Origin of the sequence: Peribacillus sp. YIM B13472, from assembly GCF_042788005.1 — a bacterium.
Taxonomy (GTDB): domain Bacteria; phylum Bacillota; class Bacilli; order Bacillales; family DSM-1321; genus Peribacillus; species Peribacillus simplex_E.
On the sequence record NZ_JBHZPG010000035.1, the window covers coordinates 1 to 57,671 of the forward strand.

At 39.9% G+C, this 57,671-nt stretch carries 60 protein-coding genes, 3 pseudogenes and 2 riboswitches (1 of these 65 running past the window's edge); of the genes and pseudogenes, 52 read left to right on the plus strand and 11 right to left on the minus strand.

The window, feature by feature from the left end:
• Window positions 1-213: 213 nt before the first annotated feature.
• Window positions 214-456, minus strand: a complete 243-nt coding sequence (locus ACFX4I_RS21175; RefSeq protein WP_377422832.1) for a hypothetical protein — start codon at window positions 454-456, stop codon at window positions 214-216.
• A gap of 223 nt (window positions 457-679) precedes the next feature.
• Between ACFX4I_RS21175 and ACFX4I_RS21180 the strand changes: the two genes are divergently transcribed.
• The 12 genes and pseudogenes from ACFX4I_RS21180 (at window position 680) to ACFX4I_RS21235 (ending at window position 10,559) form a co-directional block, all read left to right on the plus strand.
• Window positions 680-1,390, plus strand: coding sequence for an anthrax toxin lethal factor-related metalloendopeptidase (locus ACFX4I_RS21180; protein ID WP_377422834.1), 711 nt, complete (start codon window positions 680-682; stop codon window positions 1,388-1,390).
• Between the two features lie 57 nt (window positions 1,391-1,447).
• On the plus strand, window positions 1,448-2,242 hold the full coding sequence (locus ACFX4I_RS21185; RefSeq protein WP_230304306.1) for a thymidylate synthase: 795 nt from the start codon (window positions 1,448-1,450) through the stop codon (window positions 2,240-2,242).
• Window positions 2,239-2,724, plus strand: coding sequence for a dihydrofolate reductase (locus ACFX4I_RS21190; RefSeq protein WP_283931816.1), 486 nt, complete (start codon window positions 2,239-2,241; stop codon window positions 2,722-2,724). Before ACFX4I_RS21185 ends, ACFX4I_RS21190 begins: the two co-directional genes overlap by 4 nt.
• A 151-nt stretch (window positions 2,725-2,875) precedes the next feature.
• Window positions 2,876-4,144: a threonine ammonia-lyase IlvA gene (ilvA, locus tag ACFX4I_RS21195; protein WP_230303911.1), complete on the plus strand. Its 1,269-nt coding sequence runs from the start codon at window positions 2,876-2,878 to the stop codon at window positions 4,142-4,144.
• Window positions 4,145-4,338: 194 nt separating this feature from the next.
• Window positions 4,339-4,530, plus strand: a complete 192-nt coding sequence (tatA, locus tag ACFX4I_RS21200; RefSeq protein ID WP_034307557.1) for a twin-arginine translocase TatA/TatE family subunit — start codon at window positions 4,339-4,341, stop codon at window positions 4,528-4,530.
• Window positions 4,531-4,614: 84 nt separating this feature from the next.
• Window positions 4,615-5,361, plus strand: a complete 747-nt coding sequence (gene tatC / locus ACFX4I_RS21205) for a twin-arginine translocase subunit TatC (RefSeq protein WP_230303910.1) — start codon at window positions 4,615-4,617, stop codon at window positions 5,359-5,361.
• Window positions 5,362-5,514: 153 nt separating this feature from the next.
• Entirely contained in the window at window positions 5,515-5,760 is a 246-nt protein-coding gene (locus tag ACFX4I_RS21210) for a DUF2535 family protein (RefSeq protein WP_309518832.1), read from the plus strand.
• Window positions 5,761-5,985: 225 nt separating this feature from the next.
• Window positions 5,986-6,828 carry a DegV family protein gene (locus ACFX4I_RS21215; RefSeq protein WP_230303913.1) on the plus strand — a complete coding sequence of 281 codons (843 nt, stop codon included), beginning with the start codon at window positions 5,986-5,988 and terminating at the stop codon, window positions 6,826-6,828.
• A gap of 147 nt (window positions 6,829-6,975) precedes the next feature.
• Window positions 6,976-7,566, plus strand: coding sequence for an SCO family protein (locus ACFX4I_RS21220; RefSeq protein ID WP_377422838.1), 591 nt, complete (start codon window positions 6,976-6,978; stop codon window positions 7,564-7,566).
• Window positions 7,567-7,856: 290 nt separating this feature from the next.
• Complete coding sequence (locus ACFX4I_RS21225; RefSeq protein WP_377422841.1) at window positions 7,857-8,699, plus strand: SGNH/GDSL hydrolase family protein; 843 nt, start codon at window positions 7,857-7,859, stop codon at window positions 8,697-8,699.
• Window positions 8,696-9,280, plus strand: a complete 585-nt coding sequence (locus ACFX4I_RS21230; RefSeq protein WP_098369327.1) for a YpmS family protein — start codon at window positions 8,696-8,698, stop codon at window positions 9,278-9,280. Before ACFX4I_RS21225 ends, ACFX4I_RS21230 begins: the two co-directional genes overlap by 4 nt.
• A 350-nt stretch (window positions 9,281-9,630) precedes the next feature.
• Window positions 9,631-10,559: pseudogene (locus tag ACFX4I_RS21235) on the plus strand (helix-turn-helix domain-containing protein).
• A gap of 300 nt (window positions 10,560-10,859) precedes the next feature.
• On the opposite strand, the gene ACFX4I_RS21240 reads toward ACFX4I_RS21235, so the two are convergent.
• Entirely contained in the window at window positions 10,860-11,609 is a 750-nt protein-coding gene (locus tag ACFX4I_RS21240) for a DUF4397 domain-containing protein (RefSeq protein WP_377422843.1), read from the minus strand.
• 238 nt (window positions 11,610-11,847) lie between these two features.
• On the opposite strand from ACFX4I_RS21240, the gene msrA reads away from it, so the two are divergent.
• Both msrA and msrB read left to right on the plus strand, forming a co-directional pair.
• Complete coding sequence (gene msrA, locus ACFX4I_RS21245) at window positions 11,848-12,339, plus strand: peptide-methionine (S)-S-oxide reductase MsrA (RefSeq protein ID WP_377422906.1); 492 nt, start codon at window positions 11,848-11,850, stop codon at window positions 12,337-12,339.
• The gene (gene msrB / locus ACFX4I_RS21250) at window positions 12,329-12,757 is read left to right on the plus strand and encodes a peptide-methionine (R)-S-oxide reductase MsrB (protein WP_230303904.1); all 429 of its coding nucleotides are present in this window, start codon (window positions 12,329-12,331) and stop codon (window positions 12,755-12,757) included. Before msrA ends, msrB begins: the two co-directional genes overlap by 11 nt.
• A 54-nt stretch (window positions 12,758-12,811) precedes the next feature.
• On the opposite strand, the gene ACFX4I_RS21255 is transcribed toward msrB, so the two are convergent.
• The gene (locus ACFX4I_RS21255; protein WP_230303903.1) at window positions 12,812-13,900 is read right to left on the minus strand and encodes an SGNH/GDSL hydrolase family protein; all 1,089 of its coding nucleotides are present in this window, start codon (window positions 13,898-13,900) and stop codon (window positions 12,812-12,814) included.
• 306 nt (window positions 13,901-14,206) lie between these two features.
• Between ACFX4I_RS21255 and ACFX4I_RS21260 the strand changes: the two genes are divergently transcribed.
• From ACFX4I_RS21260 to ACFX4I_RS21310, 11 genes are all read left to right on the plus strand, one after another.
• The gene (locus tag ACFX4I_RS21260) at window positions 14,207-14,368 is read left to right on the plus strand and encodes a YjcZ family sporulation protein (protein WP_230303902.1); all 162 of its coding nucleotides are present in this window, start codon (window positions 14,207-14,209) and stop codon (window positions 14,366-14,368) included.
• A 300-nt stretch (window positions 14,369-14,668) separates the two neighbouring features.
• Complete coding sequence (locus tag ACFX4I_RS21265; RefSeq protein ID WP_377422847.1) at window positions 14,669-15,643, plus strand: S66 peptidase family protein; 975 nt, start codon at window positions 14,669-14,671, stop codon at window positions 15,641-15,643.
• Between the two features lie 219 nt (window positions 15,644-15,862).
• The gene (locus ACFX4I_RS21270) at window positions 15,863-16,192 is read left to right on the plus strand and encodes a hypothetical protein (RefSeq protein ID WP_230303368.1); all 330 of its coding nucleotides are present in this window, start codon (window positions 15,863-15,865) and stop codon (window positions 16,190-16,192) included.
• Window positions 16,193-16,371: 179 nt separating this feature from the next.
• Entirely contained in the window at window positions 16,372-17,736 is a 1,365-nt protein-coding gene (locus ACFX4I_RS21275; protein ID WP_377422849.1) for an aspartate aminotransferase family protein, read from the plus strand.
• 23 nt (window positions 17,737-17,759) lie between these two features.
• Complete coding sequence (locus tag ACFX4I_RS21280) at window positions 17,760-18,449, plus strand: CoA transferase subunit A (protein WP_377422907.1); 690 nt, start codon at window positions 17,760-17,762, stop codon at window positions 18,447-18,449.
• Window positions 18,416-19,081 carry a 3-oxoacid CoA-transferase subunit B gene (locus ACFX4I_RS21285; RefSeq protein ID WP_230303370.1) on the plus strand — a complete coding sequence of 222 codons (666 nt, stop codon included), beginning with the start codon at window positions 18,416-18,418 and terminating at the stop codon, window positions 19,079-19,081. The genes ACFX4I_RS21280 and ACFX4I_RS21285 overlap by 34 nt, the downstream gene beginning before the upstream one ends.
• Before the next feature lie 9 nt (window positions 19,082-19,090).
• Entirely contained in the window at window positions 19,091-20,362 is a 1,272-nt protein-coding gene (locus ACFX4I_RS21290) for a peptidase (protein WP_377422852.1), read from the plus strand.
• Between the two features lie 78 nt (window positions 20,363-20,440).
• Window positions 20,441-21,289 (plus strand): putative beta-lysine N-acetyltransferase, encoded by an 849-nt coding sequence (ablB, locus tag ACFX4I_RS21295; protein ID WP_230303372.1) that lies wholly within the window; start codon window positions 20,441-20,443, stop codon window positions 21,287-21,289.
• 82 nt (window positions 21,290-21,371) lie between these two features.
• The gene (locus tag ACFX4I_RS21300; RefSeq protein ID WP_377422854.1) at window positions 21,372-22,751 is read left to right on the plus strand and encodes a sigma-54 interaction domain-containing protein; all 1,380 of its coding nucleotides are present in this window, start codon (window positions 21,372-21,374) and stop codon (window positions 22,749-22,751) included.
• A gap of 120 nt (window positions 22,752-22,871) precedes the next feature.
• Window positions 22,872-24,275, plus strand: a complete 1,404-nt coding sequence (gene kamA / locus ACFX4I_RS21305; RefSeq protein WP_377422856.1) for a lysine 2,3-aminomutase — start codon at window positions 22,872-22,874, stop codon at window positions 24,273-24,275.
• Between the two features lie 4 nt (window positions 24,276-24,279).
• A complete protein-coding gene (locus tag ACFX4I_RS21310) occupies window positions 24,280-24,558 on the plus strand; it encodes a YokU family protein (protein ID WP_377422909.1) in 279 nt (92 codons plus the stop codon).
• Between the two features lie 290 nt (window positions 24,559-24,848).
• Here the strand turns inward: ACFX4I_RS21310 and ACFX4I_RS21315 are convergent.
• Window positions 24,849-25,022 (minus strand): annotated as a pseudogene (locus ACFX4I_RS21315) (amino acid permease); the annotation flags it as partial.
• A 213-nt stretch (window positions 25,023-25,235) separates the two neighbouring features.
• Between ACFX4I_RS21315 and qoxA the strand changes: the two are divergent.
• From qoxA to ACFX4I_RS21370, 11 genes are all read left to right on the plus strand, one after another.
• Entirely contained in the window at window positions 25,236-26,177 is a 942-nt protein-coding gene (gene qoxA / locus ACFX4I_RS21320) for a cytochrome aa3 quinol oxidase subunit II (RefSeq protein WP_377422858.1), read from the plus strand.
• Window positions 26,178-26,227: 50 nt separating this feature from the next.
• The gene (gene qoxB, locus ACFX4I_RS21325; RefSeq protein ID WP_377422860.1) at window positions 26,228-28,183 is read left to right on the plus strand and encodes a cytochrome aa3 quinol oxidase subunit I; all 1,956 of its coding nucleotides are present in this window, start codon (window positions 26,228-26,230) and stop codon (window positions 28,181-28,183) included.
• Window positions 28,174-28,770, plus strand: a complete 597-nt coding sequence (gene qoxC / locus ACFX4I_RS21330) for a cytochrome aa3 quinol oxidase subunit III (protein ID WP_230135799.1) — start codon at window positions 28,174-28,176, stop codon at window positions 28,768-28,770. The genes qoxB and qoxC overlap by 10 nt, the downstream gene beginning before the upstream one ends.
• 2 nt (window positions 28,771-28,772) lie before the next feature.
• Entirely contained in the window at window positions 28,773-29,060 is a 288-nt protein-coding gene (gene qoxD / locus ACFX4I_RS21335; RefSeq protein ID WP_230135797.1) for a cytochrome aa3 quinol oxidase subunit IV, read from the plus strand.
• A gap of 909 nt (window positions 29,061-29,969) precedes the next feature.
• On the plus strand, window positions 29,970-30,212 hold the full coding sequence (locus ACFX4I_RS21340) for a YozE family protein (RefSeq protein ID WP_230303377.1): 243 nt from the start codon (window positions 29,970-29,972) through the stop codon (window positions 30,210-30,212).
• Window positions 30,213-30,226: 14 nt separating this feature from the next.
• Entirely contained in the window at window positions 30,227-31,993 is a 1,767-nt protein-coding gene (locus ACFX4I_RS21345; RefSeq protein ID WP_377422863.1) for an ATP-binding protein, read from the plus strand.
• 154 nt (window positions 31,994-32,147) lie between these two features.
• Window positions 32,148-32,855, plus strand: coding sequence for a hypothetical protein (locus tag ACFX4I_RS21350; RefSeq protein WP_230303379.1), 708 nt, complete (start codon window positions 32,148-32,150; stop codon window positions 32,853-32,855).
• A 179-nt stretch (window positions 32,856-33,034) separates the two neighbouring features.
• Window positions 33,035-33,205, plus strand: coding sequence for a YozD family protein (locus ACFX4I_RS21355; protein WP_064505166.1), 171 nt, complete (start codon window positions 33,035-33,037; stop codon window positions 33,203-33,205).
• Between the two features lie 233 nt (window positions 33,206-33,438).
• The gene (deoD, locus tag ACFX4I_RS21360) at window positions 33,439-34,143 is read left to right on the plus strand and encodes a purine-nucleoside phosphorylase (protein WP_076366058.1); all 705 of its coding nucleotides are present in this window, start codon (window positions 33,439-33,441) and stop codon (window positions 34,141-34,143) included.
• A 289-nt stretch (window positions 34,144-34,432) separates the two neighbouring features.
• Window positions 34,433-35,890 (plus strand): lmo1851 family serine protease, encoded by a 1,458-nt coding sequence (locus ACFX4I_RS21365; protein ID WP_377422865.1) that lies wholly within the window; start codon window positions 34,433-34,435, stop codon window positions 35,888-35,890.
• Between the two features lie 117 nt (window positions 35,891-36,007).
• Window positions 36,008-36,895: an LCP family protein gene (locus tag ACFX4I_RS21370; protein ID WP_377422868.1), complete on the plus strand. Its 888-nt coding sequence runs from the start codon at window positions 36,008-36,010 to the stop codon at window positions 36,893-36,895.
• 159 nt (window positions 36,896-37,054) lie between these two features.
• Here the strand turns inward: ACFX4I_RS21370 and mtnA are convergent, their stop codons facing one another.
• From mtnA to ACFX4I_RS21385, 3 genes are all read right to left on the minus strand, one after another.
• Window positions 37,055-38,101 (minus strand): S-methyl-5-thioribose-1-phosphate isomerase, encoded by a 1,047-nt coding sequence (gene mtnA, locus ACFX4I_RS21375; protein ID WP_377422870.1) that lies wholly within the window; start codon window positions 38,099-38,101, stop codon window positions 37,055-37,057.
• Window positions 38,102-38,115: 14 nt separating this feature from the next.
• A complete protein-coding gene (gene mtnK / locus ACFX4I_RS21380) occupies window positions 38,116-39,318 on the minus strand; it encodes an S-methyl-5-thioribose kinase (protein WP_377422873.1) in 1,203 nt (400 codons plus the stop codon).
• Between the two features lie 78 nt (window positions 39,319-39,396).
• Window positions 39,397-39,550: riboswitch (SAM riboswitch) on the minus strand.
• A 71-nt stretch (window positions 39,551-39,621) separates the two neighbouring features.
• Window positions 39,622-40,404 (minus strand): carbon-nitrogen family hydrolase, encoded by a 783-nt coding sequence (locus ACFX4I_RS21385; protein WP_230304224.1) that lies wholly within the window; start codon window positions 40,402-40,404, stop codon window positions 39,622-39,624.
• 99 nt (window positions 40,405-40,503) lie between these two features.
• Between ACFX4I_RS21385 and ACFX4I_RS21390 the strand changes: the two genes are divergently transcribed.
• From ACFX4I_RS21390 to ACFX4I_RS21420, 7 genes and pseudogenes are all read left to right on the plus strand, one after another.
• Window positions 40,504-41,676, plus strand: a complete 1,173-nt coding sequence (locus ACFX4I_RS21390) for a pyridoxal phosphate-dependent aminotransferase (protein WP_377422876.1) — start codon at window positions 40,504-40,506, stop codon at window positions 41,674-41,676.
• A 132-nt stretch (window positions 41,677-41,808) separates the two neighbouring features.
• Window positions 41,809-41,961, plus strand: a riboswitch (SAM riboswitch).
• Window positions 41,962-42,065: 104 nt separating this feature from the next.
• Window positions 42,066-43,298 (plus strand): 2,3-diketo-5-methylthiopentyl-1-phosphate enolase, encoded by a 1,233-nt coding sequence (gene mtnW, locus ACFX4I_RS21395; protein ID WP_377422879.1) that lies wholly within the window; start codon window positions 42,066-42,068, stop codon window positions 43,296-43,298.
• 6 nt (window positions 43,299-43,304) lie between these two features.
• Window positions 43,305-43,964, plus strand: a complete 660-nt coding sequence (locus tag ACFX4I_RS21400; protein WP_377422881.1) for a 2-hydroxy-3-keto-5-methylthiopentenyl-1-phosphate phosphatase — start codon at window positions 43,305-43,307, stop codon at window positions 43,962-43,964.
• Window positions 43,961-44,590, plus strand: a complete 630-nt coding sequence (locus ACFX4I_RS21405) for a methylthioribulose 1-phosphate dehydratase (protein WP_283931807.1) — start codon at window positions 43,961-43,963, stop codon at window positions 44,588-44,590. The genes ACFX4I_RS21400 and ACFX4I_RS21405 overlap by 4 nt, the downstream gene beginning before the upstream one ends.
• A 24-nt stretch (window positions 44,591-44,614) precedes the next feature.
• Window positions 44,615-45,148 (plus strand): cupin domain-containing protein, encoded by a 534-nt coding sequence (locus ACFX4I_RS21410; RefSeq protein ID WP_309518839.1) that lies wholly within the window; start codon window positions 44,615-44,617, stop codon window positions 45,146-45,148.
• 122 nt (window positions 45,149-45,270) lie between these two features.
• Window positions 45,271-46,197 (plus strand): CobW family GTP-binding protein, encoded by a 927-nt coding sequence (locus ACFX4I_RS21415; protein ID WP_377422884.1) that lies wholly within the window; start codon window positions 45,271-45,273, stop codon window positions 46,195-46,197.
• Window positions 46,198-46,263: 66 nt separating this feature from the next.
• Window positions 46,264-46,410 (plus strand): annotated as a pseudogene (locus tag ACFX4I_RS21420) (DUF2188 domain-containing protein); the annotation flags it as partial.
• 57 nt (window positions 46,411-46,467) lie between these two features.
• Here ACFX4I_RS21420 and ACFX4I_RS21425 read toward each other — a convergent pair.
• Complete coding sequence (locus ACFX4I_RS21425; RefSeq protein WP_076366082.1) at window positions 46,468-46,710, minus strand: DNA alkylation repair protein; 243 nt, start codon at window positions 46,708-46,710, stop codon at window positions 46,468-46,470.
• 109 nt (window positions 46,711-46,819) lie between these two features.
• Between ACFX4I_RS21425 and ACFX4I_RS21430 the strand changes: the two genes are divergently transcribed.
• From ACFX4I_RS21430 to ACFX4I_RS21455, 6 genes are all read left to right on the plus strand, one after another.
• Complete coding sequence (locus ACFX4I_RS21430) at window positions 46,820-47,086, plus strand: hypothetical protein (protein ID WP_309518841.1); 267 nt, start codon at window positions 46,820-46,822, stop codon at window positions 47,084-47,086.
• Between the two features lie 118 nt (window positions 47,087-47,204).
• Window positions 47,205-48,167 (plus strand): YncE family protein, encoded by a 963-nt coding sequence (locus ACFX4I_RS21435; protein ID WP_230304050.1) that lies wholly within the window; start codon window positions 47,205-47,207, stop codon window positions 48,165-48,167.
• 5 nt (window positions 48,168-48,172) lie between these two features.
• Window positions 48,173-48,859, plus strand: a complete 687-nt coding sequence (locus ACFX4I_RS21440) for a response regulator transcription factor (protein ID WP_377422888.1) — start codon at window positions 48,173-48,175, stop codon at window positions 48,857-48,859.
• Window positions 48,856-50,271 carry a sensor histidine kinase gene (locus ACFX4I_RS21445; RefSeq protein WP_377422890.1) on the plus strand — a complete coding sequence of 472 codons (1,416 nt, stop codon included), beginning with the start codon at window positions 48,856-48,858 and terminating at the stop codon, window positions 50,269-50,271. Before ACFX4I_RS21440 ends, ACFX4I_RS21445 begins: the two co-directional genes overlap by 4 nt.
• A 19-nt stretch (window positions 50,272-50,290) precedes the next feature.
• The gene (locus ACFX4I_RS21450) at window positions 50,291-50,728 is read left to right on the plus strand and encodes a FixH family protein (RefSeq protein ID WP_377422892.1); all 438 of its coding nucleotides are present in this window, start codon (window positions 50,291-50,293) and stop codon (window positions 50,726-50,728) included.
• A 463-nt stretch (window positions 50,729-51,191) separates the two neighbouring features.
• Complete coding sequence (locus tag ACFX4I_RS21455; RefSeq protein ID WP_377422894.1) at window positions 51,192-51,974, plus strand: CAP domain-containing protein; 783 nt, start codon at window positions 51,192-51,194, stop codon at window positions 51,972-51,974.
• A gap of 189 nt (window positions 51,975-52,163) precedes the next feature.
• Here ACFX4I_RS21455 and ACFX4I_RS21460 read toward each other — a convergent pair whose 3' ends face one another.
• On the minus strand, window positions 52,164-52,631 hold the full coding sequence (locus ACFX4I_RS21460; protein WP_034307462.1) for a hypothetical protein: 468 nt from the start codon (window positions 52,629-52,631) through the stop codon (window positions 52,164-52,166).
• 158 nt (window positions 52,632-52,789) lie between these two features.
• Between ACFX4I_RS21460 and ACFX4I_RS21465 the strand changes: the two genes are divergently transcribed.
• Window positions 52,790-53,563 carry an SDR family oxidoreductase gene (locus ACFX4I_RS21465; RefSeq protein ID WP_377422897.1) on the plus strand — a complete coding sequence of 258 codons (774 nt, stop codon included), beginning with the start codon at window positions 52,790-52,792 and terminating at the stop codon, window positions 53,561-53,563.
• Window positions 53,564-53,628: 65 nt separating this feature from the next.
• Here ACFX4I_RS21465 and ACFX4I_RS21470 read toward each other — a convergent pair whose 3' ends face one another.
• On the minus strand, window positions 53,629-54,984 hold the full coding sequence (locus tag ACFX4I_RS21470) for an MATE family efflux transporter (protein WP_230304247.1): 1,356 nt from the start codon (window positions 54,982-54,984) through the stop codon (window positions 53,629-53,631).
• 129 nt (window positions 54,985-55,113) lie between these two features.
• Window positions 55,114-56,226 (minus strand): mechanosensitive ion channel family protein, encoded by a 1,113-nt coding sequence (locus ACFX4I_RS21475; RefSeq protein WP_230304248.1) that lies wholly within the window; start codon window positions 56,224-56,226, stop codon window positions 55,114-55,116.
• 193 nt (window positions 56,227-56,419) lie between these two features.
• On the opposite strand from ACFX4I_RS21475, the gene ACFX4I_RS21480 reads away from it, so the two are divergent.
• Together ACFX4I_RS21480 and ACFX4I_RS21485 are read left to right on the plus strand one after the other, a co-directional pair.
• A complete protein-coding gene (locus ACFX4I_RS21480; protein WP_309518842.1) occupies window positions 56,420-57,508 on the plus strand; it encodes an undecaprenyldiphospho-muramoylpentapeptide beta-N-acetylglucosaminyltransferase in 1,089 nt (362 codons plus the stop codon).
• Between the two features lie 52 nt (window positions 57,509-57,560).
• On the plus strand, window positions 57,561-57,671 hold the 5' portion of the coding sequence (locus ACFX4I_RS21485) for a DUF2639 domain-containing protein (protein ID WP_192205140.1). The gene runs 33 nt beyond the window's last position; only the first 111 of its 144 coding nucleotides appear in the window; the start codon lies at window positions 57,561-57,563; its stop codon lies off the right edge, out of view.

The following is a 57,671-nucleotide window of genomic DNA, read 5'->3' on the forward strand; positions in this document are numbered from 1 at the left end:
TAGAAAGCATCCTCATCACCTCAAGTTTTAATACTTCTATTTTAAAACAAAAATGACTCCAGGCAAAAGTGTTCTATTTAAAAGGTAAGACAAAGTTGATTGGAGCGAGTGCCTGGATTGGAAATCAACGTCCAAATTGTACAAGCCATAAAAATAGACAAACTCGATTTTCATCGAGTTTGTCTACAGTCTGAGCTGACATCAAAAATGATGTCAGCTTTTTTTCAGGAAAATATCAAGTAATTGAAGAAGGCCGGTAAATGTAGTGAAGAAAAGCAAAGGCAGTATAAAGTTAAGCCAAAGAGAAGACATTAGCGGATGCAGCAGAATGCCAAAGAAAATGGAGAACAGAAAAAGGTCGAGAATGATGAACACTTTTAAACTGTAGATATTAAGGACTTCTTCAGCAAGTTCAAGATGCTCATCCAAGATGGCTTTTTTATTGTTGGTTTCCATGCGATCACCTTAAACCTTTTACGATTATATATTGTTGATATATGAAAAGACTGGATCAATTGTTCTTCTCCGAATGAATGTGCAACCGAAAATACCAAAAAAACATAGATTTTTTACACTAGGTCAATATGTTATACTAATATAATAGTATGTAAGGTTTAGAGATTTTAAATGACTTATATTTTCTTAGCGATAATGAGAAATGAAGAAAGGGGAGAAGAGTGTGAAAAGGAAGAAATGGTTATCCATACTTGCATTATTTGTCTTTTTACTCTCCATGCTCTCCTATACGTTAGCGAAGGATGAAGGGGTAAAATGGCGCAATTTAAACAAAGATAATCTTTTAAGACAGGCTGACCTTTTTAAGGGGAATAAAGAATTGCAAAGGATATTTTTATTTCCGGAAGAGGAGTACGATGAAAGGGAAGCACTCAAAATTGCTGGAACCATAAATAAACTGCCTCATTCCCTTTTGGTAAAAACTGCTGAAAGTGGTGTGAGGATCAAACTATTTAATGGTGAAATAACAGAAAATCAATCCGCGGCCAAATTAAAGGGGAAAACTCCGCGTGGTTATTTGAATAAAGAAACAACTTGGGATGATGTGCCTGGGATGGGCGGATCACATACGGTATTGGTTAAAATCGGAGCAAGTGACAAGGGCAACGGGCATGGCTCCGTTAATTTGGAACTGCATGAGCTGGGGCATTCAATTGATAATATAGTGTTTGATGGAATCCGTGAAGACATGGATTATTTGAAGATTTGGGGTAAGGAAGTGGATGGCCTGTTTCCTGGACAGACGTATTTTTCCAATTACCCTGAGGAATACTTTGCAGAAACGTTTGCCATGTTTTATGTGAACAATGAACAAAATCAATTGCTTAGACAAAAAGCGCCCGAGACTTATAATTTTATTAAACAATTAGATTAAACATTGGGCAATAATACGTTAAAATAAGGAGAATGAAAGTAGAAAAGGTGGTTTATCATGAAGCAATATTTAGATTTATGTAAGCATGTACTCGAAAATGGAACGCAAAAAGGTGATCGTACGGGAACAGGAACGATCAGCACCTTTGGATATCAAATGAGATTCAATTTAAATGATGGATTCCCTGTACTTACAACGAAAAAAGTTAGTTTAAAAGCGATTATCCATGAGTTATTATGGTTTTTGAAGGGTGATACAAACGTTGGCTACCTTCAGGAAAATAGCGTGCGGATTTGGAATGAATGGGCTGATGAAAATGGAGAATTAGGTCCGATTTATGGTCATCAATGGCGTTCTTGGGGAACGGCCGATGGGAGGCAAATCGACCAAATCAGTGAATTGATCGAACAAATAAAAACGAATCCAAATTCAAGAAGATTGATCGTCAGTGCTTGGAATGTTGGGGAACTGGATGAAATGGCCTTGCCGCCTTGCCATGCTTTCTTTCAATTCTATGTCGCTGATGGAAAGCTTTCATGCCAGCTATACCAACGTTCAGCGGACGTCTTTTTAGGTGTGCCTTTTAATATAGCTTCGTATGCGCTCTTAACGATGATGATCGCCCAGGTGTGTGATTTGGAAGTTGGCGAATTTGTACATACTTTCGGGGATGTCCACATCTACTCTAACCACCTTGAACAAGTGGAATTGCAGTTGACCCGTGATCCCAAACCATTGCCAATCATGAAAATCAATCCAGATGTGAAAAATATCTTTGATTTTAGCTTCGAGGACTTCGTTTTGGAAAATTACGAAGCCCATCCCCATATAAAAGGTGAGGTTAGCATATGATATCGTTGATAGTTGCTATGGATCAAAATCGTGTGATAGGTAAAAATAATGAACTGCCATGGCATTTACCGGCAGATTTGCAGTATTTTAAAAAAGTGACGATGGGCCATCCGATCGTCATGGGCCGAAAAACATTTGAATCGATCGGCAGGGTCCTGCCTGGCCGGGAAAATGTCATCGTTACCCGCAATCAGGATTTTAAAGCGGAAGGCTGCGTAGTTTTACATGATATTGCACAAATCAAAACGTTTGCAGATAACCGTGATGAGGAAGTTTTCGTGATTGGCGGAGCTGAAATCTTCAAGGAAATCCTTCCTGTTACCGATCGCCTGTATATAACGGAAATTCATGAAACTTTTGAAGGTGATACTTTCTTTCCCGTGATTGATGAAAATCATTGGGATAAAATCTCCTCAAACCCAGGCAGCATCGATGAAAAAAATCGATATTCACATGATTTTATTATTCTACAAAAAAAATAAAGTGCTAATCCGATTATGGGGAAATGACCATAATCGGATTTTTTGGGTATGGAACGAACAAAAGCGAGAATTTTTAGAAAAATCAATTACATTAATAACAGTAAAGTGCTATAATGATTGAATTCATTAAGGAAGGAAATGAGGGATTGTTATGAATCAGACTGCATCTAAGAATAGGGGGATTCAATTGGAAGATATTCTAATTGCCTATAGAGAACTGAAAGAAATCGTTTTGCATACTCCTTTACAAAAAAATCAGAGGCTCTCTGAAAAATATGATTGTAATGTTTATTTAAAACGCGAGGACCTACAACACGTACGTTCCTTTAAATTAAGAGGGGCTTACTATAAAATGAAAAGCCTGACCCAGGAAGAGACGAAGAATGGAGTCGTTTGTGCCAGTGCAGGAAACCATGCACAAGGAGTAGCTTTTTCCTGCAGCCAATTAGGTATCCATGGGAAAATTTATATGCCTGCTACAACTCCAAGGCAAAAAGTCGATCAAGTGCAGTTATTCGGAAGGGATAATGTGGAAATCATTCTGGTCGGGGATACTTTCGATGATGCATTTGCCATGGCGATGGAATGCTGTGAAAAAGAAGAGCGTTCCTTTATCCATCCATTTGACGATGAAAAGGTAATCGCCGGGCAGGGTACGACGGCTGTAGAAATCCTGAATGATTGTGAAGATGGAATCGACTATGTATTTGCCGCTATGGGCGGTGGCGGTTTAATGGCCGGAGTATCGAGTTATTTCAAATCGGTTTCCCCAAAAACGAAATGCATTGGAGTTGAGCCGCAAGGTGCTGCTTCGATGGAATACTCCTTCAAGGAAGGAAAAGTTTCTGAACTTGAAAACATAGATACATTCGTTGACGGTGCAGCTGTCAAGTGTGTGGGACAGTTGACATATCAGCTTTGTAAGGAAAACCTGGAAGATATCGTTGTCGTACCTTCGGGCCAAATCTGTACGACGATTCTCGATTTATATAATCAGCATGCGATTGTCGCTGAACCGGCAGGGGCTATATCTGTAGCCGCATTGGATTTATACAAAGAACAAATCAAAGGCAAAACGGTTGTATGCATGGTCAGCGGAGGGAATAACGACATTGGGCGTATGCAGGAAATTAAGGAGAAATCCTTATTATATGAAGGGCTGCTTTATTATTTTATCGTGAATTTTCCACAACGTGCTGGAGCTTTAAGGGAATTCCTTGATGAGGTGTTAGGACCGAATGACGATATAAGCCGTTTTGAATATACGAAGAAAAATAATAAAGAAAGCGGGCCGGCCCTGGTTGGTGTAGAACTAAAAGATAAAAATGATTATGAAGGGCTCATTCAGAGGATGAACAAGAAAGGATTCTCTTTCGTAGAGGTCAATAAAGACAGTAATTTATTCCACTTATTGATTTAATCATGGATTAAATGTTAAATTAGGATAGAATAATACCTATGTTTTTACATTTTATTCTGCCGGCCCAGTCGTATATGGGCATACTGTCGATAATTGTTACCATTCTATGACGAATTGCCAGTTCCCTTTCATTTGGTTGGAAATGGTATTATAATCGGAATAGGTCTAATTACAACACCAAAGGGGATGTATCCATGTCGAACATTGGAGTACCTGGTCTAATTCTCATCTTAATATTGGCTTTAATTATTTTTGGTCCGAAAAAACTTCCGGAAATTGGACGTGCTTTTGGGCAAACACTTCGTGAGTTTAAAAAGTCCACGAGTGATTTAACAAAAGGTGATTATGAAGAAGATAAGAAGCTACAACAAAAAAATCATGAATGATTGAATGTGGGCGTAAGATGCAATCGTCTTGCGCCTTTATGCTGGAACAAAGATACGGATTTTCAGATGAAGGCGTGATCAACTTTGGAAGATAAAGAATTAAATATCATCGATCATCTCGATGAATTGAGAAAACGGCTCATCATTACTGCTGTTGCTTTTTTGATCTTTTTTATCGCCAGTTTTATTTATGTTGAGGAGATTTATAATTGGTTCGTGAAAGATCTCGATTTTGACCTGATGGTATTGGGACCGAGTGATATTATCTGGATTTACTTTATGCTTTCAGGTGTCGTAGCCATTGCGGCAACCATACCGGTAATTGCTCTGCAAATCTGGTTATTCGTCAAACCCGCGTTGATGCCAAATGAAGTAAGGGCGACCCTTTCCTATATTCCAGCACTTTTCCTGCTTTTTATCGGAGGGCTTGCTTTCGGTTATTTTGTCATCTTCCCCACCATTCTTCAATTTTTGATTGAACTGGGCGATGGGATGTTCATAACCAGTTTTACAGCGGATAAGTACTTTTCATTCGTATTTAATATGACGATACCTTTTGCTGTTTTATTCGAGCTTCCTGTCGTTACCATGTTTTTGACTTCCCTTGGCATTATAAATCCTTATGTGCTTCAAAAGTTAAGGAAGTATGCATACTTTGTACTGGTCGTCATAGCGATATCAATTACGCCGCCTGACTTTATGTCAGACTTTATGGTGATGGTTCCATTGCTGTTATTATACGAAATCAGTATTTCGTTATCAAAAGTCGTCTATAAACGAAGGGTGAAACGTGAAAGCTTGCGGGAAGACACCTACGAGGAAGGTTTATAAGAAGAAGCCCATAATGGCATTTTGCCCTTATGGGTCTTTTTTTTATGAAAGACAATCTGATTTATCTGTTTTTTTACACATTTGAATATTTATACTTTTGGATTTATTGTGTATAATATAAGCAATCGGTTAAAAATGAGGATTGATATTTTGATGTTCAAATGCTTGGAATTCAAAGATTGTTTTGGACATAAGGTCACAATTTCAGAAATACCTGTCTTACTGCCTAGTGATCCGAATTTTTTTATGTTGACCTTGCGTTTGGAAGTGTTTGTTAAGAAGGTTTTTGCCAATAAAGATCATAAAGAAAATTACTCATTTAAGCATTATTTAGCATCCGTACTCAAATGGCCCGTCTATAACAAGCTTTTTTTTGGAAGTTTACTCAATAATGCTTAATGCGGACTATTCCATAGCTAACTTCTCCGTTAAAAGAGATGACACAATGCCATGCAATATTGAATAAATCGGCATGTGTTCAGGTTAGCTCATGGAACGGTCTTTTTTTGTGTAATCATTTCAATAGAAAAGTATCACTTCACTTGAAAAAGAAGACCTTTGGTTTGAATGCATACCTTAAATAGGTATAATACAATAGATATGTTAATTTAGGGATGTGTAATGATGAATAAAGTAAAGATAGTAACAGACTCGACAGTAGATATGACACCAGAGGAACTGAAATTTTATGATATAACAATGGTCCCTTTATCAATCTTTATAGATGGGGAGACTTTTTTGGATAAGGTTGAAATCGAACAAGAAGAATTCCTGAAAAGGATGAACCAGTCAAAAGAACTGCCAAAAAGCTCACAACCAGCCGTAGGTACCTTTGTGGAGGTATATGATGAGCTCGGAAAAGACGGCAGCGAGATTATTTCCATACATATGACAGGTGGCATGAGCGGCACAGTTCGCTCAGCGGAAAGCGCAGCTAGCATGTCTGAAGCGAAGGTTACCGTTCTTGACTCGAAATTCATTTCTAAAGCGATGTCATTTCAGGTGGTCGAGGCAGCGAAGATGGCGAAGGAAGGGAAATCCGTAGCGGAGATAATTGAACGATTGGAACATATTAAAAAGCAGTCAAGTTTAATCATTGTCATAGAAACACTTGATAACCTCGTTAAGGGTGGAAGGATTGGCAAGGTTTCTGCTTTTATCGGTTCATTGCTGCACATAAAGCCGATTGCACTTCTGGATGATGGTGTACTGAATCCTGTATCCAAAGCCAGGAGCCAGTCACAGGTCGTGAAGTTCATCATCAAGAAATTCAAAGAAGATACACAAGGAAAAAAAATTAGAGGCATTGGTTTTGTACATGCGAATGGTCTTGAAATAGCGGATAAGGTCCGCCAGGCCATTGCAGACTTAACAGGATATCAAGACATAAAGATAGAAGCAACAACGGCAGTTGTCAGTACCCATACAGGTGAAGGCGCCATGGCAATCATGTATTATTGGGACTGATATGGATGAACCATTGAAACTGGGAGGGGGTTTTGTCACTTATACAATTGTCTTTAGTTCGTAGAAATAGTTGCTGTTCCCATTACGATTGGTCTGTTAGAATAAATGAAGTAACAGAATATTTTATACATAAAGGACGGGGTAGGGATGAGAAAGCTGCATTTGCTTATGGCAGCTATGGGAGCATCAATTTTTTTGCTGTTGACAGCATGCGGTTCCAATGGTGTACCTGATGCTAAAAATTGGGACCTTGAAGATTTCAGTTACATTGATCAGGAGGGTAAACCTTTCTCAAAAAGCGATCTTAAAGGAAAGGTTTGGGTAGCGGATTTTATATTCACAAGCTGCGAGACTGTCTGTCTCCCCATGACTTCGAATATGACGAAGCTGCAGCAGCAATTGAAGGATGAAGGTATTACGGATGTTGAGTTCGTTTCATTTTCCGTGGACCCGGAAATTGACAAACCTGAAGTTTTAAAAAGGTTTGGCGACCAATTTAATGTGGATTACGGCAATTGGCACTTCCTGACCGGTTATGGTCAGGAAGAAATCGAGCAGTTTGCATTGGATAACTTTAAAACGATCGTCAAAAAGCCTGAAGCAGAAGATCAGGTGATTCATGGGACCAGCTTTTTTCTAATTGATCAAGAAGGAAAGATCATCATGGATTATACAGGTCTGCAAGATATTCCCCTTGATGAAATCATTAAGCATATTAAAATTTTACAGAATTATTGAACAGGTTAAATGACCTGTTCTTTCTGTTTTCATCCATCATTTTATAATGATTTCATTAGAGCTTTAGCGATGGTGAAAATAAGGTGATTTGTTTTTTGAAGAAACAGCGGAAGTGAAGAATGATTTTGCATGCTCAGTACATGCTAATTTTTATAGGACTAGCTTTAATTTTCTGCATTTTTCATATTGTATAGTAAGGAATGCTCAATTCTGGAAGTACAATGAAGGTATATTGTTTGCAATCATTCGTTTTCTGCATGATATAATATATGGGTAGGAAGGTGAGGGTCATGAGGTACAGAATCACCTGTCTTTTCATATGCCTAGTTTGGATCTCAGGCTGCGGCCAAAGTGAACCAGCCTCAAATCAGCCATCTGTTCAGCAGAAAAGCATAGTTGAGCTGAGTAAAAAGGAAACCATTCCTGCCAGCTTTTTTCCGGACCCTGTGAAAATCGTATCGATTGGCGATTCCTTGACTCAAGGTGTCGGTGATAGTAAAGATAATGGCGGGTATCTGCCTTATTTACAAAATAAGCTGGAAAAAGAACCATCGATTACGTCCGTTGAGATGATTAATCATGGCATACGTGGAAATAGGACCGACCAACTATTGAAAAGACTGGATAAAGCTAGGATTAAAGAAGACATAAAGCAAGCTGATTCGATTGTCGTCACAATCGGTGGAAATGATATCATGAAGGTCTTTAAGCAGAATTTCTCGGACTTGGAACTGAATCAGTTTGATTCGGCAAAAATAGGGTATGAAAAAAGATTAAGGCAGATACTTGATAAGGTTCGTTCCGAAAATGATCATGCGCAAATTTATCTTGTGGGCGTCTATAATCCATTTTCCAAATGGTTTGCAGATTTTTATGAACTTGATATGATCATGAATGAATGGAATGAAAGCGGGAAAGAGATTATCGAAGAATATGATTCAGCCTATTTTATTGATATAGCAGACATTTTCGAGAATTCCGAAGAAGATTTGCTGTATGCCGAGGATTATTTTCACCCAAATGACCGCGGATATGAATTAATCGCGACAAGGATCTATAATGATATGGATATTACCACTATCGGAAAGGACACATTGGAAGCGAGTGCCAAAGGAGATGATGACCAAGAATGACAAATGTCAAATGGAAGACTTTGTTTATTTCCCTATTAGCCCTAAACATCCTGGTCATCCTGTTTGTAACGATTTTAGTTAATCTGCCGACTAAAGATAAAGAGCTGATACCCAAAGTAAGCCATGAAGAAGATATCCAATTTCAAGTTCACACGAATCGGGAAGATTTGACAAGATTAATCAACCAGTATCTGGATAAAGAGGGATTGACGGGATCCATTCACTACGAAGTGTATTTGACGGATGAAGTCGAGTTATATGGAACGATGCCATTTTTTAACCGTGAAGTGGAAATGAAATTGACTTTTGAACCAATTGCCCAAAAAAATGGGGATTTGATCTTGAAGCAAAAATCAATTGCAGTCGGAAAAATGAACCTTCCTGTTTCATATGTAATGAATTTAATAAATGAGCGTTATAACATGCCGGATTGGGTTAGCATCAGTCCCAATGACGAAAGTATTTATGTGTCTTTACAGGATATGGAACTGAAAAGTGATATTAGGGTGAAGGCGAAAGAATTTGACCTTGAAAATGATGACATTTCATTTTTATTGACCATTCCATCATCTTTACAGTGATAGCGAATAAATGGATAAAAGACCAGGCTAGATGTGTTAAATATTTGATGATAAAAGGACCACGCATTTTAGATATGTCTAAAATGCGTGGTTTTTTTTTTTACGGCCCCTTTGGTTGATAAAAACCTAAAACCTTGATTATTATATAGATTACTTTTCAATTTCTGAGATAAAGTAAGAGATAAGAACAGCCTTTTATAATTTATTTAAATCACAAGAAATATCAAATAAATGAAATGGACCCCACTTATAATTTCCATTAGAGGTGAATTATATGAATAAATAAATTATGATTGAATGGATTGAAAACCATTTAAGCGCCTTATTAATGTTCGTTTAAATTCCACCAAATGAAAGGTATAAGTATTAGGCGCTATATGCTTCTAAGAAGGCTTTACTTATCTACAAATGATAGGAAGTCGTAAGAGAATAATTGAATTCTTCGCAAGAAGCATATAGTAGGGCGTTTAAAACTGTTTTTGACATTAGTCCTAGAGAATTTCAACTTAACAGGATGCCGGTTCAATCATTCAATAAGCTCACTATTCATAAAAATAAAGGGTGGTGCAGAATGGATTTTTCGAGAAAATTCGAGGTTGATCAGATACATAACCAATACGGAGAGTTGTTTGACGAATATGTACTCAATATATTGAATGGCTAAGCTATGTATGAGGAGTTTAAAGATAAAAAACTAATGAGAAATACAGACTATGCTCCATATAACGAAGCTATGTGTGTAAATACAACTACTAAGAATATTTTTAATGAGGAATTCATAAAAACAAGAGCAATAGGACACCATGAATTAGTTGAAAATTATATCGACAAGGTAATTAATCCATTAAAGAATCTATTTAACAAAGATTATGAATGCATCGTTTTGTGGTTTGGTGAAGATATGTTTTGCCAAATGAACCTTCTTACAATCCTTGCTTACCTTGAACAGGCCGATTATAGCGGTAGAGTGTTCTTGAACAGTTTTAGTGAGGATGAATTTAAAGTAAGGCAAATGGAACTAAAGACTAGGCAATTATTTAACTGTATATGAAGAAGTATTATTAAATCATAAAAAAACATCAATTGAAGTATTGCCAGTAATGTATCAGCAATAGACATATATTTAGAAATGTTAAAAGAAGATAATCCAGTAACAAATTATATTTCTAAAAATAAAAGCCTGCCTGAATCACAATTGATTAACAGGTTATTTATCCACTTCCCAACAATAGGATATGGTGATTTACAGTATAAAAAACTTATTAATAAAATTAAATAACAGCCCTCTCTCCTAGAATGAACAAGCATCTATTCTTATGAATCATCAAGTCCATTAAATATAGGGGACTTGGAGATTCAATCTATACAACCTTTATTCGAAAATAGATTGCAATGCCAAAAGTTGGATGAGAATAAATGGTGAGTTAACTTACTATTTCCATATTAATGCTTTTTATACATATTTTTTAACGTTATTCATTTGGTGAATTATGAAAAAAGGATGATTAGCCCCATTATAGACTAACTATCCTATGTTTTGTTATCTAAATATATCGATGTATCCTGGTTTTTTATCCATTTATGGAGAGAGCGTTAGGGATTCTAGTGAGGATGATTCCCGATTCGATCCGATTATATAAATGGTTGAGGGAGTATTATCTTGGAAAGCCTTGTTTGGCAAAGGGAGTGCGATTTCTTTTGTTCCCGCTATCCTCACTTCGAAGTCTACTATCATTGGATGAATATTAAGATATTCGCTTGCTTTCCTGAAATGGAGTTGATCAAATACGACATCTCCATCTTTGACGGCAATATCCACTGAGAGTAAATCATATGAAAGCTGGATGAATCGGATCTTTGCTTCATTTGGAGGAACAAATGGATTATCCTCGAAAGGTAACATTTTCAACGATTCATTAGCCAGGGTAGGTGCAAGAGCAATGGTATAGGAACTCCCGCTTTCGAGGGCCAATTTACGGCTTAAAAGAGGTAAGGTGCTTTGCCCGCTGCAGTAAATATCCAATTGGCACTTGCCAGGAGGCAGTGGTAAATAACCATTGTTCTCTTTATATGAGAAACTTTTGAGAATACCGATTTCATTTACATAAACATCAAATGAGGGTGCTGTCGGGGCAGCATGTAAAAAGCGAACTTGTGCAGGCAGTATGACATTCATTTGTTCATATCCCAATTGTTGTGTTGCTTTTTCGAGACTTTTCAGATGCTTATGGTAATAATAATCATGCAATTGCGGATCGTTGTTTTTATTATAAGACGATAGTAAATCATATGTTACCGATTTTTGTGAATATGATTGTTTATCGCTCATTTCCAACACCTCTCATTTTTCCATTATGTTTTTAACATATGTAATTATGCTTGGGCATGTGTCTCCTTTTTAAAAAGGGAATGGACCATTTTCGTAAATAGGTTCGATCGGCATATTATTTTACAGGGTAAAATAAAAGCGTTAAAATGCATTCAATGGATTGTTTGCAAAAAAGGAGGATTTTCATTTGACAAAGGAATTAGAGAAAGCAACATTCGCAGGTGGATGTTTCTGGTGCATGGTGAAACCGTTCGATGAACAGCCAGGCATCGAATCCGTTATCTCTGGCTATACAGGCGGGACTACGGAAAATCCCACATACAAAGAGGTTTGTTCTGAAACCACGGGACATTATGAAGCTGTTCAGATCACCTTTGATCCAAACGTATATCCATATGAGAAGATAATCGAGTTATTTTGGCAGCAAATTGACCCGACAGATGCTGGCGGGCAATTTTATGACCGGGGAAGTTCTTATCAAACGGCTATTTTTTATCATGACGAAAACCAACGTGAAATTGCAGAAGCATCCAAAGCCAAGCTGCAGGCGAGCGCGAAATTTTCTGGACCGATCGTAACTCCGATAATACCAGCCAAAACGTTTTATCCAGCTGAGACATACCACCAGCATTATTATAGAAAGCAACCTGAGCATTATGAAAGATATTCGATCGGCTCAGGACGCAAAACATTCATACAACATCACTGGGGGGAAAAAAATGAAAAGTAAAGAAGAATTAAAAAAGAAACTCACTCCGATTCAATATGAAGTCACACAAAATAATGGAACGGAACCAGCCTTTAACAATGAATATTGGAACATGAAGGAGGAAGGATTATATGTGGATATCGTTTCAGGTAATCCTCTTTTCACTTCAAAGGAAAAGTTTGATTCAGGCTGCGGTTGGCCAAGCTTCACTAAACCGCTTAAAGAAGAGGAAGTGGTGGAAAACCTCGATACGAGTTATGGTATGAGAAGGATCGAAGTTCGCTCAAAAACGGCCGATTCCCATCTCGGTCATGTTTTCAATGATGGGCCGGGACCGTCGGGATTACGCTATTGCATCAATTCTGCATCATTAAGGTTCATCCCGCTCCAAGATCTTGAAAAAGAAGGATACGGAGAATACAAAAAGCTTTTTGATTGATTGGAATACCCCCTATCAGAAATTGATAGGGGGTATTTTAATATTAGGTGGGATTCAATCCGTGATGATTGATGCGATCCGGACATATGGAATGGTGGTAAGTTCCATTGCTTTAGTCCTGCCAGTCACCTCAAAACGGACAGTATGTGAACCGGGACGGAGTCCATTCGTGACAAATAAGTATCTTTCACGGGCAAATGGCCACCAAGTATTCAAAGTCGTGATTTCTATTCCATCGATCCATACATTTACTTCCCCGCCATCAGGACTTCTAAGCAGTTTCACACCAAGCATACTTCCTTTGAAGGTATATTCAATCACACTGCCCTTTTCACTACTAGTGAAATAGCCGCCCCTTGGACGGAAACCGCTCATTTTTTCATAGTGGTCAATTTCCGATAATTCAAATCCAGAACGGGCATGAAGCTTAGATGGAAGGCCTGCTACAGCCTTTTTCCGTTTGATGTTATCCAGGAACCGTTCATAAATTGCATCAGCATATAATTTATAACCAAGCCCATTTGGATGAATCAAATCTCTGGTCAGCTGTTTTTCCGTATATCCTGAATTTTTGAATATTGGTCGCATATCCACATTCGTTGCACCGTAATGTTTGGATAAAAGTCCGATGGCTGAAGCAAATTCCTCATATTTCAAGGAACTTTCTGTTATTGTGAATAATTCAGCATTAGGGTGGAGACGTTTTGCCTTCCTCATTAACGCTTCATATGTCATGGTAAAATCATCGACATTCATATATTTGCGGTCATTTTCACCAAAAACGAAGAAAATCAGATCTTTATGATCATGCTCCCTTCTTTGGGAAAGCTTGAATAGGCCTTCAAAAGCAGTGGATCCGCTTTGGACCACGTAGTCACCGTGTAAAGGAATATCATTGGCATCATTCATCTTATTTTCTAACTGTTTGAACCATGTTAGATTAGGATTTTCAGCTCCGGACCCTCTTCCGATACTGTCACCAATGACGAGATACTGAATGGGCTGGCCTGATTGGAATTTTTGATAAACATTTATCGAATCATCTGATCCATATGTTTTAGGGACTTTTTGAAGGATATAGCTGATTAGAAGGATCGTGGCAATTGCAGCGAAAGGGATGAAGGATTTTGCGTTCGTTTTCAATTATGTTCCCCCGTATTGCCTTTTATGTATCCATGTAGGTATGAAATAGCTTAAAAAGGCTAAGAATTGTTTTTTTACTTATTATATCCCAATTTTGAAGTAACACAATAAATATAAAACGTTTTTTTGACATTTTTCATGGTTAATCGTGGTATTTCAGACAATGAATGATTAGCGGTGAAGATGGTGTTGATTGAAGTTTTTTCTTAAATCCAGAAAAATAGGCAAATGCACAGACCGAGGCGGGCGTATTGACATATGGTAAGGTGTAAAGAGAAATCAGAATTCTAAAAGGAGTGAAACTTAATGTACGGATATGGTGGAAATGTTGCAGGACCAGGGTACGGTTATGGTGGAGGTGGATACGGCGGCGGTGGCTGCGGTGGCTGCGGATTTGGATCAGGCTTCGCATTAATCGTTGTCTTGTTCATTCTTTTGATTATCATCGGTGCTTCATTCTGCTGCTAAGACAATAACCCAAAGACCAGTTGAAAGCTGGTCTTTTCTTTATGTAAGGAAATGGGTGGGGTGACGGTGGACCTTTTAGATTCCAGGTGTGTGACTGAAAAAACATGTAATCCAAATGGGACAGGAGATGCATAACCATTCCTTTTTCCAATCCTGAATATGGCACAACGGGAATGACGAGAGAACGCCATTGAGAAGGAAAATGAGTTGTGTGTATGACATTAAGGGTCTTGGTTTTTCTTTGTTCACCATTTCTGCTAAAATAACGACAGAATGTAATTAATTTAGGGGGATAAAGATATGAAACCTTCCCGTTTACAAGCAGGGGATGAAATTCGCGTAATCGCTCCTTCAAGAAGCTTGGCGATTGTCAAAGGGGAACAACGCAGATTGGCAGAAGAAAGATTGACTGAGCTAGGTTTTAAAGTGACATATGGTGAAACGGTTTTGTTCCATGATGACTTTTTCTCGAATTCAATCGAAGACCGGATCGAGGATTTGCATGATGCGTTCAGGGATCCGAATGTGAAGGGGATTTTTACAGCCATAGGGGGATATAACGCTAACCAATTGTTACGGTATATCGACTATGATTTGATTAAGGAAAATCCAAAAGTGTTGATGGGGTATAGTGATATAACCGCAATATTATTGGCCATATATAATAAAACAGGCTTAACTACATATTCAGGTCCTCATTTCTCGACGTTCGGGATGAAGGCTGGTCTGGAATATACGATGGAATATTTTAAAAAGGCTGTAATTGAAAGTGAAGGCTTTTATCTTGATCCAAGTGAAACGTGGAGTGATGATTCTTGGCATTTAGAACAGGATGACCGCACTTTCCACCCGAATGCTGGATACATGGCCATTCAGGAAGGTGAAGCTGCTGGAACAATCATTGGGGGAAATCTTTGTACTCTCAATCTATTACAAGGTACAGAGTACATGCCATCTTTAAAGGACAGTATCCTTTTCATAGAAGATGACGAAGAAAGCCATCCATTCAGTTTTGACCGGGATTTACAATCCTTGCTCCATCAGCCAGGTGCAAGTGGGATTAAAGGAATCGTCATCGGCCGTTTCCAAAAGGATTCAGGGATGACTGAATATGCGTTGCAGGAAATCATCGCCGCCAAAAAGGAGATAAATGGAATACCCGTGATCGCTAATGCCAACTTTGGTCATGTTCATCCATTTGTAACGGTGCCGGTTGGTTCAAAGGCAGTAATGAAGGTGAAGAACGGAAAAGCGACGATCCAGATCCATCCATGACACAGTTTGAATACGCCGTTCAAAAGTGGACGGTGTTTTAATCTGTTCGGGATGTATGAATATATTTTGCATTAGGGTATATTTTAGGAGTCTTTCCTCTTGTCAGCCCTTGAATTTGTCCTATTTTACAAGCATTATTAGGGAATATGAGTCTAATAGTTCAAATTCTATATTTTTCTGATATAATACTAAGAGATTTAAAATAGAAAAGGTGATTATGTGTTATTAACAATTCCAGCATCCATTCGTTTAGAAGGGGCTTTGGCCGAGTATAATAAAAAAGGCCGTGTGAGCCATACATGTTTCGTTTGTAACGAAGATACTTCTAATGGGGATGCAAGTAACTTGAACTATTATAAGTTAGGAACTAAAAAAGTTTGTCATTCCTGCATGAAAAGTGTTTTGCGTCATCCTTCTTTAAAAGAGTATGAATATGTGCATACTTCAGTTATCGATAAAACTGCTTTTTATAAAAATGTGCTGGCTGTTTTAAAGGATGAAAGTTTTTTGGAGTCAATTCGTGAAGAAAAACTAAATAGCGCATTGTAAGAAAAAAGTGTATCTCTCGCGGATACACTTTTTTTGTCGCCTTTTTGGACGATCACCCTAAAAGCAAGAAATTTATCCGTTAACAGGCTTAGGCCAATTTCTTTAGCAAGATTGCTTTCATCTGGACATACACTTTACTATATTGCATTTGTTTTTAAAGAGAAGGAGTGTGTGGGCTTATGGAGCAGTCTTCATTGATCAAACCGGTCCTGGGAGGAGCCTACCCGACTATCAGTCATGGTCAGGGAGTATTTTTATATGACAAAGATGGAAAGGAATACCTTGATGCTTCTTCCGGTGCTGTTACAGCTAATATTGGCCATGGAGTCCAGGAAATCATTGAAGCGATGGTAAAACAGGCTAAACAGGTTTCATTTGTGTATCGTTCCCAATTTACCAGCGATGCTGCAGAAAAACTTGCCGGGAAAATTGCAGAATTGACGAAAGGGGAACTGACATACAGCTTTTTTGTAAACAGCGGCTCCGAAGCGACTGAAACGGCATTGAAAATTGCCATTCAGCATTGGCAGGAAAAAGGGAAGCCAAAGAAACAGAAAATCATATCGAGATGGATGAGCTACCATGGCATCACGATGGGAGCTCTTTCAATGTCTGGACATCCGATTCGCCGGGAAAGATTTACTTCTATGCTTGAATCATATCCTTCTGTATCTCCTCCATATTGTTACCGATGTCCACTTCAACTTGATCCACATACATGCGGAATGTCCTGTGCTTCGGAATTGGAAGCATCAATCCGGCGTATTGGCAGTGAAAATATAGCGGCTTTTATTGCAGAACCTGTTATCGGCGCAGCTGGAGGGGCTATTGTTCCTCCTGATGGTTATTTTCGAAAACTCAAGAAAATCTGCGAAGAGAATGATATTTTATTCATTGCGGATGAAGTAATGACCGGATTTGGACGTACCGGCAAGATGCTTGCTTCCGAATATTGGGATGTGGAGCCTGATATCGTAACATTTGGTAAAGGTATGAGCGGGGGGTATACACCGATAGCCGCCGCAGTAATGACCAAAAACGTGATGGAGCCCATAATGAAAGGCTCGAAGTCAATTATAGGAGGCCATACCCTAAGTGCAAATCCGTTATCGTGTGCGGTATCTTTGGCCGTTTTAGAATATGTCGAAAGGAATGAACTTGTCGAAAAATCAGCCGACAGAGGGAATTACCTGATTAGGGGCCTGAAAAAGTTGGCAGGGAAGTATTCCTTTATCGGTGATATACGCGGGAGAGGTTTATTGATTGGCATCGAATTTGTCCAGGATAAAGCAACGAAAGCCCCATTTCCGAAGGAGGCAGACGTGACTAATGAAATCATTGAATTGGGAATGAGGAATGGAATACTTCTTTATCCTGCAGCTGCAGGCCTTGACGGTGTAACAGGGGCAGCGATCATCATCTCCCCGCCGTTAACGATATCGGAAGAGGAGTGTGCTGAATTGTTAATGAGGGTCGATATAACTTTTTGGCAATTTAATGAATCGATAGGTAAACGGCCATCACAACAAGGAAGTGAGTCATAGTGGTGGAAAATACATTCCAGAAGATTTGTCGTTTGGAGGATGTCCGCCATCACTTTAAAGATAAACAGTCCATCCTGTTTGGGGGATTCGGTGGCATAGGGACGCCTCCGGGATTGATCAATCTGATTTTGGAATCAGGTATTAAGGATTTAACATTGATTGGGAACGATACAGGTTTCCCCGATATCGGAATCGGAAAACTGGTCACCCAACGCCGTGCGAAAAAAGTCATCGTTTCCCATATCGGTTCCAATCCAAATGCAGGACTATTAATGAACAATGGAGAACTCGAAGTGGAGTTCTCTCCCCAAGGGACACTTGTCGAACGTATCCGGGCCGGAGGGATGGGACTTGGCGGGATATTGACTGATATTGGAATTGAGGCCGATATCGTCCGGGACGGCAAGCAAACCGTAAAGCTAGGTAAGAAAAATTATCTGGTGGAACCGGCATTAACTGCGGATATCGCCATTGTTTACGCAGAAATGGCAGATCCTTATGGAAATCTTATATTTGATAAAAGTGCCAGGAACACGAATCCAATCGTTGCTGCGGCCGGTCAAATCACTATAGTCGAAGCCATGCAAATCGTTCCGCTTGGCACTTTGGATCCAGAGGACATCATTGTACCCGGTGCCTTTGTGGATTATATCATTCCATCAAAAGGAGTCGATTGGAAATGGGTTTGGGAACCGGAGATAGAAACAGAATAGCGAAACGGGCAGCAGCAGAAATAAGCGATGGGATGCTGGTCAATTTGGGAATTGGCATTCCATCACTTGTACCGAATCATCTTTTGAATGATCATAAAGTTATGTTTCATGCAGAAAATGGCCTTGTGGGAATTGGCAGTACTCCTGAAATGGGGAAGGAAGATGCGCATCTTTGCAATGCTGGGGGACTGCCTATCACCATTAGAGCCGGGGCTTCTTACTGCGACAGTACTGTTGCATTTGGGATGATACGGCGAGGCAGGGTGGATATCACGATTCTAGGAGCCCTTCAAGTAAGTCAAGCGGGGGATCTCGCTAATTGGATTGTCCCGGGAAAGCGGGTGCCAGGCATGGGCGGTGCAATGGAACTGGCTGCGAAGGCAAAAAAGGTCATTGTCTTGATGGAACATAACGATAAAGCGGGCATGTCTAAATTAGTCAAAAAATGTACGTTGCCGTTAACTGCCAAGAAATGCGTACATATGATCATCACCGAATTAGGCGTGTTTTCCGTAACTTCGGAGGGACTCCTATTAACTGATGTATTTGATACTTCCAGCATTCAGGAAATCAGGAATCGGACCGAAGCCTCGTTTACCGTCTCTGAAAACATCCATATTTTAAAAGAATGAGAGAGGAGAATGGATATGTATGAGGAAAAAATAAGAACATGGTTGAAGGAACATCGGATGAATGGGGTTCAGCTTTTGCAAAAACTAGTTCAGGAACCGAGCAAAAGGGGGCAAGAAGGAAGTGCACAAGCCATAGTGGTCGAGAAGTGCAGACAACTTGGTCTAGAAATAGATCTTTGGGAAATCGGGGATGAACAATTAAGAAAACATCCCCATTTTTATTGCGATCGCAGGGATTTTAAAGGTAATCCGAACCTTGTGGCTATTAAAAGAGGAACAGGCCAGGGGAAATCCCTTATTTTAAACGGACATATTGATGTAGTTCCTGAAGGAGATCATGCAGCATGGCACGATGATCCGTATAGCGGCAAGTTGATGGACGGGAAAGTTTTCGGGCGGGGAACGACAGATATGAAAGGAGGCAATGTATCTTTATTGCTGGCCATCGAAGCGATCGTCGAATCTGGAATACAATTGAAGGGAGATGTGATATTCCAGAGTGTGATTGAAGAAGAAAGCGGTGGTGCCGGCACACTTGCGGCAGTCCTACGGGGGTACAAAGCTGATGGTGCAATCATTCCGGAGCCTACAAATATGAAACTATTCCCTTTACAGCAAGGTTCGATGTGGTTTCGACTGAGAATAAAAGGCAAGTCTGCACATGGAGGCACGAGGTATGAAGGAGTCAGTGCAATAGATAAAGCGGTTGGTGTAATGAAAGAAATCAAGTTGCTTGAACAAGAACGGAATGAGTCACTCCGTCATTCACTCTATAAAAATGTCCCTATCCCGATTCCAATCAACATAGGTAGCATTCAAAGCGGGAATTGGCCTTCCTCCGTGCCGGATACAGCCGTACTAGAAGGTAGATTCGGCATCGCCCCGACAGAAACCATGGAAGAGGCACAAAAATCACTGAAGGAGCGAATAGATGCTTTAAACCGGAGCGATGCATGGTTCAAAGAAAAACCTATTGAATTAGAATGGTTTGGGGCCAGATGGCTGCCTGGCAATCTCGAAATAAATCACCCGCTTATGAAGACAATTGGCACATACTTTGAAAAAGTGGTAGGGGAAGAACCGCTTGTCGAAGCGTCCCCTTGGGCGACGGATGGAGGGTATCTTTCATCGGTTGGCTCTACCCCCGTAGTTGTGTTTGGACCAGGGGAAACGAAGATGGCCCATGATTCGAACGAATATATAGAGGTGGATAAAATGATGGAGGTTGCGGAAATCATCGCATTGACCATTATTGAATGGTGTGGGGTGGACAAGGAATAATCATTTTTCCCAAGGTCTGATTCCAGGAAGGGTCAGGCCTTTCGCAACAATTTTTGAAGATGTGAAAGGAGCGGACAAATGGAGGCTGGAATCATTGAAAAAAGAATTCAAAAGCCAAGGTGCACCATACATATTACGATCGACCATTTTAATAAGCGAATCAGGGTTGATGATTATCTAGGTCATTTTCAAGATTGCGTGGAGGAATCTTTAAAGGTGGCTAAAGGCATATCAGCAGAAAAAATCATCTTCAAGTCACGCAGGGAAAACGTTATGGCATTGCTTGCTCAAGGCTTTCTATATGAAGGAAGCATCGATAAATTCTTCTTGGGAAGCGATTGTTTCTTCCTTGTTAAATATAACCAGAATGAAAGGCGCAACAGTGCAGAATGGGAGAAGGAAGATCAAATCCTTACCGATGTTCAGAGTCTGCCGACAAAATCCGGACTAGATGATCCGCCGTCAGCCTATCAAGGCCGTAAAGCAGAAGTTACCGATGCACTTCAGCTGGCCCAATTGTATGGTAAGGTTTTCGATGTGTATCCCACACCGATGAATGATCCGGTATATGTGAAAAAGTGCATGGAAATGGGAACGGTTTTTTATATTTATGTCCATGAAGAGAGGATCGTCAGTGCTGCTTCCGCAGAAATTAATTCCTTTTACCATAATGCAGAAATCACCGATTGTGCGACATTGCCGGAACATCGGCAGTACGGCTTGATGAAACACTTGATTTCCGCGCTTGAAGACTATCTTATTTCACATGGAATTTATTGTATCTATTCAATTGCCCGGTCGCTCTCATTCGGCATGAATGCTGCATTGCATCAGCACGGTTACTCGTACCGCGGACGTTTGGCCAATAATTGTTATATCTTTGATAAACTGGAAGATATGAACCTTTGGGTGAAAAATTTAACTTGAATGCTCATTTTTAGGCGGTTGATGACAAGTTTTTGGCATTTCCTCATATACATCTAGCAAGAAGGTCTTGAGGAGGGATATCTTGCCAAGTGAATTTTTTAATACAAGTGAAGTGTTGGAAGCGATATTAGAAACCATTGATGAAGGCATTCATGTGATAGATCCAAAAGGACAGACCATCTTTTATAACAAAGTGGCAGCCAATCATGATGGGATGAAAAGAAGTGAGGTGCTTGGGAAACCGTTGCTTGAAGCCTTCCCTTCATTGAATCACAAATCATCGACCTTACTCCGGGTCATTAAATCTGAAAAACCAATCTACAATTATAGTCAATCGTATGTAAATGCACATGGGCGAATCATTGAGACGCTAAATACGACGCTCCCCATATATGTTGATGGGTTTATGATAGGTGCAATAGAAATTGCCAAGGATTATTCAAGCTTGAAGCAATTATCTGAAAGGTTAGCTGATTTGGAAAGCTCGCTCAAGACTATCAAAAGTCCTGAAAGGAAAACGCCTGCGAACGGCGGATTGTATTCTTTCACGGAAATCCTGACAAATGATACTGGGTTTAAAGGTTTGATATCACAAGGGAAAAAGGCTGCCCGCTCCTCCTCATCGGTATTGGTTTATGGGGAAAGCGGTGTAGGAAAAGAGCTTTTTGTTCAAAGCATCCACCAGGATTCGAGCCGCGGTAAAGAACCTTTCATCGCGCAAAATTGTGCTGCCCTACCAGCAAGTTTATTGGAATCGCTTCTATTCGGTACGGCAAAAGGAAGCTACACCGGTGCTGTGGAACGTCAGGGGTTGTTTGAATTAGCCAACGGGGGAGCCTTGTTTTTGGATGAATTGCAATCGATGCCGATTGACTTGCAGGCAAAGCTTCTGCGTGTGCTTGAAGATGGGTTCATCAGGAGGATAGGCGGCACAAAGAGTGTACAGGTGGATGTCAGGATCATGGCAGCGATGAATATAGATCCGAAAAAGGCGGTATCGGAAAACAGGCTAAGGGCGGATTTATTTTACCGATTGAACGTATTGAGCTACGAGCTGCCTCCGTTAAGGGAGCGGATTGATGATATAGAGCTTCTTTCTGAACATTTCATATCAATATTTAACAGTAAATTAGGACTGTCGATAAAAGGCATGGATGAGAAGACTAAGGTTTTTTTTCGGAAATATCATTGGCCTGGAAACGTAAGGGAGCTTAAACATACAATAGAATTCATGATGAACCATACGGAGAATGATGTTTTGAATCTTGAAGATTTGCCCCAATTTTTAAAAAAGCCCACCCCATCAGAAAAAATACTTCCGCTTCGTGAGGCCATGATTGAGATGGAAACAAAATTGATTACCGAGGCCCTTCTACAAACGAACGGTAACGTTTTCCAGGCATCGAAGCTATTGCAAATTCCAAGACAGACCTTGCAATATAAAATAAAAAAACATATTTGAATGGAAAAAATCCGGATGAAGCCAGCAGTCCGGTTTTTTTTTATGGGCATTCGAATTTTTGGGTCATTTTGGCACCCTTCTTGCATTTAATACTACTATCATAACTCAGGAGGTATAACCATGTTATTTGACTTATATAAGCCAGATCGCCATTGGAAAGATATAGAGCTATGGAAAGATGTAACTGAAGAACAATGGAACAACTGGCTGTGGCAGCTTACGAATACGATCCGAACTGTTGATGATTTGAAAAAAGTGATAAACCTGACTCCGGATGAAGAGGAAGGTGTGAGGATTTCCACAAAAACCATTCCATTGAATATCACCCCATACTATGCTTCGTTAATGAATAAAGATGACCCAAGGTGTCCAATCAGAATGCAATCGGTCCCAATCTCGGAAGAAATGCATAAAACCAAATATGACATGGAAGACCCCCTTCATGAGGATGAGGACTCCCCTGTACCGGGACTGACCCATAGATATCCGGATCGCGTTCTTTTTTTGGTGACGAATCAATGCTCCATGTACTGCCGTTATTGTACGCGAAGACGCTTTTCAGGTCAAATTGGCATGGGCGTGCCAAAAAAACAATTGGACGCTGCAATTGGTTATATACGTGACACGCCGGCAGTTCGGGATGTCCTTATTTCCGGCGGGGACGGATTATTGATCAATGACACGATCCTTGAATATATCCTCAAAAACTTAAGGGAAATTCCTCATGTTGAAATAATCAGGATAGGTACGCGGGCTCCGGTTGTTTTTCCTCAAAGAATCACTGATAATTTATGTGCCATTTTAAAAAAATATCATCCGGTTTGGCTGAATACTCATTTCAATACTTCGATAGAAATTACCGGGGAGTCAAAGAAAGCATGTGAGATGCTTACCGATGCAGGTGTACCTGTAGGCAACCAGGCAGTTATTTTAGCGGGGATAAATGACAGTGTCGCAATCATGAAAAAGCTGATGCATGACCTTGTTAAGATCCGTGTCCGTCCTTACTATATTTACCAGTGTGATCTCTCGGAAGGCATCGGTCATTTCAGGGCCCCCATTTCAAAAGGGATTGAAATCATCGAGGGGCTGCGAGGCCATACATCCGGGTATGCTGTACCTACCTTCGTAGTCGATGCTCCAGGAGGTGGAGGGAAAATCACGCTGCAGCCGAATTATATCCTTTCACAATCCCCAACAAAAACGGTGCTGCGCAATTTTGAAGGTGTGATAACCACATATCCTGAACCTGAGCAATATACACCAGGACTTGCTGATGATTATTTCAAAGGGGTATATCCTGATATGGAAGAAAAACAGTCGGATATAGGTGTATCTGGTTTAATGAACGACAAGCAATTCAATTTAGTGCCTGAAGGACTGAAGCGAATGAATCGACGGGAAAATTACGTGACCAACCCAGAGCATGCTTCATTGAAAAACCAACGTGAAAAGCGAGATCTTTTAAAAGAAAAGAAATTCCAGTCACAGCAAAAAAAGGGTGCACCAAAGGGGGATGAATAGCATGGTGACATGTCCATGGTGTGAGGTCGGAACATTACAATCGGTAACTGATACAGTGTTTTGGGAGTTACCAGATGGATCTAGAGCGGTTGAAATTGATGAAACGCCATCGTTCTATTGTGATAATTGCCATGCGCTATTTCAGAGTGATGAAACGACTAAAGAGATTGAAGACCAGCTGTTTTTAATTGATACGAAACAGTTAGGGAAACAGACGACGTATGACGAGTTATTGAAGATGAAGCGGTTGTTAAAGCGAAATTATTTTGATTTTGGGAAATAACAAAATAATTAGAAGTTGCCTCATCTACTTTTTTTGATGAGGTTTTTCTGTGCGCCCGGCGGTGCGGTATATAGGGTGCACATCCCGAACAGTGAAGGCATTATTAGCGGCTGCTTTCCGTGGTGAGGCGGAATTTTGAAGGAAGCAAGCGGTAAATTGAGATATATTATTTTGGAAGCCTCTTTTGGAGAGGTTTTTTGAAATTTCTTCAATGGGTATTAGGGTGGATGAAAAAGCACTGTTAAAACAACTAATTTTTATTTTCAAAATACGGAGAGCAGAAAGATCCCTGCGGCTGTCGTAAAGGAAAGGACAATTGAAGGGCCTGTTATTTTTATACCATTGGCCGATCCAAGAAAAAATCCAGTACCATTAGTGCAGCCAACTCCTATTAAGGACAATTGCCACCATTTTAAATTTTCATCTTCACTCCTATTATGACCACTAGGAATAAAAAAATCCATGAAGTATCTCCTCAAATATTCTAATTCCTTTTCAAAGCAAGTAGGTATTTAGATTACATGTTGCTCTGAACATTCCCCAAATGAATTCATACATAATCATCCCGCCTATAAATGTGATTGTGGTAAATTACCATTCTTATTAAACATTTTTTGGGATAGTTTTATCTTTTGTGGATAACTTAGAAATAAAATCTTAAAAGAAAGGATACTTATATGAAAATAAAATGGGTTTTATTAGCTATTCTTTCTACCATAGTCAATGTGCTTTCTGGCTGTGAATCATTAGCGGTCTTAGATCCTAAAGGACCTCAAGCCCAAACCCAAGCCAATGTGATTTGGCTATCAATTGCGATCATGGCGGTTATTGTTATTGTTGTTTGTGCTATTTTAGTCTTTGTGTTAACGAAATACCGTGACTCTAAACTACCGAAAGATTACGAACCACCTTACATTGAAGGGAATCATCTCGTTGAAACGATTATTGTTGGGGTGCCAATTTTAATCGTCATTTTCTTCTCCGTTGTTTCTGTAATTTCCAACAATAAAGTGGAAGCCACTCCGGAAGGGTACAAAGGTCAAGATCCATTAGTTATTTACGCTTCGTCATCTGATTGGAAGTGGCATTTTAGTTATCCAGAAAACGATATCGAGACAGTAAACTACTTGTATATTCCAACAAATCGACCACTTGAATTTAAACTTTATTCATTCGGGCCTATCACGAGTTTCTGGATTCCACAACTTGGCGGTCAAAAATATGCCATGTCTAACATGGTGACCACATTACACTTAGCAGCGGACGAATCTGGGGAAATGATGGGACGAAATGCAAACTTTAGTGGGAGAGGATTCGCTGAAAATACGTTCCACGTCGAAGCGATATCTCAAGATAAGTTTGATGAATGGGTAAAGGAAGTTAAAGAAACTGCGAAACCTATTACTGAAGTAAAATTCAATGAATTATTAAAACCGGGTCATGAGGGACAGTTAACGTTTACTGGAACTCATTTAGACTTCTCACCAGCTCCAGAAGGTGAAAATGCTGGACATCATCATGGCTCAAGTGACTCTAACGCGAATTCAAAAGGTGAACATATGGAGCATGATCATAAGTCAAGTAATAGTGAAGAAAAATCAGAACACAATCATGAATAATTTCTTAGTCTATCTCAAGAAAAATATTTTCAGAAAGGAAACACAATAGTATGGGTTTTTTCTCTAGATTTCTTATACCTAATCCTAGTCCCGTTCTTTACTCATCAATGGTGGCCATTGGTGTTACTGTTCTCTTGATCATTGTTGGTTTAACCCACTTTAAAAAATGGTTTTATTTATGGAGTGGCTGGCTAACAACAGTCGATCATAAAAGAATAGGTATTATGTATCTAATATCTGCTTTGTTGATGCTATTTCGTGGTGGGGTAGATGCTGTGATGATGCGTGCGCAACTTGCCGTACCGGATAACAAATTATTAGATTCACAGCACTATAATGAAATTTTTTCAACACACGGGGTTGTGATGATTCTCTTTATGGCGATGCCGTACATTATGGCCTTAATGAATTTCGTAGTGCCATTACAAATTGGAGCCCGAGATGTAGCATTCCCACGTTTAAATGCCATAAGTTTCTGGTTATTTTTTATGGGTGCGATGCTATTCAACATCTCTTTTGTAATTGGTGGTTCGCCTGATGCAGGGTGGACATCTTATTTCCCGCTTGCAGGTAATGAATTTAGCCCGCATGTTGGAACGAATTATTATATGATTGGTATTCAGATAGCCGGAATAGGTACATTAATGACGGGGATTAACTTTTTGACGACTATTCTTAAAATGAGAGCACCCGGTATGACATTAATGAAAATGCCAATGTTTACATGGTCTGCTTTAGTCACAAGCATTATTATCATTTTCGCATTCCCTGTATTAACAGTGGCGCTGATCATGGGAACAATGGATCGACTATTCGCAACCAAGTTTTTCACAATGACTGATGGCGGTATGGATATGCTTTGGGCTAACCTGTTCTGGGTTTGGGGACATCCTGAAGTATATATCTTAATCTTGCCTGCATTTGGTCTATTTAGTGAGATTATCCCAACCTTTTCACGGCGTAACCTATATGGCTATCGATCAATGGTTGCTTCAATGGTATTTATCTCTTTATATTCATTCTTCGTTTGGACGCACCATTTCTTTACAATGGGGCAAGCAGCATATGTTAATAGTATTTTCTCGATTACAACGATGGTCATTGCTATTCCGACTGGAATCAAGATCTTTAACTGGTTGTTCACGATGTGGAAAGGTAGAATCAGATTTACCGTACCTATGCTTTATTCAATAGGTTTCATACCTCTTTTCACAATCGGTGGAGTTACCGGGGTTATGCTTGCGATGTCAGCGGCGGATTATCAATACCATAATACAATGTTTTTAGTAGCTCACTTCCACAATGTCATTATTCCGGGTGTAGTATTTGCTGTGCTTGGTGCCGGAACTTACTACTGGCCGAAAATGTTTGGTTTCATGTTGAATGAAAGGATTGGGAAATGGGCGTTCTGGTTTCTAACCATTGGTTTTTGCTTAGCATTCTTCCCTATGTATATCACTGGTTTAGATGGTCAAGCACGTCGTATATACACATACTCTGAATCGACTGGATTTGGACCATTGAATATGATTTCGTTTATCGGGGCAGCTTTAATGGCAATCAGCTTTGTATTAATCGTATATACGATTTACTATAGCATTCGCCATGCCCCAAGAGATGTTAGTGAGGATCCGTGGGATGCACGTTCCCTTGAATGGGCTACTCATAATCCAGTACCAGAATATAACTTTGCTATTATTCCACAAGTGAACTCAAGGGAAACGTTTTGGGATGCTAAATATAAAGGTCATGAATTATTCAAGGGTGACTATGAAAAAATTCATATGCCCAATAACAGCGGCGGACCGTTTATCATGTCCTGTATCTTCTTTGTCTTTGGATTTGCGTTAGTATTCAGCATATGGTTTCTTGCGATTATTGGGTTAATCGGTATCTTTGTTTGCATGGCTCATCGTTCATTCGAAATAGATCATGGGCATTACATTTCTGTAGAAGAAATTAAAGAGACAGAAGCAAAATTCGGGGGTGTTAATAAATGGAAATAGATCACTCGCAACCTCTTGAATATAGTACGGAACAAAATCGTCTAAATATTTTAGGCTTCTGGATTTTCCTTGGAGCCGAAATTATGCTTTTTGCAACACTCTTTGCATCTTATTTTACATTAGTAGATCGTACCGGTAACGGTCCTACTGGAGCAGAAATTTTTGAAATCACTCCAGTACTTGCTGAAACATTCTTGCTCTTAACAAGCAGTTTTGTCATCGGGCTTGGAATCCATGCCATGCGACTTGGCAACAAGAAAGCCATGTTGACATTCTTCGTAATCACTCTCCTCCTTGGATTAGGATTCTTAGGATTTGAAATTACTGAGTTCATTACCTATTATCGCGAAGGAGCTACACTGCAAACTAGTGGATTTACATCGATGCTCTTTACAACATTAGGGACACATGGAGCACATGTTACATTAGGACTTTTCTGGGGGTTATTTATTATCCTTCAAGTGAAAAAACGCGGGTTGACACCTGAAACAGCCAATAAATCCTTCATTTTCTCTCTTTACTGGCATTTCTTAGATATCGTTTGGATCTTCATCTTCACCTTTATCTACATGAAAGGAATGACATAAACATGAAGGAATTATTCCCGGCTAAACAAGTATGGGGTTTTGTATTTTCACTGATTTTGACGGTTGTAGCTCTTTTGGTTTACTTCTTCAATATGTCAAAAGCAACTGGAATGACAATTTTTATAATGACAGCATTCATACAAGCAGCTGTTCAACTAGTTGTGTTTATGCATGCTCGTGAAACTGATGATAGCAAATCAATTTTTATGACTCTATATTGCGCTATATTCTTAGCTCTAATTACTGTCTTCGGTACAATACTATGTATGATCTGGGGTTGGAGTTATTGATATGAAACAGCTTGGGAAACAGAGGCGTATGAAGAGTAATTGAAGTTGAAATAGGGACAATGAGCTAAGTATAGGTAAAAGCTTATAATGCCCTATCACAATATTACTGCTGATAAATTCCAATTTTAAAAAGCGACCATCATTTAAGGGGTACGGCTTTTGTAATTCCCTTTTACGGTTATTTCCAACCCCAATGAGAATTCAATATGAGCTACTGGATCTCAACGTTTTAACATTCTCTTATGGAATCTAACTAATGAGGGTAAAAGTAAAAAGATTCTTTCATTTTCTAACGGAGAGATCAATTCTTTAGTGACAAAAACAAGCGAAATGCTGGGGGGAATAGTCACTGATAGTGCGGATTCAGATAGCCCTCTGAGAAAAAATGTTTAATAAACTATTAGGGAAAAGTAATAGCAAGGTGTTTGATGGGTGGGAAGAGTACCATATAGAAATTCCCTATTTCTCGAGATGCAATGAAAGCTTATCAAGAACTTCATCGTGAAATTCCTATCGTGAGTTATATGTTCTTCATACTAATCGTAAGAACCCCAATATCATTGAGAAAAAATGGATGGGTGTAAGGCGCTAGTGAAAAGACTGGATTTTTCACTGCAAATAAAAGCAATAAATAATATAGAAAAACTAACAATAGAGTTCAATTGAAAGGCAAGTAGAGATGTTTATTCTGTACTTGCTTTTTAATTTATATGACCCACTTAAAAAGTAAGTTAAACAATAGCTAAGTTCTTTTTGCTTATATACCGAATGCATTTTGTGTTGAAAAATCGTGGATTTCTTAAAATGAGGAAGAAAAAACCAAATTGATATTTAAAAAAAGTGGACGGAAGCGAAAGTTTCCGATATATTAAAGCAGAAATCATAGTTATTTTAGGGGGGCTCGACATCATGAGACCATTTTATTTATATTTAATGAAATTTCGACAACCGAAGGAAACTGATGCAATCACTAAATTTGCCAATCATGCCTATGAGGACCATGGCTTCCCAAAACAATCGACTGATTATAATGAACTGAGCAGTTATTTAGAATTGAATGCAGACTATCTTGAAAGTATGTCAGTATTCGATCAAGCGTGGGAACAGTATGTCCAAATAGAAGAAGGGCTCATATTGGGAGATCAGGAATAGGGAGGATCGGAAGGATGCTTAAAAGCCTTCAAACCCGAATTTTGCTTTACTCTTTACTTATTGCAAGTGTTCCTCTTCTGATATTGGGAATCATATCCTATGGATCACAACGGTCCCTTCTGGAGAAGGAAGCAAAAAATGCCCTGAATGCAGGTTCACTGAATATTGTAAATGAAACATATAACTATTTGAATGAACGAATCAGTGATGTGAAGTTTATGAGTGCAAATTCGGTAATCATCAATCCTGGCTATTTAAAAGAAGAGAAATCAGATGAACTAAAAAAGTTTATCGATGCAAAGGGTAATTATTACGGTGTCTTGCATTTGAATATGGAAGGCGATGTCATTGCAGATACATCAAATAAAATGATCGGGGCCAACCTCTCAAAGAGAATATGGTTCAAAGAGGCCATAGAAGGTCATGAATTCCTTTCCGACGTTTATCAAACCCGGACTTTTTCAAAACCTATAATGGTTCTAAGTGCGCCGGTATATGATGATGCAGGGAAAATGATCGGTGTCGTATCCCCAGTTTTCCGATTGGAAGGTCTTTGGGAGATGATGGAGAAAAAGGCTAATGAAATTAGTGATAAATACCCAGTAAACTTTTTCATGATCAATCAAGAAGGCATCATGATTTCGAAAAAGGACCCGAATGGCGTCATGCAGGATTCTGCCTTGAAAGAAATGGGGTTAACTAAAGGTAAGCTGATGGAAGCTTCGTTATCGGATGATTTGTACAGTGCAGAGAATGGGGAAAAAATATATTCCATCCAGCCTGTCCATACGATTGCAGAAACGGAGAATAAATGGTTTGTTGTTGTGGGTGCTGATAAGAAACAGGTGTTTCAACCTTTGAATGACCTATTAACACGGTACCTGACCATCTACAGCATCGTTTTTGTTTCTATCATTCTGGCTGTCTATTTACTAACAAAGACCCTCGTAAGGCCAGTTCAAGAACTTGTCGAAGCGACAGAGGATTTCATAGGAGGAAAGGAATTCATCATTTCCGACAAAAGAAGCTTCGAGGAAATGGAAAAATTGAACCTTGCCTTTCTAAGAATGATGGAAACGATAGAAGATCGTGAGAAGGAAATCGTCCGAACGGAAAAATTGAAATATGTTGGCCAGCTTGCTGCCGGTGTCGCCCATGAAATCAGGAACCCGTTGACGACAATAAAGGGCTTTTTCCAATTATTGAAGAGCCAGGATCATGATACAACATTAATAGAAAAATATAGTGATGTCATGCTTCATGAAGTGGATCGGGTCAATGCATTCGTAACACAACTTCTTGATTTGGCAAAACCGCATCAACTGGAATGGGAGAAATTTGATTTAAAGGATTTCCTTGAAGAAATTATAGATACCTATACCCCTTCAAATCCGAGTTATCATGTAAGAATAATTAATGAAGTGACACAATCCGTCTTTGTTTATTCAGACAGAAATCGGTTAAGGCAGGTTCTCTTGAATGTCTTGAATAATTCTTGTGAAGCCATCGAAACAAGGGGGCAGATTGAACTGCAACAGACTTCCGTGTCCCAATATGTAAAATTAGTGATTAGCGATGATGGAAAAGGCATCAGTCCCGAGGATTTAATAAATATCGGTATGCCCTTTTATACCACCAAACCGGATGGTAACGGATTAGGTGTGGCGACGTGCATTCAGATAATGGAGGGATTAAAAGGTAAATTCCAAATGGAGAGCGTCAGCGACGAAGGAACGAAAGTGACTCTCATCATCCCCACTACGAACCGTCTCATTAAATGAGGCGGTTTTTGGTTGGTTGTAGCGCCCTTTAATAAATGGGCCGGTTACTTAGTTAAATGAGCAAAATGCCCCCTCATTTCCATTAACCTCCATGTTTGTTTGTGCATATAATTTACTAATCAAACGATAAGGACCATATTGGGGGATGTCTCTTATGGGCAAAAAAAAACAGCCGAAATTTAAATTAGGCGATACAGTCGTAATAACAATGTATGGGACAGTCGGGAATATAACCGATGTGAAATTTCTCGATGGTGCTTATGTGTATGAAGTGAACTATAGTGAAGGTCTTTATATCGAAAAAACATTGCAATCGATAAATGAATATGAAGGAGAAATCCTTTATCCAAAAGAACAAATCGATATTGAATATAAATATTTATTAGGTGACTTGGTCCAAGTGGATGGATATGAACAGGATTATTTCAAGATTATCGGCTATCGGACGGAAATTTGGCGCTATAAGGAAAATGCCTGGGAGGATGTAATCTATGAGTTATCAAGAATCTCGGATGGTGAATGGCTTGAAGCGCACGAAGAAGAACTGACTTTGATAGCCGATGCTAAACGTGCAGATGGAATTATAAAAAAGTTGGGTCTGCTACTTCCTAAAAAGAAAAATGAGCTTGCTATCATTGCTAAACAAAACAACCCTGGTAAAGGTGAGCGAGATATGACAATGACAAAAAATGAAAAAAAGGAAATGATTGATGGACTGTTGGATTTATATAATGATTATTGTAAGCTCTACGAACATTTTGGCGATGATGAATACCGCCATATCATGAAGATTGCCCTTGCGAAAATTGAAAAAGCGGCAGAGGAAATTTATCCAGATCATAAAAAGAAGCAAACGAAGTGAAAGGTGTCCCAAACTTTTTAAAGGGCAATTTCCAAATTCCCTATAGAAGCTTCCATTCAAATTGAACAGAAATGGACCATGATAACTATAGGCCATTCATATGATTTTCCATTATGGGATGCCTTACTGGTATATTTGTCTCTACACATTCATAGACCTTTAAATAAGGGGGCGATGATTTGCGAGAAATTGAGGTTTTTATTGATACAGAAGAGATAGCGGAATTCTTTTTTCAAGAATTGATAAGACGGGGCTATCTTCCAACAGAAGCTGAAGTTGAAGATCTTGCTGACATCACATTCGAATATCTTCTTGAAAAATGCATAATTGATGAAGAAGTCGATGAGTAACCTGTCATAAGACGGTTAGCAGCTTCCTTTCCCTTAATTTTATTAACGATTAAAAAAAGACGGCGGACCTCCGCCGTTTTGTTTGCGGTTTAGAGTAAGGGTGCCAAAAGTCTTTTTGAGATTTCCAGTTTTTCAAGTTCTAGGATAAGGTTCAATTTTCCTAACTTGTGGTGGATATGGTATAGTAGTTTTTGAATATCATTTCAACCACAAGTTAAGGAGGACATAGTCGTATGAGCGTACATATTGGTGCAAAAGAAAATGAAATTGCGGAAACGGTCTTACTGCCAGGGGACCCGTTGCGTGCAAAATATATTGCTGAAACATTTTTAGAGGATGCTAAACTTTATAATGAAGTTCGTAACATGTTTGGATATACAGGTACATATAAAGGGAAACGAATTTCTGTACAAGGTACAGGCATGGGGGTTCCATCCATTTCCATTTACGTGAATGAATTGATGAATAGCTATAATGTCCAGAAGCTGATTCGTGTGGGAACTGCAGGAGCGATTCAAAAAGATGTAAAAGTCAGGGATGTGATCCTTGCCATGAGTGCTTCCACCGATTCCCAAATGAACCGGATGACTTTCGGTGGGGTGGACTTTGCCCCAACCGCTGATTTCGAATTACTAAGAAAAGCATATGACGCCGGGACGGCCAAGGGCTTGCAATTGAAGGTCGGTAATGTATTTACGGCCGATCAGTTTTATAACGATAATAGTGAATTGGAAAAATGGGCAAAATACCAAATACTTGCAATAGAAATGGAATCAGCTGCCCTATACACGCTTGCCGCTAAATTTGGCCGCCAAGCTTTATCTGTATTAACCATTTCCGATCACATTTTAACCGGTGAGGAAACGACGTCGGATGAGCGCCAGTCAACTTTTAACGAAATGGTTGAGGTGGCATTGGAAGCAGCTATCAAGGATTGATAATTGCATGTAAATGTCAGGCTGGTTACCGGGAATAAGTGATGCTGTAGAATGACAGTTGGGATACAGGCTCATTTATTCCTTGGTATCCGTATTTTTGTAATGTCGGAGATGGCTGTTGCCCTTGGATCTTTCTCTATAATATTAACGTTTGCGAAGCGGTAAAAAAATACATATGGTCATAAGTTGTTATTTTTGATAACTATTATTTTTCGATTGGCATGAAAGCTGATAAAATAGGAATGAAATTGTTTATATTGTCATGAAGAATGAAAGTGGTGAGGCTTCAGTGGAAGAAGAAAATCAAAAACAGCCAAAAGAGGCAGGAAAATTCATTAAAATAAAGAAGTTTACGTTCATTATGGGGATTTTCTTAGTCATATTTCTAACTGCAGGGATTACTACAATAGCCTTGACCTTTGGAGATGAAAAAGTAGAGTCATTAGCACCGGATAAACATGCGGAATTTGAAAAGCTGTATTCTACATACGATACGATAAAAGATAACTATTATGAAGAGATTGATCAAGATAAGCTGGTTGACGGGGCAATCAATGGAATGATCAAATCATTGGATGATCCCTACTCCGCTTATATGGATAAAAAGGAAGCATCGAGTTTCCATGAGAGCATCTCTTCATCTTTTGAAGGAATCGGTGCAGAGATTCAGGAGCAGGATGGACAAATCATGGTCGTCTCACCGATAAAAGGATCCCCAGCAGAAAAAGCAGGGGTAAAACCGAATGATATCATTTTAAGTGTGGACGGTAAAAGCGTTGAAGGACTAAGCTCTTCTGAAGCTGTCCTGAAAATCAGGGGCGAAAAGGGAACGAAAGTGGATTTATCCATCTCAAGAGCTGGTGAGTCGGATCCGATTGAGCTCACCATTAAACGGGATACAATTCCGATTGAAACGGTATATGCGGAAATGCTTGATGATGGAGTTGCAAAAATTCAAGTGACCAGTTTTTCCGAACATACAGTCCAAGAACTGAAAACGGCGCTTGAAGAAATGTCGAAGAAGGATATGAAGGGTCTCGTATTGGATTTGCGGGGAAACCCAGGGGGACTTCTTGACCAAGCAATAGACATGGCAAGCCTGTTCATACCTAATGGGAAAGTGGTCCTTCAAGTTGAAGATCGCAGCGGGAAAAAAGAGGTCTATAAATCGAAGAATGATGGAGAACTGAAAATCCCGGTAGTCGTGTTGATTGATGACGGAAGTGCCAGTGCTTCTGAAATCGTTGCAGCGGCTGTCAGTGAGTCTGCGGACATTCCATTGATCGGTGTCAAGTCATTTGGGAAAGGGACAGTTCAGACTGCCCAAGACTTTGAAGATGGATCTAACTTCAAATATACGGCAGCTAAATGGTTGACTCCTGAAGGCAATTGGATTCATAAAAAAGGGATCAAGCCGGATATTAATGTAAAGCTTCCTGATTATGCCAGCCTTCCGTACATTTCACCTGATAAGGAATTGAAAGCATCCGATTCTTCGAGTGAAGTGAAAGCAGCTGAAGAGATGCTGAAGGAAGCAGGCCATGATCCAGGAAAGATAGATGGATTCTTTGATGAAGCAACCACGAATGCGGTCATAGCATTCCAGAAGGAACAAAAAATTAAAGAAACTGGGACAATTAAAGATGATACTACCGTGAAATTGATGCAGGTCATCCGCGAGAAAATCCTTAAAAACGACACACAAGTGAAAAAGGCAGTAGAAGTATTAAAGAAAGAAATCAAATAAATGATTTTGCCCGAAAAGCCTGTCAGCGATTATCGTTGGCAGGCTTTTTTGTCGTTAAATGCATAGAATTCCAATATTAGGCGGAGAATAGGGGTAATTTTCCGATGAGGTGAGGTAATGAAAGAAAAGGTATTTTTCATATATCTATTGATCTTGATTCTGGCAGGCTGCACCTATGCCCCTTTACCCAAACAAAATGGAAATGCAGGTACGGAAAAAAAACTGACCAAAGAAGAGGACCAGGAAAGCGTGAAAACATTTCTGTTAATTGGTGTTGATACAAGAGGAGAGCAAAAATCTCGATCAGATGCGATTATCCTGGCAAAATACTTTCCTGAGCAGGAGAAACTGAAGCTGGCTTCCATCATGCGTGATAGTTATGTGGAAATCCCCGGAAATAAATCAGGATATAACAAAATAAATGCAGCTTATTATTATGGTGGAAGGGAACTGCTCAAGAAAACCATACAGGAGAACTTCGATATCAAGGTCAATCATGTAGCGGTAATCGACTTCCAGGGATTTGTGAAAATGGTCGATTTACTTGCCCCTGAGGGGGTAGCGGTGAATGTGGATCAGGAAATCATTGATGATATGAGCATTCAAGCAAGTGTTGGTAAAAATGTTTTACATGGTGAGGAAATACTGAAATATGTCCGTTTTAGGCATGACGATGAAAGTGATTTTGGAAGGGTGGAGCGTCAACAAGAAGTGATGGTTCAATTAAAAACAGCGTTTATAAATCAAATCTCATCCTTCGAAGGGATGGCAGCCCTTCCTAGTATCATCGAACAAGGACTCTCGTACCTGGATACAGATATTGGACTGAAAACAATAATGGAAATGGTTCCAAAAGCCGTCTTCCATACACCGGACACTGTCGAAACCTTAAGGGTTCCAGTGGAAGGAAGCTTTAAAGATGAAATATATCCCCAGTCCGGAGCCGTGTTGGAAATAGATTACACTAAAAATAAAAAGGCACTTCAGGAGTTCTTTTCAAAATAATAAGAACTATTGTTGAAAACAACCTTATATTAAGTGAATAAGTTTGAATTCACTTGAATTATTGTATTATAGACCTCGCAAGAATAATCATGATCATCTTTAAAAAACGAGAGGGATACAAATCCTTCTCGTTTTTTATCACCAATAAAGGAACCTGCATCAATTAACAAAATGCGGAATGTTTTTAATGAAATCCGGTGTTATGATGCCGTTTTCGGTAATGATGCTCGTAATAAGATGATTCGGTGTAACGTCAAAGGCTGGATTGAAAGTCTTCACGTTTTCCGGAGCGATCCTTACACCTTGAATGAAGGTGATTTCCGCTTCATTCCGTTCTTCGATCGGGATGGATGTGCCGGATTCGATAGAAAGGTCGAATGTACTTGATGGTGCGGCCACATAAAAGGGGATGCCAAAGTGCTTGGCTAATATGGCCAATCCCAATGTCCCGATTTTATTGGCTGTATCTCCATTAGCCGCAATCCTGTCGGCACCGACGATAATTCCATTTATTCGTTTCTGGTGAATCGTATGTGCAGCCATATTATCTGAAATTAAAGTGACATCAACCCCCGCTTGCATCAATTCCCACGCCGTCAAACGCGCACCTTGCAGGACAGGCCTGGTTTCACATGCGTACACTTTTAGCGGAAAGTCCCTTTCTTTAGCCAGGTGGAAGGGAGCCAAGGCTGTGCCATACCGAGCTGTGGCAATTCCCCCAGCGTTGCAATGAGTGAGAATGGAATCTCCTCTAGTGAATAAGGATAAACCATGTTCCCCGATTTTCCTGCACATTTCTTCATCTTCAGCAAAGATGGCTTTAGCCTCCGTTACAAGTGCTTCCTTTGCAGCTGAAATGCTTTGCGCAGCATGCAAGGCGTTCTCCATCCTCCTTAACGCCCAAAAAAGGTTGACTGCAGTTGGCCTGGAAGAGGCGAGTTTTTCAATATGCCTCGTTACATTTCTCTTGAAATCCACTAATTCAGCGGTTGTTTCCTGTTTGGCACCAAGTGCAACACCAAATGCTGCCGTCAGTCCAATTGCTGGGGCACCGCGAACTTTTAATGTCAAAATGCTGTCATATACATCATCAACTGAATGAAGTTCAATAAATTCAGTTATGGAAGGAAGGGCTTGTTGATTTAATAATGTAATATGGGTATCATCCCATTGTACCGAATATGGTAAGGGTGCTAGTGTAGTCATGTGCAGGTCTCCTTTTAAATGGTTGAATAAGATGGCAGTGTAAGTTGCTTCAAGGCTTCAATGACAGCTGGAACATCCATTTCTTCCCGTTTTTTAATTAAAAATGCACCAATTTCTAATGTTGCCGTTTTGGCAGCGATCCTTGTTTCTTTATTTTCAATGACGTTTAAATCGGCAACATGGGAAAGGCCAATGGTTCGCCGAATCAGTTCACAGCCGGCAAAACCGAAAGCATCTTTTTTGAATTTTGTCAGTAAATAAGGCAGATAACCTTTCACATGGCGGAATGGGCTTTTATTTTGGCCTTCCCATAATTCGGTATAAGTTTCTTCAAAGGCATTCCAAAATTCATGAAGGTGTGTGAAAATCTCTTCCTTTCCAGCGCCATTGCGTGTGACTGCCTGGAAGAGAAGGTTGGCGGTGTATTGACCAAGGTCAAAACCAACGGGCCCATAAAAAGCGAATTCCGGATCAATAACCTTTGTTTCAGTTTCACTTGCAAATATACTTCCAGTATGTAAATCTCCATGAAGCAAGGCTTCCTGCTCGGTTTCAAAGCTTTGTTTCAGCTTAGCGACCTCAAGTATCACTTCTTGATCATTCCAGATATTTTTGGCGGCATCAGTCAATTCCACCTCGAAGTCTCCCGGGAGTTCCTCAAAAAATGGATCCGTGAAAATAAAGACTTCAGTGATTTTGCAGAGTTCCGGATTCGTGAAATGTCGGGCCACTTCCTTTTTCGCAGATGGTTCTAAATGATAATCGGATGTATAAAATGCCGTCTTCGCAACATACTCACCAATATGCTGTGAAAGCAATGGATATGAATCGCCATCGATCAATCCTGTTCTAACGATTTTCAAGTGAGATAAATCCTCCATGACTGTGATGGCAAGCTGTTCATCCGAATAATAGACTTGCGGTACGAATTCGGGGCAATAACTTCTGAAATGAATCAGCGCATTCGCTTCAATGGCAGCCCTTTTCAATGTCAACGGCCAGCTTTCACCAAGTACCTTGGCATAAGGGACCGCTTGTTTGATGATTATTCCTTTATTTGTGTGCGTGTCTGTAATATGAAAAACATAATTTAAGTTTCCATCGCCGATTTCTTTACATTTTAAACTTTCATCCGCATTGACCAACCCAAGTTTTTTTGCAAGGGTTATAGCTGTTTCGTTTGTCAATCTCTTAAAATTTGAATGGTTTTGTGTCATTCTTTTCCCCTCCAGATTCAAAATAAGAATAAAAAAGCCTCTTTCATATAGAAAGAGGCAGAAGTTTTGGCTTCGGACCTCTTATCTTCCAGAAAAAGAATTCTGGTGGAATTAGCACCGTGCTCTGTGGATTTTATAATCCGGCGGTGAATCCGCCCCATTTCACAATGGTATTACAGTCGGTTGCTGGGCTTCATAGGGCCTTTATCCCTCAGCCTGCTCTTGATAAGAGTAAATGTTTTCTGAAATTTTAATCTTCGGGAAAATAATAACAACTTTTTAAATAGTTTGTCAATGGGTAAATTAATAAAAATCTGGGCGACGATCTTCGAATACAGGTATTTTGTTACGGGCTTCTGTAACTTTATTGAAGTCCAAGGTGCCTGTCAAGAGTTCGTTTCCTTCTCCGGCTTCACTAATGATATTCCCCCATGGATCAATAATCAAGGAATGACCAGCAAATATATTATTGACATCCGAACCTGAACGATTAACGGCTACAACATAGGCTTGGTTCTCGATGGCACGGCTAATCAATAAGGCTCTCCAGTGATCGAGTCTCGGCTTTGGCCATTCCGCCGTTACGAATAGAACTTCGGCGCCTTGAACGGTATGGGCTCGCTGCCATTCAGGGAAACGGATGTCATAACAAACGAATCCAGCACATATTTTTTCATCAAGAGTGAATAAACCATCTTTTTCTCCTGGCTGCAGGAAATGATGTTCATCCATTAACTGAAATAAGTGAAGCTTATCATATTCTTTAATGAGATTCCCATGTTTATCGATGATAATCATGGTGTTATAGATTCCCTTGCTTGTTTTTTTCGCGATGGAACCGCCTATGATGTGAATCTGGTGTTTCTGTGCCTGTGTTTTAAAAAATTCAATCGTTTTTTCTGCCTCGTGATCAGCAATCTCATTTAACCTGGTCAAGTCGTATCCTGTTGTCCAAAGCTCCGGTAAAATGACGATATCGGGTTCTGACCGTGCTGCTTTTTCCATCCATTGTTCTGCAACCTGAAAATTGATATCTGGTTGCCCGAAGGCTATATCCATTTGAATACAAGCTATTTTCCACTTCATCGTTTAAAACCCCCACATGTAAAAAATGCTTTACAAGACTATGATAAACATATATCATTTGTGACTAGAATTTCAAGAAATTTCAGAGAAGGTGTATAAATGGTGCAATTCGAAAAATCCGGCCAGCTTCAGGACCTGCCCAAGCAGTTTTTTGCTTCACTAGTAGCAAAAGTCAATGCGATCACGGAGCAAGGACATGATGTCATTAATTTAGGCCAGGGAAACCCTGATCAGCCGACGCCAGAACATATCGTGAAAAGTTTGCAGGCTGCCGCTGAAAAAACGATTAATCATAAATATTCGCCATTCCGGGGACATCAATATTTAAAAGATGCTGCCGTCGTCTTTTATGAACGAGAATACGGTGTCAAGCTGGATCCGAATAGTGAAGTGGCGATTCTCTTCGGGGGGAAGGCAGGTCTTGTCGAACTGCCGCAGTGTTTATTGAATCCAGGTGATACGATCCTTGTTCCAGATCCCGGCTATCCGGATTATCTTTCCGGAGTTGTTTTAGCCCAGGCAAAGACCGAACTCATGCCCTTGACAGAAGAAAATGATTTTCTTCCGAAATACAATGACATACATAAAGAAGTACTTGATAAAGCCAAAATGATGTTCTTGAACTATCCGAATAATCCCACAGGTGCTTCTGCAACGGAAAGTTTCTTTGATGAAACCGTCTCCTTCGCAAAAGAGCATTCCATTTGTGTGGTCCACGATTTCGCTTATGGTGCGATCGGATTCGACGGAAAAAAACCGATAAGCTTTCTCCAGGCGAAGGGAGCGAAGGATGTAGGAATAGAAATATACACACTATCGAAAACATACAATATGGCAGGGTGGAGAGTCGGCTTCGCAGTGGGGAATAAGAGTGTAATAGAAGCTCTAGAACTATTACAAGACCATCTTTATGTGAGTCTTTTCCCGGCGATACAGGAAGCTGCGGCAAGCGCTTTGCTTGACTCGCAGAGCTGTGTAGAGCAGTTAGTGCAGATGTACGAGGGACGAAGAAATGTTTTCATTGAGGGATTGAGGGCAATCGGCTGGGATGTCAAAGCGCCTGCGGCATCGTTTTTTGCCTGGCTCAAGGTGCCTAAAGGCTTTACGTCAGAGAGTTTTGCAGACTATTTATTAACGCATGCCCACGTAGCTGTTGCCGCAGGGAATGGATTCGGTGAATTTGGCGAAGGTTACGTCAGGGTAGGGCTGCTGACTTCGGAAGAACGGCTTGAAGAGGCAGTGGAACGAATACGTTCATTAAACTTATTTTAACGATGGAATGAGGTATCCGATTTATTCACCGTTAAATAGTTAAAACTTATTGACAAAGTAGGGATTACCTGTCAGAATACAAAATAAATTCTTAATCTTTCGATACTTGAATGCAATTTATATATCAGCGTTTTCTTATTTTGAGCAGGTGGAGGGACTAGCCCTATGAAGCCCAGCAACCGACCGTAATTCCATTGTAAAATGGGGCGGAATTCTTCGCCGGATTTTCTTTAAATCCACAAGGCACGGTGCTAATTCTTGCAGCCAATGGCTGGGAGATAAGAAGATGGCTTTTTAAAGCCTCTTCTTTATGAAGGGGCTTTTGCCATTTTAGACCATTTCAGGTTAATGACATCGAGAGTTTACTAACGTGTTATAGGAGTGATCAGATGAGCGAGATAGTCGCTACTTATTTAATTCATGACTTCAATGGAAATCATGAGAAAAAAGCAGAGAGCATTGCCTTAGGTTTGACTGTCGGGACTTGGACGGACCTGCCACATTTGGTCCAGAAACAACTGGAAAAACATAAGGGGCGCGTCGTATCGGTGACACGCCTTTCTGAAGAAGAGAGTGCAAACAGCTACTTTAATCGTAAAGTATACCGTTCGCTTATTAAAATTGCCTATCCGGCGGGGAATTTCTCCATTGATTTACCTGCAATCCTCACGACGGTCTTCGGCAAACTTTCATTGGACGGAGAAATAAAACTTATCGACCTGGATTTTGTCGGTGATATTCAAACAGCTTTTCCCGGGCCGCAATTTGGCATTGGAGGCATAAGGGAAAAGATTGGCGTATTTAACCGGCCCCTGGTGATGAGCATCTTTAAAGGTGTATTAGGAAGGGACTTGACATTCCATAATGAGCAACTAAGGCAACAAGCTTTGGGAGGTGTCGACCTAGTTAAAGATGATGAGATCCTCTTCGACCAGGAACTGACTCCATTTTTCGATAGAATAAAAACGGGAAAAAGAATATTGAATGAAGTCCATGAAACCACTGGCCACCGAACTTTATATGCTGTCAATCTATCAGGGAAAACATTTGAATTACTGGATAAGGCAGAGCAGGCGGCTGAAGCAGGGGCAGATGCTTTATTGTTCAACGTTCATACATATGGTTTGGATGTATTGCAGGCCTTGAGTGAACATGATCGTATCAAGCTGCCGATCATGGCGCATCCCGCATATAGCGGGGCATTGGCATCTTCATCATTTTATGGGATCGGCTATCCATTATTGCTTGGTAAATTAGTAAGGTTATCAGGTGCGGATTTATCCTTGTTCCCATCCCCTTATGGAAATGTCGCACTGGAAAAAAAGGAGACCTTGGCGATTGCTGAAGCTCTGACAAAAGATGAACTTTCATGGAAAAAAGCCTTCCCTGTTCCTTCTGCAGGCATTCATCCAGGCATGGTTCCGGACCTAATCAAGGATTTTGGGCTCGATAGCGTGATTAATGCAGGGGGGGGAATTCACGGGCACCCTGACGGAGCAGAGGGCGGGGCCAAGGCTTTCCGTTCTGCTGTGGAAGCCGTTCTAGCAGGAAAGGACCTATCTGAAGCGGCGGCTGAGGAAGAAACACTAAAAAAAGCTCTTGTGTTATGGGGAGGCCTATAAGAAATAATGAAACCGATCATCTTTTGTGATTTTGACGGAACGATCACCAACACGGATAATATCATTTCCATCATGAAAAAATTTGCTCCTCCTGAATGGGAAGCGTTGAAAGACGGTGTCCTTCAGCAAAAAATCAGTATATCTTCAGGAGTTGGGGATATGTTTTCACTGCTTGATAGTGGCATGAAGGATGACATCATCCAATATGTAAGAAAGACGGCCGGCATTCGTCCAGGGTTTTATGAATTCGTTGAGTATACGAAACAAGCCAACATCCCTTTATATATAGTAAGCGGGGGCATGGATTTTTTCATTGCACCGCTTTTAAATGATATCTTGCCAACAGAGTCCGTTTATTGCAACCATGCATTTTTTGATAAGGAAAAGATTTATATTGAGTGGCCACATGCTTGTGATGATCAATGTAATAATGATTGCGGTTGCTGCAAGCCATCCATTATGAGGGAAATAGCGGGTGAGGAAGATTTTAAATTCGTTATTGGAGATTCAGTAACGGATTTTGAAGCGGCAAAACAGGCCGATTTTGTCATAGCCCGTGACATACTGCTTGAAAAATGCGATAGGGAAGGAATTCCACATCAAGGATTTGAAACATTTTTTGATGTAATTGACATTTTAAAGAGGCAGGAGGCGGTTAAAGCGTGAACAATCATTCTAAAGAATGGCGGGAGTTGGCAGATATTAAAGCTGAACTGGCCGAAAGGGATTGGTTTATGGGAACAAGCGGTAACTTGTCCATCCGCGAGCCCAAAAGCCCTTTCTTTTATATTACGGCAAGCGGTAAGGATAAAAGGAAGCAAACGGATTCGGACTTTTTACTGGTGGATTTAAAAGGAAAACCAGTTGAAGAAACGAACCTAAGACCATCGGCCGAAACTTTACTACATACAGCCATTTATCGGAAAACCAATGCAAACTGTGTACTTCATGTCCATACTGTTGAAAATAATGTGATATCAGAATTGTACGGAGATGAAGGCCAGGTTTCCTTTTGTAATCATGAAATCATTAAAGCGACCGGTCGGTGGGAGGAAGATTCGGAGCTTCGGATTCCAATCATATATAACCACGCTGACATCCCGCTGTTATCCGATAAGTTCAAGCCACATGTCGAAGAAGACTCTGGCGCCGTGCTGATCCGCAATCATGGCATTACGGTTTGGGGTAAAAGCGGACTCGAAGCAAAAAGAATACTTGAAGCTTGCGAATTTTTATTTCAATACCAACTGTTGCTTAATCAACAAAAGGCGTTTGCAGGTTCTTTAAGGTAAACACTCGAAGAGGAGGAATGAATGATGGCGACGGTAAGATTCCATGAAACAAACGAGGTTATTGAAAACGGTGAACAGGTAAAAGGATTTTTAGAAACACAAGGGGTTATTTATGAGCAATGGGACATTTCTAAATTACCGGCCCATCTTGTGGAAAAATACGATCTAACAGATGCTGACAAGGAGGAAATCCTTGTAACATTCCAATCAGAGATAGCGGAAATTTCTGAAAGAAGAGGCTATAAAGCGCATGATATCATCACATTATCAGATGCAAATCCGAACTTGGATCAAATGCTTGAAAACTTTAAGCAGGAACACCACCATGAAGATGATGAAGTGCGTTTCATAGCAGGAGGTACGAGTATCTTTGCCATTGAAGGCAATGATAAACAGTGGTTTGATGTACGTCTTAATCCAGGAGATCTTATTAGTGTACCAGAATCAACAAGACATTATTTCACGCTCGCAGAAGATAGGAAAACTGTTGCTGTCCGTATTTTCGTTACAGCGGCAGGATGGGTGCCGATTTACGAAAAAGACGAAGTTCAAGCATAAACCAATTGAAAAACCAGCTTACGGGCTGGTTTTTTTATGTGGATCCGGCAAGTGCTTTAGTAAGATAAGTATGATAAAATTTAACGGAATCGAATTTAACCGGATCATAGGAGCAGATAAGAATGAAAACAACCGAAGTGTACATATTGGGCGGCTTTCTCGGCAGCGGGAAAACGACGCTTCTTCGAAATATTTTAAAACAGGAAAGTGAAGCGGGTAGAAAAGTGGCCGTGCTTTTAAATGAGCTCGGCAGTGTATCGGTTGACAGCGGACTCATTGGTGATGGAGTGCCTCTTAAGGAGTTGTTTGACGGGTGCATTTGCTGCACAATTCAAGATAAACTGGAGGTTCAGCTTCATGAATTACTAACGGAAAATGAACTGGATGCGGTTTATATAGAAACGACGGGCGCAGCTCATCCAGTTGAAGTATTGGATGGAATCATGTCGCCGATCTTCGCCAAAAGGCTGGAGTATAAAGGGATTATCACTGTCGTCGATTTATTAAGGTGGCGTGATCGGGAGGAACTGTCTCCGCAGCTTCGACAGTTGCTTGCCGAGCAAATCCACCATGCCGATTTCATATTATTGAATAAAGCGGATTTAGTTAGTGAGATGGAGGCCGCACAGCTGATTTATACGATACAGGCGCTGAATCCGGATGCTGTATGTTTATTGACGGAGTATGCAGCCGTATCCTTGACATCATTGCAGCAGATGCAAAGAAAACGGCATAATGGCCATCAAAAGCTTGATGTACATGACCATTTGCATTTAACTGCAGTCGTTCATACATTTGAAGGTGCCGTGGTACAAACCGACTTTGAAGAGTGGCTTAGGGCTTTGCCGGAAACGGTCTATCGGATGAAAGGATACATTTCCTTTACACATTCACAATACCCCCATTTGTTCCAATACTCCTACGGAATGCCGTTGTATATGAATGAAATGATGAAAATGCCATTGAATATCGTCATAATCGGGGAAAAGTTGGATAAGGAAATGTTGATCGGTCAGTTGAAAGCTTTGGAATTGAAAGCGGCCCGATAAACGTTTACCGCCCATTTAAGAAGGGAAACATAAAAAAGAGACTTTCTTATCAAGGAGGCGGTATTAGTGCCATGGAATAAGAACGATTACCCAAACTCGATGAAGAATCTAGATAAAGATGTAAGGGAAAAGGCTATAGAAATCGCCAATGCATTATTGGATGAAGGATATGAGGATGGAAAAGCCATTCCAATTGCCATAGACCGGGCTAAGATGTCAGTAGGAAAAGATTGAAAAAATGGTCAGACCCACTAATGGGTCTGACCATTTTTATTGTTGCATTCCAAAGGCGGCAAATGTCTTTTCGTCTTCTATTAATCCGCAAGCAGCACATTGGACCCGAACTTCAGGACCATTATATGCTAGATGGAATGGCTGGAGGGAATCGTTCGAATATTGTTCAATAATCTCACCTGACTGCGGATCCTTTTTAATGGGGGTTGCTACTTGCTGAATGAGATTGAAGCGAGATTTATTTGTCCGGCAATTCGGACAGCGGTATACTTGAGACATTGTACTCACTCCTTTTTTGAATTTTAAAAAGCGTAATCGTATTATTAAGATAGTCTTTACAATCTTGAACATTAATATGTATAAATTAGTAATGGATGGAAGGGATACTATGAAAGAAAATGTCAGGCAAGAAGAATTACTGGTGGCTTATTTAAGCATATGGAACAATCGTAAGGTGACCGCTGGAGGTGGAAGGGAAGTGTTGTCGGAACTCATCCGCCGTGAGCTTTTGGATGAAAATGCCCATCCCCGTGCCCGCAAACCAGTATTGGAGAAATTTTACCTCTGTATTAAACGCGTAATGGAATCTTCGCTTTCTGAAGAAATGAAAAATGCGATCGTCATGGCCTATATCACTGAATTGGAAAGGTTATGATTTCCGAGTGTTTTAAGGATGCTTGTTAGCAAATATTCTTTTCTGGTTCATACTTTTTTCACAAATCATTGTTAAAATCTTTAAAAAATAGATATTTAATGAATAAGGAGCTTAAAATATGAAGTGGGGCATTGGGCTTTTTCTTGCCATCGTATTGCTTACTGGGTGTAATAGCGGTAATGCATTTACTAAAATCAATAAAAGTGAATCTTTCCTGGCGACTGTCAATATCAAGGATACCTCACTGACTTTCATAGATGAAAACTATCATCCATTTGCAAAATGGGATATTTCAGAACCATTTACCGGAGCCCTGCTCCTGGCAGATAAAGATACTATCCTGCTTTATGGAAAAGAGATGGAGAAAGTCCAAGTGTACTCTTTATCAGCAGGAAAACTGATAAACAGTTGGGAAATTGGCAAAGGGATCGTTAATATGCAGTTGTTACGTGATGGAAAAAGCATCTTGGCGGTCAACCAATCGAATGACTCCATTTATTTCTTAAATACAGATGGGGAGAAACAGGATATTGTCAAGGTTGGTAAAAGCCCCCTGACCGTTCTTCAAGGAGAGCAAGCGAATCGTTTGTATGTTATTAATTTTGGTGATACCAAATGTTCGGTTATAAATCTTGAAACGAAAAAGGTCGATTTTGAATTTCCCGTACATAGTTCCAGCACAGGCACATTATTAAGGGAAGAAAAGGATGAAATATGGATTGGAGGACACGGTGATGGGGACAAAGTGGAAGAAGATCTATATATTTATTCGGCAAAAACGGGAGAGTTGAAGAATAAGCTGAAGGCCCCAACCATGCCGATAAAGTTCCTTGAGAATGCTGAAGGCATATTTGTCCTTAGTCATGGTACAAGCTCTTTATATAAATTGAATGATCAATATGAGGAAGTGAAAAGCAAAGTGGTCGGTGTCAACCCCTTTGAAATGGCTAGCTTTAACGAAGATGTGATCGTGGCCGGATATGATAGTGATGAAGTGTATGTAATGGATGCTGAAACAGTCGATGTTAAAAAAACGATCAAAGTCGGCGAAGGTCCGTTCCAATTGATGTTGAGGGAGTAGATGACATGCATGTTTACACCATTTTAGTCGTGGATGATGAAGAAGATATGCGAAATCTAGTTGAAATGTATTTGCTGAACTCAGGTTATCGATGCCTTCAAGCTGCGAATGGAAAAGAAGCTATTGGTATGGTTGAAACAGAGGATGTGGATTTAATCCTATTGGATATCATGATGCCAGGTATGAATGGTTTCTCCGTTTGTGAAGAAATTCGTGAATATTGGGAAATTCCTGTAATATTTGTCAGTGCGAAAGGTGAAGAATGGGATAAGGTGAGAGGGCTGAAGCTTGGCGGCGATGATTATATCGTCAAACCGTTCAATCCAGGAGAATTGGTCGCAAGGGTCGAAGCGGTATTGCGGAGGACAGGGAAATTATCATTGAATGAAGAGAGTCAAAACCATGTCCGGTTCGGTAAAATTAGCTTGAACTTACAATCCAGAACGGTTTTGGTGGAAGGGAAGCCAATCAATTTAACTTTGAAGGAATTCGAATTGCTTTTATTCCTCATGCGTCATAAAAGCCAGGCACTCAGCCGTGAACAACTGCTTGAAAATGTATGGAGCGGGGAGTATGGAGGATCTTTACGTACCGTGGATACCCATATCAAAACGTTACGAATGAAATTACGAGCTGCCGATTACATTCAAACTGTCTGGGGAATCGGTTATAAGATAGAGGAAAAGAAATGATCAATAAATGGCGAACCCTCTCTTTTAAATTATGGCTCACCATCATCACCGCCATCATCCTATCAGTGCTGTTCGCTTACTCACTTTCTCAATATTATTATAAAAATCTATATGTGGAGAAACTTAAAACAGATTTAGTCAATGAAGCGTCATTGCTAGGGGCTGATTACTCCGGCGGTGAAATCAGCGAAGATTTCAAGGAAAAAGTTGAATGGTTTAACAGTAAGAATGACAGCGAGGTCTTTGTCGTCAACAATCCGAGGGAATTGAGTGCCTGTCTGCCTTTTGAAATCAATTATGACACCCTTATTTCTGAAGAAGAACGGCAAATGCTTTTAGATGGGAAAGCCGTTGAAAAAGAGGGATATGAGAAAAGGTTTGAAAAGAACATCGTAGCGGCGATCATACCCCTGATTGACGAAAATCGGCTCGAAGGTATCATCTATACATATATTCCTGTAGATTCCATAACGGTCTTACTTAAGGAATTTGCCGCAAAATGGATGGCGGCAGTTCTATTATTTTTGATTGTCGCTATTTTGTTTACTACGAAATGGTTGAAAAAGCTAGTCAGTCCGATTAAGGAAATCGAGACTGCAGCCCATCGTGTCTCAGAGGGGAATTATGACATACAGGTCGAGGTAAGGAGTCATGATGAAATAGGGAAACTGGCAATGGCCTTTAATGATATGGCCAATTCCATCCATATGGAAGAAGAAAGAAAAAAAGAATTTCTAGAAAATGTAGCACATGAACTCAGAACCCCGCTTAGTTACGTAAAGGGCTATACGCAGGCCATATTGGATGGTGTCGTGGAAAATGATGATGAGCAACGGAAATACCTTCAACTCATTTTAAGGGAGGCTCTTAGGCTGCAGCGGCTTGTGGGAGATTTGATGGACTTATCAAAAATGGATAGCGATCCATTCATGTTAAATAAAACCCCGATTGCCTATGCGCAATTCATTGATGACGTACTTGTGAAATATGAACCGATAATAAAAGAAAAGCAATTGGGCTTGCAGCTAGATCTGGATCCAGACCCGATTATTTTGGGGGATGAAGGAAGGATGGAACAGATTCTACATAACATTTTTGATAATGCCATTCAGTACACGGATCCCGGAGGGGCGATCCATATTACCCTAATTCAGCATAAAGATGATTGCGAACTACTGGTTACTGACACGGGTAACGGGATTCCGGAAGCGGATCTGCCATATATCATGAATCGTTTTTACCGAGTGAACAAAGCACGCAGCCGTTTTGATGGCGGGTCAGGGCTTGGACTGTCCATTGTCAAAAAATTGGTGGAATTACAAAATGGTAAAATTGAAATAGAAAGCAAGGAAAAAAGGGGAACAACAGTCAGGGTCATCCTGCCGAATATAAAAGAAGATTGGAATTCATAAAAAGGGGATACGTTCAAAAATGAAAAAAATCATGTTATTTTGCATGGCGTTAATTTTTTTGGCTGGATGCGGCAAGAAAGAGGAGATTCCAAAAATGTTAAATGTCGATTTAGCTGTCGATCCAACTAAGGGTAAAGTGAATGAGCCTGTGAAATTTCAGGCAAAAGTAACATATGGGGATGAAGTCGTGACAGATGCGGATGATGTCAGTTTTGAAATTTGGCTTGCGAATAGCGATGACCATGACAAGATAGCAGTAAAACATAAAGGGAACGGTATATATGAACTGGAAAAGGCTTTTGATGAAGAAGGTACCTATTATGTATATGCCCACGTAACGGCAAGGGACATGCACAACATGCCAAAGAAAGAATTCGTCATAGGCAAACCAAGCACGCCCGAACAAAATGGCGGAAAAAAAGAAATGGACGAGATGAATGATGAAGAAATGAAATGATGAAGAACTGAAATGATGAATGTACCATCAAAATCAAAACAATTCGGGCTTTAATCCGGATTGTTTTTTTATTTGGAAAAATGTTCAAGACGATAGGGGGAAAATGACGAAATGTCGAAGTGAAACCGAAAAATTTGTAACATAAAAGTAAAGAAAGTCATAATAATTCGGTTAGTAACGATATGTCAACAAAAAGTTATTAGTATTCCATGGAAATGGTTCTATGTAACTACCATTGACAAATAATTACTGGAAAAATATGAGTATTAATACTATTGGCAGAAACATAGATAGTTAAAGCATTTCTGCTTGTTTTCTCTGAAACTTGGATTATAAATATATTTTCATTCGCATCCTGTGAATTTGATGGAAATTGATGGTGCCTTTATTACAAAAAGTGCATGTTATGATAATTCCAGAAGCAAAGCACAACAAAAAATGAACATCACAGGAGGAAATACGAATGAAAAAGAAAATGATTATGTCAGCAGCAGCGGCTGCAGCTATTATATTCACAGGAGTAGGAGCTAACCAAGCTGAAGCAGCCAACTGTGATACAGTGAAACAAGTAACTTATAAAACTACGAATAAAGAGGATATGCAAAAAGTCCTTAACCAATATCTAGCTAAATACAATATCACTATTCCTGCAGCGCAGGCACAACAAAAACCAGTTCAACAACCAGTTCAACAACCAGTTCAAAAACCAGTTCAACAACCAGTTCAAAAACCAGTTCAAAAACCAGTTCAACAACCAGCTCAACAAGAAGTTGGAACAACGAACCAATCAAAACCAGCAGCAAAACCTGCAGCACCAGAAGTAACACCTGATAAATCAACTGATAAAAAACCAGAGACAAGCTCTGAATTAAGTGCTTTTGAACAAGAAGTTGTTAAATTAACGAATGCAGAACGTGAAAAACAAGGTTTGGCAGCTCTTAAAATCGACACTGAGTTGAGCAAAGTTGCACGTATCAAGTCTCAAGACATGAAAGATAAAAACTACTTTGACCACAATAGCCCGACTTACGGCTCACCTTTCGATATGATGAAACAATTCGGAATCAGCTATAAAACAGCTGGCGAAAACATCGCACAAGGTCAACAAACACCAGAAGAAGTGGTACAAGCTTGGATGAATAGCCAAGGACACCGTGAAAACATCATGAACCCTAGCTTTACTCATATTGGAGTAGGTTACGTAGAATCTGGTAACTACTGGACTCAACAATTCATCGGAAAATAATAGATTAATAGAAAAGTGCATCCCATTAACATGGGGTGCGCTTTTTTTTTGCGAGAATGGTTCCATTCCATGGGAAAAAATCAATTGTACCATTTATTAGCTCTCTATAATGTACCCAAATCTAAAAAAATGGAACCAAGAAATAACTGGAACCGCACCTGAACATCAGTGAGGTCCCGGTGAAGCCACTTAAATTTCCGATACATCGATTTCTGAATACTGTGTATTGAAACTTTTTTGAAGCCGTATTTCCAATGTTGATTCTTTATATTGGGCTGATGCTCCTTTTTTCTTTACAGGTGCGGGGAGTGTTATAACATGACGATCTGACTCTTCGGGAATCCCCTCGATGATGGATTGGTTAGATGTATGGTAAAGTTTCATTTTCTTTAGCCAAGATTCATCTTGTATTGGAATTCTTACGAAGACATATAAGTGGGTTTCAAATACTTCGGCATGTAAAGGATGTTCAGATCTGGCATTTACTTTTTGTGAGCCGCCATCATTTTGGTTCATCATACCTTGCATATTGTCAGGGATCACTTGTGAAAATACCTTTTCAATGAACGATTGAACATCACTTTGCTGCATATTTTTCATGAATTCCTTTTGGTTAGGGTTATTCTTAAAAGAAAAAAGTGAATTCCAGGGAAACATATTGAATTCCTCTCTCCTGTTTATGGTCTGACAGGTTTATTTGTTATATTTTATGCAGCTAAAGCCCAGAGGTTCTTTTTTATAATTACTAAATTATAGAAAATGGAATAAACTTATGTATAATTAAGTAAAATCCATTAGATAAAGAGGGTAAGCCTGTGGATGAAAAAGTAGCTTTTATTACAGGTGGAGCAACGGGTATCGGCAAAAGGATGGCATTATCACTCGCGGATAATGGAATGTCCATTATCATAACTTATCGAAAAAGTAAGAAGGCAGCTTTAGCATTAGTGGATGAATTACAGGAAATGTACCATGTTAAGGCAATTGCGATTCAAGGTGACTCGTCAAGTGAAGAAGATTGCCGGAATATATTGCAAAAGATTTCGGAGACATTTGGCCATGTTGATATTTTCATTCATAACGCAGGGCCATATATGCATGATCGTAAACCGATGACCGAATATGGCGGCGATGAATGGAAGTACATCATGGACGGGAATTTAAATGGTTTTTTCTATTTTGCGAAGGAACTTATTCCACAAATGCGCAGCAGAAACTGGGGCAGAGTCATTACCTTAGGGTTTGAACGGTGTGAAACTGCACCAGGTTGGATTTATCGTTCTGCTTTTGCCGCTGCAAAGAGCGGCTTGACCTCCTTGACAAGAACCTTGGCTGCGGAAGAAGCTATTCATGGAATCACCGTGAATATGGTTTGTCCTGGTGATATCATAGGGGATTGGAAAGAGAAGGAAATAAGGGTCGCGAGAGCAGAAAAGGATGATACGGTTCCAGTCGGCAGACCGGGGACGGGGGAAGATATAGCGAGGGTCATCACGTTCCTTTGTGATGAAAAATCGGATTTCATTACCGGCAGCATCATTCCGGTAACAGGCGGTAAGGATGTTCTTGGGAAAATATATAAAGCCTAGTGGTTTAGGGGTTGAATTCAGAATGAAAAAGGGTGAGGCCGGTATAATCCAGCCCCACTCTTTTTTTACGCCAATTTTTTATATTTTACTTGCTGTATGAAACGTAAGCGAGCCGCCAAGCCTATAGCTCCGAGAGCCAAGCCGGAAATTAAGCCGATCCAATACCCAAAGGCTCCCATATCCGTATACTTTGCAAAGAAATAGCCAATGGGAAGCCCGAGAATCCAGTAGGAGACAAGTGACATCGCAAATGTGACATTTACATCTTTATATCCACGCAAAATACCCTGAATAGGTGCCTGCAGGGCATCCGATATCTGAAAAAAGATGGCATATATCAAGAAATGTGATGTCAGCATCATTACCTCATGGTCTTTTGTGTATAAAGAGGCCACAGGTTCGCGGAAGAGGAATAGGATGGTCGACAAAACGAGAGACATCGTCAAGGCCATCGATATGCCAATCCAGCTATACTCTTTGGCATCTTTATAACGGGCTGCCCCAATTTCAAATCCAATGACGATCGTCAGTGCCATGGAAATACTTAGCGGTATCATATAAAGCAGTGACGCAAAATTCATGGCAATCTGATGCGATGCAATTGTCACGGTATTATACTTACTCATCAAAAGGGTGACGGCTGAGAAAATGCTTGTTTCAAAAAAGATAGCCAGTCCGATGGGTACGCCAATCAATAATAAGGCCCTCCATTCTTTCCAGGAAACCCGGAAAAATTCACTGAAAACCTCATATGTCGAAAATGGGTTGATTTTTATCACAACAAGGATGGCCACAAGGGCAATTAACCAATACGTAATGGCAGTGGCGTAACCGGAACCGACACCCCCAAGTTCAGGGAATCCAAACTTCCCGTATATTAACAGGTAATTAAAAAGGACGTTTACCGGGAGTGCACATAAGGTGATGATCATGGAAATCCTAGTCTGTCCCAGAGCATCGATGAAAGCCCTCAACGCATTATAAACGAATAAAGGAATGATACCGAGTGAAAGGGCGATCAAATAATCATGAGCCACCATGTGGACACCATCTTCAAGGTCCATGGCACTCAATACTGGGTTCAAAGAAAACGCCCCAATGATTAAAATGATCATGGCTAAAGCGACAGCTAAATAAATGGCCTGCATCACGGAATAGGAAACGGATTTAGACTGCCTGGAACCTACCAACTGTGAAACCACCGGCGTCAAGGCAATCAATATCCCGCTCAGCCCCGTGTACACGGGTGTCCATAGCGAACTGCCGATGGAGACGCCAGCAACGTCCTGAGTGCTGTATTGTCCAGACATCATCACATCAAAAAAAGTCATGGCATACATGCTGATTTGGGTGATCAGGATAGGTATCAATATATAAAATAACAGGCGGATCTTTTGTGATTTAGTATAAGTCTGATTCATTAAAGTACCTCAATATCAATATTTGGAATTTTCAACACAATGAAAGAATTATATCACATAAGCATGTTATGTTTTAAGAGTTTTTATTTGAAGCTAAAAAAGACTTGCCGTATTGGGCAAGTCCTTTTGTCAGTCGCGCATGGATTCAAAATCATTCATGGCTTCCATATTTGAGTCTTTTTGAAGAATGAATGCCTGTGAAGGAATGGCAATTTGTACATCTTCCCGTTCCAATATCTCCATTATTTTAAAGTTCACATCTTCTTTGATTGATAAATATCCTCCAAAGTCGGTCGCTTTCGTGAAGAAATAAAGGTAAAGGTTGAAACCGGAATGACTGAACTCATCAAATTTAACCAAAATCGTTTCCGGATGTACTTCAGGATGATCAATGAGCATTTTTTCAATGCCTTTAATGACATTTTCCAATTTTTCTTTTGGTGTCGTGACATTCACGCCCAAATGAAAGGCAATCTGTCTTTTGCCCATCTTGGACCAGTTGATGATCGGTTCATTCGATAGGGTCGCATTTGGGACTGTAACTAAAGCTTGGGCAAAAGTCCGAACTTTTGTGCTTCGGAATGTGATGTCTTCAATGGTTCCCTCCACACTTGGAGTTTTGACCCAGTCTCCTATTGTAAAAGGTTTTTCGGTAACGATGACGATACCTCCAAAGAAATTGCTGACGGTATCTTTAGCGGCAAGAGCGAAAGCTAATCCACCCAAACCAAGCCCTGCAACAAATCCATCGACATTAAATCCCCATTCTTCCGCAATGATGGAGGCACCAAAAGCAATGATGATTAATTTTATTATTTTCGTAAAGAACGGCATGACGATTTCATCGACTTCAAGTCCGAATTTACTTACCAATTTCGGAAATAATATAGTTAAGATCGAACTGATATTAAAAATCGTCCAAAAGAATATGAAGACAAAAAACGATCTGTATATTCTCGATCTGAATTCAACCGAAGGTGAGTCGATCGGAAAATAGTGCATGGATATAATGACACCAATCAAAACGATAAGCAATCTTACCGGCTGTTCTATAGCGAGCATTAAGTTGGCGGCAAATTCCACTTTACGTTTTTCTGCAATTCGTAGAAAGAACTTGAATATATATGTAGTAAATACTTTCCGAAGCAAAAGGAAAATTAGAAAAATGCCAATGGAAATTCCTAATTTGGTCCAGGCTTCGATTCCATCAAATTGATCGAGTGATTCAGAAACTTCTTGCAATGTATTACTCCTCCAATGTATCTTGTAGTATTGTAGAATACTAAGATTATAATATATTCATGCTGAAAAAGGAAAAATAATCGATGATTACATTCATCATTGGGATTTAGTGATTCACTGAATACTTTTTCAAGTTATTAATGGCAAGGATATATGATAATATGGATGCAAAGTGATTTTTTAAGTTTGGAAGGTGGAAATATTGACTAAGAAAATAGTATTTACCGGAGGCGGTTCTGCCGGTCATGTATCTGTTAATGCAGCAATCATCCCGGAATTTTTAAAGCATGATTGGGATGTTACTTATATTGGATCAAAAAAAGGCATTGAAAAAAATATCATCGAAACGGAATTTCCCGAGGTCCGTTATGAAACGATTTCAGTTGGAAAATTCCGGCGTTATCTATCTGTTGAAAATATGAAAGATCCTTTCCGGGTCATAAAAGGGATTTTTGATGCACGAAAAATATTAAAAAAGACCAAGCCGGATTTCATTTTTTCTAAAGGTGGATTCGTTTCGGTTCCAGTCGTTTTGGCAGGCAGGATGCTGAGAATACCGATCGCGATACATGAATCGGATTATACGCCTGGTCTGGCTAATAAGATTGCCATGCCGCTTGCATCTAAAATCTTCACTACTTTCCAGGAAACGGAAAAAGATCTTCCTAAAGAGAAGGCTATGTATCTTGGCGCCGTATTGCGCGATGGGATTTTTACTGGAAACGCTTCTGCTGGAAAGGCATTTTGTGGATTCACGAATAACAAACCGGTGTTGCTCGTTATGGGAGGAAGCCTTGGGGCCGTTAAAATCAATAATTTAATTACAGATAATCTTGATGCCTTATTAAAGGATTATCAGATTATTCACATTTGCGGGAAGGGAAATGTGAAAACGGAATTGAAACAAAGGGGATATGCTCCTTTTGAATTCGTACATGAAGAATTGTTCGATCTTTTGGCGGCTGCTGATGTGGTTGTGTCAAGGGCAGGTTCAAATTCAATTTTTGAATTCCTTGCTTTGCAAAAGCCGATGTTACTTATCCCTCTAAGTGCCAATGCATCCCGTGGAGATCAAATCCTGAATGCGTCAAGCTTTGAAAAACAGGGTTTTTGTAAAGTCATCGAAGAGGAAGAGCTAAATGACCGGATTTTTAATGCTACATTAGCGGATTTAGTGAAACAATCGGATGAATATCAGAAGAAAATGCGTCAAAAACGCCCATTCAAAACGGCAGCTGAAATGTATGAATTACTACTTAAAGTAATGGGTGCAAAAAAATAAGTATCATTCCCCTCTATGTAGCATATCTTTTTCGAACAGAGGAGGGGGTAGAATGGCTTATGAATATTCCAAAGGGTGGTTCATTCAGCAGCTGAAAGCCGCAGGGATTAGCTATCATCCAATTGAGAAAAAAAAGCTGGAGCTGTATAAAACGTATATTCTA

What these genes read in the sequence shown, in the direction of transcription:
- ACFX4I_RS21340 (WP_230303377.1), top strand. Translation starts at nt 29,970, where the DNA reads ATGAGACCATTTTATTTATATTTAATGAAATTTCGACAACCGAAGGAA.
- tatA (WP_034307557.1), top strand. Translation starts at nt 4,339, where the DNA reads ATGTCGAACATTGGAGTACCTGGTCTAATTCTCATCTTAATATTGGCT.
- ACFX4I_RS21470 (WP_230304247.1), bottom strand. Translation starts at nt 54,984, where the DNA reads ATGAATCAGACTTATACTAAATCACAAAAGATCCGCCTGTTATTTTAT.
- mtnW (WP_377422879.1), top strand. Translation starts at nt 42,066, where the DNA reads ATGAGCGAGATAGTCGCTACTTATTTAATTCATGACTTCAATGGAAAT.
- ACFX4I_RS21210 (WP_309518832.1), top strand. Translation starts at nt 5,515, where the DNA reads ATGTTCAAATGCTTGGAATTCAAAGATTGTTTTGGACATAAGGTCACA.
- ACFX4I_RS21385 (WP_230304224.1), bottom strand. Translation starts at nt 40,404, where the DNA reads ATGAAGTGGAAAATAGCTTGTATTCAAATGGATATAGCCTTCGGGCAA.
- ACFX4I_RS21435 (WP_230304050.1), top strand. Translation starts at nt 47,205, where the DNA reads ATGAAGTGGGGCATTGGGCTTTTTCTTGCCATCGTATTGCTTACTGGG.
- qoxC (WP_230135799.1), top strand. Translation starts at nt 28,174, where the DNA reads ATGGAAATAGATCACTCGCAACCTCTTGAATATAGTACGGAACAAAAT.
- ilvA (WP_230303911.1), top strand. Translation starts at nt 2,876, where the DNA reads ATGAATCAGACTGCATCTAAGAATAGGGGGATTCAATTGGAAGATATT.
- ablB (WP_230303372.1), top strand. Translation starts at nt 20,441, where the DNA reads ATGGAGGCTGGAATCATTGAAAAAAGAATTCAAAAGCCAAGGTGCACC.
- ACFX4I_RS21455 (WP_377422894.1), top strand. Translation starts at nt 51,192, where the DNA reads ATGAAAAAGAAAATGATTATGTCAGCAGCAGCGGCTGCAGCTATTATA.
- ACFX4I_RS21185 (WP_230304306.1), top strand. Translation starts at nt 1,448, where the DNA reads ATGAAGCAATATTTAGATTTATGTAAGCATGTACTCGAAAATGGAACG.
- ACFX4I_RS21175 (WP_377422832.1), bottom strand. Translation starts at nt 456, where the DNA reads ATGGAAACCAACAATAAAAAAGCCATCTTGGATGAGCATCTTGAACTT.
- ACFX4I_RS21265 (WP_377422847.1), top strand. Translation starts at nt 14,669, where the DNA reads ATGAAACCTTCCCGTTTACAAGCAGGGGATGAAATTCGCGTAATCGCT.
- mtnA (WP_377422870.1), bottom strand. Translation starts at nt 38,101, where the DNA reads ATGACTACACTAGCACCCTTACCATATTCGGTACAATGGGATGATACC.
- msrA (WP_377422906.1), top strand. Translation starts at nt 11,848, where the DNA reads ATGGTGAAACCGTTCGATGAACAGCCAGGCATCGAATCCGTTATCTCT.
- ACFX4I_RS21390 (WP_377422876.1), top strand. Translation starts at nt 40,504, where the DNA reads ATGGTGCAATTCGAAAAATCCGGCCAGCTTCAGGACCTGCCCAAGCAG.
- ACFX4I_RS21460 (WP_034307462.1), bottom strand. Translation starts at nt 52,631, where the DNA reads ATGTTTCCCTGGAATTCACTTTTTTCTTTTAAGAATAACCCTAACCAA.
- ACFX4I_RS21445 (WP_377422890.1), top strand. Translation starts at nt 48,856, where the DNA reads ATGATCAATAAATGGCGAACCCTCTCTTTTAAATTATGGCTCACCATC.
- ACFX4I_RS21350 (WP_230303379.1), top strand. Translation starts at nt 32,148, where the DNA reads ATGGGCAAAAAAAAACAGCCGAAATTTAAATTAGGCGATACAGTCGTA.
- ACFX4I_RS21345 (WP_377422863.1), top strand. Translation starts at nt 30,227, where the DNA reads ATGCTTAAAAGCCTTCAAACCCGAATTTTGCTTTACTCTTTACTTATT.
- ACFX4I_RS21225 (WP_377422841.1), top strand. Translation starts at nt 7,857, where the DNA reads ATGAGGTACAGAATCACCTGTCTTTTCATATGCCTAGTTTGGATCTCA.
- ACFX4I_RS21430 (WP_309518841.1), top strand. Translation starts at nt 46,820, where the DNA reads ATGAAAGAAAATGTCAGGCAAGAAGAATTACTGGTGGCTTATTTAAGC.
- ACFX4I_RS21240 (WP_377422843.1), bottom strand. Translation starts at nt 11,609, where the DNA reads ATGAGCGATAAACAATCATATTCACAAAAATCGGTAACATATGATTTA.
- ACFX4I_RS21230 (WP_098369327.1), top strand. Translation starts at nt 8,696, where the DNA reads ATGACAAATGTCAAATGGAAGACTTTGTTTATTTCCCTATTAGCCCTA.
- msrB (WP_230303904.1), top strand. Translation starts at nt 12,329, where the DNA reads ATGAAAAGTAAAGAAGAATTAAAAAAGAAACTCACTCCGATTCAATAT.
- ACFX4I_RS21410 (WP_309518839.1), top strand. Translation starts at nt 44,615, where the DNA reads ATGGCGACGGTAAGATTCCATGAAACAAACGAGGTTATTGAAAACGGT.
- qoxB (WP_377422860.1), top strand. Translation starts at nt 26,228, where the DNA reads ATGGGTTTTTTCTCTAGATTTCTTATACCTAATCCTAGTCCCGTTCTT.
- ACFX4I_RS21260 (WP_230303902.1), top strand. Translation starts at nt 14,207, where the DNA reads ATGTACGGATATGGTGGAAATGTTGCAGGACCAGGGTACGGTTATGGT.
- ACFX4I_RS21285 (WP_230303370.1), top strand. Translation starts at nt 18,416, where the DNA reads ATGGGTTTGGGAACCGGAGATAGAAACAGAATAGCGAAACGGGCAGCA.
- ACFX4I_RS21220 (WP_377422838.1), top strand. Translation starts at nt 6,976, where the DNA reads ATGAGAAAGCTGCATTTGCTTATGGCAGCTATGGGAGCATCAATTTTT.
- ACFX4I_RS21440 (WP_377422888.1), top strand. Translation starts at nt 48,173, where the DNA reads ATGCATGTTTACACCATTTTAGTCGTGGATGATGAAGAAGATATGCGA.
- mtnK (WP_377422873.1), bottom strand. Translation starts at nt 39,318, where the DNA reads ATGACACAAAACCATTCAAATTTTAAGAGATTGACAAACGAAACAGCT.
- ACFX4I_RS21370 (WP_377422868.1), top strand. Translation starts at nt 36,008, where the DNA reads ATGAAAGAAAAGGTATTTTTCATATATCTATTGATCTTGATTCTGGCA.
- qoxA (WP_377422858.1), top strand. Translation starts at nt 25,236, where the DNA reads ATGAAAATAAAATGGGTTTTATTAGCTATTCTTTCTACCATAGTCAAT.
- deoD (WP_076366058.1), top strand. Translation starts at nt 33,439, where the DNA reads ATGAGCGTACATATTGGTGCAAAAGAAAATGAAATTGCGGAAACGGTC.
- qoxD (WP_230135797.1), top strand. Translation starts at nt 28,773, where the DNA reads ATGAAGGAATTATTCCCGGCTAAACAAGTATGGGGTTTTGTATTTTCA.
- ACFX4I_RS21400 (WP_377422881.1), top strand. Translation starts at nt 43,305, where the DNA reads ATGAAACCGATCATCTTTTGTGATTTTGACGGAACGATCACCAACACG.
- ACFX4I_RS21415 (WP_377422884.1), top strand. Translation starts at nt 45,271, where the DNA reads ATGAAAACAACCGAAGTGTACATATTGGGCGGCTTTCTCGGCAGCGGG.
- ACFX4I_RS21450 (WP_377422892.1), top strand. Translation starts at nt 50,291, where the DNA reads ATGAAAAAAATCATGTTATTTTGCATGGCGTTAATTTTTTTGGCTGGA.
- ACFX4I_RS21275 (WP_377422849.1), top strand. Translation starts at nt 16,372, where the DNA reads ATGGAGCAGTCTTCATTGATCAAACCGGTCCTGGGAGGAGCCTACCCG.
- ACFX4I_RS21215 (WP_230303913.1), top strand. Translation starts at nt 5,986, where the DNA reads ATGAATAAAGTAAAGATAGTAACAGACTCGACAGTAGATATGACACCA.
- ACFX4I_RS21290 (WP_377422852.1), top strand. Translation starts at nt 19,091, where the DNA reads ATGGATATGTATGAGGAAAAAATAAGAACATGGTTGAAGGAACATCGG.
- ACFX4I_RS21425 (WP_076366082.1), bottom strand. Translation starts at nt 46,710, where the DNA reads ATGTCTCAAGTATACCGCTGTCCGAATTGCCGGACAAATAAATCTCGC.
- ACFX4I_RS21190 (WP_283931816.1), top strand. Translation starts at nt 2,239, where the DNA reads ATGATATCGTTGATAGTTGCTATGGATCAAAATCGTGTGATAGGTAAA.
- kamA (WP_377422856.1), top strand. Translation starts at nt 22,872, where the DNA reads ATGTTATTTGACTTATATAAGCCAGATCGCCATTGGAAAGATATAGAG.